This window comes from Pseudofulvibacter geojedonensis (assembly GCF_042675745.1).
Classification (GTDB): domain Bacteria; phylum Bacteroidota; class Bacteroidia; order Flavobacteriales; family Flavobacteriaceae; genus Pseudofulvibacter; species Pseudofulvibacter geojedonensis.
The window spans coordinates 288,356-346,026 of record NZ_JBHTJM010000002.1 but is presented as its reverse complement, the minus strand read 5'-3'; the positions used below and the strand labels follow the sequence as shown (position 1 = coordinate 346,026).

The window sequence follows — 57,671 nt, the reverse complement described above, 5'->3', positions numbered from 1 at the left end:
TCTCCAATAGCTGATTCTGATGGTGATGGTATTGATGATGCTTCAGATAATTGTCCTACAACTCCTAATCCTGGTCAAGAAGATACAGATGGAGATGGAGTAGGTGATGCATGTGATAACTGTGTAAATACTGCTAATGCTGGTCAAGAAGATACAGATGGAGATGGAGTTGGTGATGCATGTGATAACTGTGTAAGTACGGCAAACCCAGACCAAGCAGATTCTGATTCTAATGGTGAAGGAGATGCTTGTCAAGATACTGATGCTGATGGAGTTTTAGATATTTTTGATAATTGTGTAGATACACCTAATCCAGATCAAGCAGATGCAGATAATAACGGAGTTGGTGATGCATGTGATGGCGTTACTCCAAATGATACTATAACTCCAAACGGAGATAATATAAATGATACATGGGGTATTGTGAATATAGATCGTTATACCATAGATGGAAGAACAAATACTGTAAAAGTATTTAATAGATGGGGAGCGAAAGTTTTTGAAACTTCTAATTATCATAATGATTCTAATAACTGGAATGGAGAATCTACTGAGGGAGGTAGTGGAAAATTACCAGCAGGATCTTATTACTATATGATTGAATTAAAAGAAGGGTCTGAAGTAAGAACTTATAACGGTTGGATTTATATCAACTACTAATTATTAAAGGCGAAAAATAAAAACTTGCTGAGTTGAAAAACTCGGCAGGTAATTATATAAAAAACTTAAAATCAACAAATGAAGAAAGTAATAAAAGCATTGGGAGTAGCTGCAATACTATTTAGCTTGTCAGCATCAGCACAACAAACACCCAATTATTCGTTTTGGAGACAAAACATGAACTTATTAAACCCTGCCTATGCAGGAAGTACTGAAAAAACAGAGGTAAATTTAACGTTTAGAGATCAATGGAATGGAGTAGATGGAGGTCCTAGAACTCAGTCTATTCATGGTCAAACTAGTCTAACAGATAAAATGGGATTAGGTTTGAGTATAGAGCAAGATCGTGTGTTTATTCAAAGAGAAACTAATTTATTTGCAAACTTTTCTTATAAATTACAAATAAATGATAAGCACGATATTTATTTAGGAATTAAGGCAGGAGGAAGTTTTTTTAGTGCAGATTTAAATAATTTACAAACTGCAGATCCTATTAATGCAAAAGAACCTAATAGATTCAACCCTAATGTTGGTGTAGGAGCTTATTACAAGCAAGAGAAATTCTTTGTAAGTTTATCTGCACCAAGGTTGTTAAAAGCGAAGCGTTATGAAGAAATTTCAGGGACTAGTCAAGAAGCCGCTGATGAGATGTTAGTAATGTTAGGAGGAGGATATTTTTATAATATCAATGATAACATTCAATTAATTCCAGCAGTAATGGCTCGTTATGTAGGAGGTTCTCCTTTTGGATTAGATGCAAGTCTTTCTGCTCGTTTCTACGATAAGTTTGAATTAGGAGGTAACTATAGGTTAAATGATTCTGCATCTCTTTTAGCTACTTTTCAAGTAGCAGAGACTTTAGACTTAGGGTTTGCTTATGAATTTACCACATCTGATGTTAATGAAGTAACAACAGGAGGTCCTGAATTATTATTAAAACTAAAGTTCTAATCACAAAAAAGTTTTATAGATTATCAAAGCAGCCTAAGGGCTGCTTTTTTATTTAAAACAAAAATCTAATAATAAAAAAAAGCCATATCAATGTAATAAACTTTGATACGGCTTCCAGCAGTGATAACTGAGTTAACTTGTGCTGAGGTATGACTTCGCAAAGTAGATACCACCAACAAGCTCTAAAGCCTTTTTAACTAGCTATTCTGCTATAGTGAATTATATGTTGCCTATGGTTTATCAGTAAACATCTCTACTGTATAATGCTCAATAATTCACTTAATAAAATAAATATAAAAAATAACTTATTGATTTGCAAGAGAATAGGTTAAAAATTATTTCTTGTTTTGATGTTTTTTTTACAAAGATTTATAATTTCAGCAATTCGTTTTAAACGAGTATCCTCTTTTTTTGCAGAAAATAACCAGTATAAGTACCCTTTTTGGTAAGAAGGGCTAAAGTTTAAATAATTATTGTAAGCCTTACAGTTAATATTAAAGGCATTTTGTAAATCTTCTGGAATGATTAAATTTTCTACATCATCTAGTGCAAACCAAGATTTATCTTTTTTAGCGGCATTGATAACAGATAAACCAGCGCTATGCATTTTATTATCCTTAATTAATTTTTGTATGTAAGTTTTGTTTAATTTGCTCCATACACTTTTAGGTTTTCTAGGGCAGAAGTATTGTTTCCTTTTTTCTTCATTTATTTTTTTTACAGTAGAATCAATCCAACCAAAACATAGAGCTACCTGTACAGCTTCTTCCCAACGCATACTTGGTTGAGGGCTAGAAACTTTATATAAAACCAAATCTACTCCTTTAGAACAATTGTGGTTTTTTAAAAGCCAGTTGTACCATTCAGTATCATTTTTAAAATAAAGTAGAGGTCTTTCAGGCATTTATTTTAAATTTAATTGCCAAGAAACTCCAAATTGATCTTCAACAAAACCAAACTTTGTACTAAAGCCATAATTGTTTAACGGCATCATAACCTTTCCTTTTTCAGATAGTTTAATAAACAGTTTAGATAGTTCTTGCTCATTTTCACATTCGACATAATTAGAAACAGCAGGTGTAAAATCCCAATTATGCTTTATAGGGCTATCACTACACATAAAAAGTTTATTATTCAACTTAAAAGTAGCATGCATGATGCTTCCTTCTTTTCCAGAGGAATTCTTTCCCCACCTTTTCAAGCTGATAACTTTAGAATTATTAAATAAATTTATATAAAAATTCATGGCTTGTTCAGCATTTTCTTCTTGAAAGGTTAAAAAACTAGCTATTTTATGATGTTGAGAAGCCTTAACTTTATGGATATTTTCTTGAAGATTATCTCTTTCTTTCTTTACTAAATTTAGCTCTTGAATTGTGTCGTTTTCAACTTTAGAGTTTGTACAGTTGACTAATATAGTTGATAAGATTAAAAGAGGTATTATTTTTTTCATGAGTAAAAGTATAAATAGCCTACATATTTATTTTAAATAATCTTTTCTATTCTCAAAGAAAGAAGTTGGAAAGGATTAATAGTAACCAAAACGGATTATTTTTCTTTTCTTAAAATTTTCTCCATTTTTCGGCCTTTGGCTAATTCATCTATTAGCTTTTCCATTTGCCTACATTTTTTATAAACTTCAAATTCATCTTCAATTTCTTCAATTCTATAACCACAAACAACACCTTTAATCAGATGTGCATTGGAATGAATCTTTGCTTTTTGAAAAAATGTTTTAAAGGTTGCTTTTTCATCAATCATCTTTTGTAATTGTTCATCGTTAAAACCAGTAAACCAATGCAAAACCTGATGAAATTCTTCCTTAGTTCTACCGTTTTTTTCTAATCTATTCCAATAAAGCGGATATATAGATGCAAAAATCATATTTGCAACTTTTTCATTTTTTTCTGCGGTAACTTTCATTTTTACTTTTTATTAATTGAAGATACTACTATTGTTTTAATACTTAACTTTTGACAGAAATAATTCATTACTCTTAAAAAATGATAGTTTCTACGTCATCAAAAGCTTAGAAGTGAATTAATCCGTAATTTATAACTATGGTCTGTGTTAAAATTCAACCTTATCAATCTTATATTTGCTCAAGTTGTCTAGTTAAATATATTTTTATTTAATCTTGTAATTTAAACACCTTTTGTAAAAGCGTAGTAGTTCTTGCTCCTACTTTTGTTCTTATTTCCTTTTCTTCTAGAGCAATCATTTTATAAACTCCATTTAATGCTTGAGTAGTGGTGTAGTCTGTTAGGTCTGGATTAACATCTTTGGTAAAAGGAATGCTATTGTATTTAGTAATAATGTTAGACCAAATTTGATCTGCACCTACCTTAGCAAAAGAGTTTTTAATAACCGGATTGAATTTAGTGTATAAATCATTCTGAGTCTTACCTTCTAAATAGTTAGTAGCAGCATTGTCTTGCCCTAATAAAATATTTTTGGCATCGTTAAAAGTAATATCTTTTACTGCATTTACAAAAATAGGTGTGGCTTCGCCAACAGCATCTTCTGCTGCCCTGTTCAGTACTTTTAATCCTTCATCTGCTAAATTACTTAAACCAATATCTCGTAACCCTTTATCTACTTTTTGTAATTCTTCTGGTAATAAAATTTTAACTAATTCGTTTTTAAAGAAACCATCTTTTTGTGTTAGTTTAGAAACTTGCTTGTCTATTCCAAAATCCAAAGCTTGCCTTAATCCTGAAGCAATATCGGCATTACTCAATACACCATCTGTTTGTTGAGGTAAATTATCCACAACTTGTTGTAATTCAGCACAACTAACTCCTAAAAATAAAGCCCCAACGGCAAAAAGTTTACGTAACATACTATCTAATTATTTAATTGAGTATAAAAATACAAATTCTATACCGAAGTATACTCAATAGCTTGTCCTTATATTATTATTACTAATTATTGAAAATAACTAAGAATTCCGTAAATTGCAAGCCACAAAAGCTATAGCTTTTGGTTTATTCGCATTTTATTAATTGTGAGTAAGCGTTTTTATAACTTAATATGTATAATGATTCCTAGATTTTAGGAAATAAGATTTAATACAAATGATACAAGCAACACCCTATAAACCTAAACATAAAATACGTATTGTTACGGCAGCTGCCTTATTTGATGGGCATGATGCCGCTATTAATATTATGCGTAGAATTATTCAAACAACTGGAGTAGAAGTAATTCATTTAGGACATGATAGGAGTGTAGACGAAGTTGTAAACTGTGCTATACAAGAAGATGCAAATGCTATTGCAATAACCTCTTACCAAGGAGGACATAATGAATACTTTAAGTATATGTACGATTTGCTTAAAGAAAGAGGAGCAGGTCATATAAAAATCTTCGGTGGAGGAGGTGGTGTAATTTTACCAGAAGAAATTAAGGATTTAATGGATTATGGTATTACCCGTATTTATTCTCCAGATGACGGAAGAGAAATGGGATTACAGGGGATGATAAATGACCTAGTAGAAAAATCTGATTTTGCTATTGGAGATGTATTAAATGGAGAAATAAACCATTTAGCAGACAAAGAAATTGGAGCGATTGCTCGTGTTATTTCTTCTGCAGAAAATTTCCCAGAAGTAGCACACGATACATTATCTCAAATACAAGAAAAGAATAAAGATTGTAAAACTCCTGTTCTAGGTATTACTGGTACAGGTGGAGCAGGAAAATCATCTTTGGTTGATGAATTGGTTCGACGATTTTTAATTGATTTCCCAGAAAAAACAATTGGGTTGATCTCGGTAGATCCATCTAAACGTAAAACAGGAGGAGCGTTATTAGGAGATAGAATTCGTATGAACGCTATTAATAACAAGCGAGTATATATGCGTTCATTGGCAACTCGTCAGTCCAACCTAGCTTTATCAAAATATGTTAGTCAAGCTATTGAAGTTTTAAAAGCAGCTCAATTCGATTTAATTATTTTAGAAACTTCTGGTATTGGTCAATCTGATACAGAAATTATCGAACATTCAGATACTTCTTTATATGTAATGACACCAGAATTTGGTGCTGCTACACAGTTAGAGAAAATAGACATGCTAGACTTTGCAGACTTAGTAGCAATTAACAAGTTTGATAAACGTGGAGCACTTGATGCATTAAGAGATGTTAAAAAACAATATATGCGTAACAATAATCTTTGGGATACGCATATGGATGATATGCCAGTATTTGGTACTATTGCTTCTCAGTTTAATGATCCGGGAATGAATTCTTTGTATAAATCTATCATGGACAAATTGGTAGAAAAATCAGGAGCAGATTTAAAATCTTCGTTTGAAATTACAAAAGAAATGTCTGAAAAGATATTTGTAATTCCTCCTAGTAGAGTTCGTTATTTATCTGAAATAGCTGAGAATAATAGAAACTACGATACAAAAGCTTCAGCTCAAAAAGAAGTAGCTCAGAAGTTATATGGTATATATAAAACAATAGAAACAGTTGTAGAAGGTAAAGTTGCTTTAGATAAATCTGGAATAGCGAATGAATCAACTGAAAATGTATCTGAAGAAAATAAAGACTTTTTACGATTATTGGTTGCTCAGTTTGACAGAGTTAAAATGGATTTAGACCCTTATAACTGGGAAATTATTGTTGGTTGGGATGAAAAAGTAAATAATTATAAGCAACCAATTTATTCATTTAAGGTTCGTGATAAAGAAATAAAAATACAAACTCATAGTGAGTCTTTATCTCACACTCAAATTCCTAAAGTTGCTTTACCAAAATATACAGCTTGGGGAGACATTTTAGGATGGTGTTTACAAGAAAATGTGCCAGGAGAATTCCCATATGCATCAGGATTGTATCCTTTTAAGCGTACCGGAGAAGATCCTTCGCGTATGTTTGCCGGAGAAGGTGGGCCAGAGCGAACCAACAAGCGTTTTCATTATGTAAGTGCAGGTATGCCAGCTGCTCGTTTATCTACTGCTTTTGATTCGGTTACTCTATATGGTAACGACCCAGGGGTAAGACCAGATATTTATGGTAAAATAGGTAATGCTGGAGTTTCTATTTGCTGTTTAGATGATGCTAAAAAATTATATTCTGGATTTGATTTAGCTGCGCCAACCACTTCTGTGTCTATGACAATTAATGGACCAGCACCTATGTTGCTAGGTTTCTTTATGAATGCGGCTATAGACCAACAGTGTGAGAAGTATATTAAGGAAAATGGTTTAGAAGCAGAAGTTACAGCTAAGATTGAAAAAATATATAAGGCCAAAGGAGTAGCTAGACCTCAGTATCAAGGAGAGTTACCTGAAGGAAATAATGGTTTAGGATTATTTTTATTAGGAGTAACAGGAGATATGGTATTACCTGCAGCTATTTACCAAGAAATAAAAACAAAAACATTAAGTGCTGTTCGTGGTACTGTTCAAGCAGATATTTTAAAAGAAGATCAAGCTCAAAACACGTGTATTTTCTCTACAGAATTTGCATTGAGATTGATGGGAGATGTTCAGGAGTATTTCATCGAGAAGAATGTGCGTAACTTCTATTCGGTTTCTATATCTGGTTACCATATTGCAGAAGCAGGTGCAAACCCTGTAACACAGTTAGCATTAACGTTGGCTAACGGATTTACATATGTAGAATACTACTTAAGTAGAGGTATGGATATTAATAAGTTTGGGCCAAACTTATCATTCTTTTTCTCTAATGGTATCGATCCAGAATATGCAGTAATAGGTAGAGTTGCTCGTAAAATTTGGGCAAAAGCACTAAAATATAAATATGGTGCTAATCCTAGAGCTCAAATGTTAAAGTATCATATCCAGACTTCTGGACGATCGTTACATGCTCAAGAAATTGACTTTAATGATATACGTACAACTTTACAGGCATTATATGCTATTTACGATAATTGTAACTCATTACATACCAATGCATATGATGAAGCTATAACAACACCTACTGAAGCATCTGTACGTAGGGCAATGGCCATTCAGTTAATTATTAACAAAGAACTTGGTTTAACTAAAAATGAAAACCCTATTCAAGGTTCCTTTATTATAGAAGAGTTAACCGACTTAGTAGAAGAAGCTGTATTGGCAGAGTTTGATAGAATAACAGAAAGAGGTGGAGTTTTAGGAGCTATGGAAACTATGTATCAGCGTTCTAAAATACAAGAAGAGAGTTTGTACTATGAAACTTTAAAACACAATGGAGACTTCCCAATTATAGGAGTGAATACGTTCTTGAGTAAAGAAGGTTCTCCTACAGTTACACCAGACGAAGTAATTCGTGCAACTGAAGAAGAAAAGAAATATCAAATAGATATGTTGGCAGATTTACATAAAATGCACGACACTAAAGATATGTTGAAAGACCTACAAAGAGCTGCAATTAATAACGAAAACATTTTTGAGAAGCTGATGGATGTATGTAAAGTTGCCTCTTTAGGAGTTATTACTGAAGCTTTATTTGAAGTAGGAGGGCAATACAGAAGAAATATGTAGTCTATATTTACAAAAATATTAAAAGACCTTATGATTCATATTCATGAGGTCTTTTCTATTTATAAAATTACTGTAACTTAGTAGGCAATTAAATTCAACCAATGTCAATAACTATAGTTAATTATGTAACAGCTCTTGTTTGTATTATAACTGCTTTTGTAATACATCGTATTTATTACAAAGAGCAAAAAAGAGATGCATCATTAACTTCATTGCAGGGTATAAAATGGTTTGGTTTGGCAATTTTTTCATGGGGATTAGGAGCTTTAATCAACATAGTTTTAATTCACATAGTTGGTTTACAAACCAACGATAAAATACTGGTAAGTTGTGGAGTTTTCTTTTCGTTATTAAACTCACTATTTATTTTAATGTCATTACCTTCTATAGAGCATAGAGGTAAGCGCAATCTAGCTATTCAAATTATTCAGCGTTTTTCAGAAAAAGAAGTCTTTATCATTTTTGGAGGTATTTTAGTAATGTTAGCCTCTGTTTTTGTGTTATCATTTTCTACTAATACCAATGCATCAAGTAATAGTGTTATTTGGTTAATAGATATTCCTATTTCTTTAATAGTAGCTTTTGCATTATTAAACGAATTAAACAAGGCATTTAGAAATAGAGGAATGAGGTTTATGTATTTACCTACTATAGCTCTATTTTTATTAATTTTAATAGCCGTTATACATAGAATTGTACCAAGTCATATGGCAGAACAAATAATGAATATAGAGTCTTGGTCTTTAATTGGAGTAATTACGGCTTTATCGTTTAAATTTTTATTTGTGTTATTGTTTACGATTTTGTTGTATAGCTGGAAACTTTTAGCTGAAAAAGAAGAACAACAAACAGAATTGGCTCAGTTAAAAATTTCTTTAACCGAGTTAAAAAAAGATAAAGCTATTTTAAAAATAGCGAACGAAAGTCATTTAGACACTATTAAACATTTAAAAGTAGAAATAAGTAAACGTAAAAAGAAATACAAGCAACTAAAAAAATCAGCAAAAGTAGAACTGTCGGACAGACAGAAAGAAGTGTTGGCTAATTTAGGTGTTTGCGGATCTGTTATGTCTTACACAGAAATGGCCAATGCGATGCATATTAGTGTAGATGGGTTTCAGGCTCATATTTACCAAATAAAGAAAGTGCTCAATATATCGGGTAGTGGAGGTAAAAAACAACTTATACAGTACGCTATAAATAATGATTTATTGAAGTTTGCTACGATAGATAAAAAATAATATTATTTCAATACAATCGTTTTATATACCATTATAGAGTATAGTACAAGTTGTTTTTTTCTAGCTTTAGAATAACTCTGAATTATAAGAGTTATTTTGATATTATATTACATTGTTTTCTAATATAACTGAGTAAAAAAATATAATTAGTTGTATTTTTTCTTTAACTGTTCCATAATCTCTTTATAAACTTGTTCAAAGTCCATTTCATCATTTTTAATATACTTGTTTAAGTAATTATAAACTATTCTTGAATTTTTTGGTTGATGATTAATTTCATCTTCTCCAATTTTCTGCCCATAATTTAATTCTAATATTTTGGCAGTAATTCCGCGAACCATAATTTCATCAATATCGTGGTATTCGTTCTTAAATTTTTCTTGATTAACTAATGAATCGAATTTAGTGTCGTAATACTTTTCGAATAATGCATCTGTATAAATATGGCTATTTTCGTGAATTACGATTCTTCTGTAGTCTTCGTTCCATTTTAGCTCTAATGGCTTTGTAGAATTATTAGGCTCATCACACAAGTAAGTTATCAGAAATAACCTTTCGTTTTCAGGGTTATTTGTAAAAGTAATGGCTTTGTTCGTAATTCTATTCAAAGGGTCAAACAATATTTTTAAGTTGGTTTTTTTGTTTGTTCTGTAAAAACGATTTAGTTTTTCTGTTATTTTATTTGATTGTAGAGAATCTTTAAAGGGTTTAAAATTTACATTATAATCATTTTTAAATGCTATTGTCTTTTTAAAATCGATTAATAATTTAGATAATGAGTCGATGTTTTTTCCATACCAACCAAATTGCTCAGTAATTTCTTTGAAGTTAATATTTTCTTTTGGTTTTAAATTTTTATCAAGACAAAGAGCAACGGTAGGTAGGTCGGCATTCCATTCATCACCTGTACCAATTTTTTGAACTAATGGGTGTTTTATATATTTTTTGTAGATCTCGTAGTTTTGTTTATAAAAGTCTGTTTTACAGGGTTTTATTTTTGTGTCAATGCTGTCTTCTATAGCTAAAAAATAGGCAACCCTTAGTAGTTCAACTCTATCGTCTATAGATATCGAAATTGAGTTTTTGTTTTTTTGCATTTGAATCTTTTCTTGTTTACAACCTATTATACAAGAAATTAAGACTATTAATGTGCAAGTGATTTTTTTCATGTTAGTAGTTAATTAATTGTGCAAACCCACAACTTTTTTATTGATTAGACTTTTATTTTATACGGTTATCTGTAACACTTTTTTATTCGTCAAATTGTGAATTTTTCAAATTCCATCCCATTAAATTTATATACTCCATTTTTATGAGTGCCAAGCCAAAGAATGTTATTGTTGTCTTTGTAAATACTAAACAGAGTTATTTGTTTGGATTCATCTTTAATGGAATAATGAGTGGTTTTTTCTCCATCATATTTCCAAACACCATCTAGATAAGTTACAAACCATAAATTATTATCATGATCTCTAACTGTAGACAGATACTCGTTTAAACCACTATCTTTTATTCCATTTAACTCTCCTATACTTTTGTGTCTTGTGTAAAATTTATCATCCGTCAATGTTTTGCTATTGTAGATACTATAGCGATATTCTGTATTGAACCAAAAATCACCATTTTTGTCTTCAGTAATAGAACGCACACCATTAGCCCCTTCATTACGAAATTCTGTCACATCATCTTCCTTAATCCAGTCAAATGATTTTCCATTATATCGACAAACGCCAGAAGGGTTAGTGCCAAACCAAATGTTTTCTTGCTTATCGGAGTAAATACTATAGATTTCAAAAGAATTGTTGAGGTTTGGTGGTTTAGGGATGGTTAACTCGTGTAAAGTTGTTCCGTCAAACCGATATACTTTTTCTGTTCCGTAAGCGTTTCTAAACCATAAATCAGAGGAATTGAGTTGCCAATTATTGCTCGGAGTTGCTGATAATATTGTAAATGAATTTCCGTCGAATTTAGTTACGGAAGATTTTGGGTGACAACTCGTGAAGTATATGTGCCCTAACTTATCTTCTTTTATTTCGTCTATTCTATTGTTTGGTAATCCGTGTTTTGTAGTATAGTTAACCAAAGTTTTTCCGTCATATTTATATACACCTTCTTCCCAACTACCAAACCAATAAATATTGTTTCTATCTTGGTACACAACCATAATATTTTTTCCAAGCTTTGTTACAATATCTCCTTTTGTAATCATTTTATTGTTAACCAGCTTTTTGGAAGAATGCCCATTACAAGAGGTTAATAAAATCAATAGCTTAAATAATATTAAAAAATTCAATTTGATTGTCATTTGTTGGAAGTGTGGTTGTTAATCTATAGTTAGTTACTTTATGTATAGCTAGTTATTGTACTAAAATAGTTAAAAAGGCTTGTGTTATTCTTTAGTTTAATCAATTCCTTGAGCTTATTAATCTGGTTTTGATTTTAGTGGAAGAATACTTGTGTTTACTAGCTTGAACAGTGAGAATAACTAATTTTTAAAGAAAATAATTGTTTTAAATACTTAGTGGTTCTACACTCTTATTCCGTTAGGTTGTTCAATTCAACGTAGTTAACTTTAGAAGAACCCCTATAGAAATCTTTCAATATGGAACTATGACCAGCACCAATAATTAAAAGAATTCGGTCATTTTCCTCAATCAAATCATCAATGTTTTTTTTAATAAAAATGTTCCTTTTGTACCAATTAGATACATAATTAGAAGCAGGTGAATTTCCTTTATCAGTAACATTTAAAATACTTTCTAAATATAGGTTTCGATTAAATTTATCTGATTTCAAGCCGTTCAAATTCTCTAAAGTTTGACCCAAGGTATGTGTTTTTAAATACTCTGTTTCTTGATTTGCCCAAACTTTAGCAGCTTGTATGATTTCGGAAAAATTTTCCATGAGTTGATTTTCTTGCAAAAATGTTACTAGCTCTTGGTCGCCAAGTCCCATTTGATGGTCTACACCAAAAATTGTGTCTAAGTCAAGTTTTTTTGCCAGCCTAAAACCTAATTGGTAAAGTTCATTTTTTGGAAGTACATAATTACCATTTTTATATTCTTTCAGCCTTAGTGTTAGTGTATCTGTGAAAGAGGGTTCCCTTTCCACCAAAATTTTTGTTGGTCTAAACTTGGATAAATTATCAACTAAATTATTCAACTCAGACTGTCTTTTTTGGGTGTCTAAGTCTTCGATAACTATTGCAGAATAGTCAGATGTATTGGCAAAATGAAAAGTTCCAAGAATACTAATTTGAGGCAACTTCTCTTTTTTGACCTCGATATAATTATTTTTTTCAAGATCTATTTTAACATCTTGTTTGCAACTTACAATCAGGATAAAGAGTAAAATTAATATTTTAAGTTTAGTTGTCATGTTTATGTAGTTCTTTCTTTTTCATTATATAATTCTGTTACTTTTTTCAAGGTCTGTTTAATTGCTTATTAGATAAAATAGATTAGCTGCCATTTATGAGTTTGTTTTACTTGATTGCTCTTTGTGTTATCTTAATTCGGATAAATTTTTAATGCTTTTTTTCTTATTTTATTTTAGGTGGAACTAATTCCTTTTTATTTAGTTTAGAATTTTATCCATTTACTCAATTTTACTTAGTTCATAAGTTTGGAAACAACTTTGTATAGCTGTTAGTTTTGTACTGTTTTGGTTAAGGAGTTATATTTAGCAACTTCGAGTAGATTTTAGCCTGACCTATGCGGAGTCGAAAGGTAGTCGAATTCACAGTAATTTTTGGTTATACATAGTTGTATTTCATTTTCAAATTCAAACGGTTCAGTATTCCCTATTACAATAATAATCAGCGATAAGATTATTTAGTATAACCCAATAATTTCCTTTTTTTAAATAGTTAAAATGTATTCGTTTGATTATTATATTATTGCAACTGTTCGTGTAAGAATAGTTGCAAATAATAATAGCAATCATTTAACATTTTAATAAGGTTCGTAAACAGTTTTTGTTATATCATCTGGGTGTTCCATTACTAGATTAGCACCTTCCTTATAGATGATGTATTCAACACCATAATTATTATTTACATGTTTAATTAAGTACTTATTATTTCCAATATTTTTCCATGTCCAACCTAATTCAGCCTCTATAAAACAATCATCTGGATAGTCAACAGAATCAATATAATTACTCAATATTGATTTATCTGCCTTATACTCATCATACCAAAATAGTAGACATTCATCTGGACTTACTTGGATGTCTGATTCATATTTTTCAATTAATTTCCATTTGCCGATTATTATATCATTAGAATTATCGTTGTCAGACGAACATGATAAAAATAAAAGGAGCCCAATAAAGAATGTAAGTAATAAATTCAGTTTTTTCATTAGTAATATTTGGATTTAAATGTTGTAAAAATTGTTTATATAAGAGATTTTTGGCTTTATTCTGCTTATTTGTTAAGGGATGCCTCAGTTTAGTTCTATTTATGTTCAAAGGTAATAATTCTTACAAAACTTAAGAAAATGAAAAGCCTATTCTTTTCTGAATAGGCTTTACCAACTAAAAATAAACATGCGTATTCTAGAAGCAATACGCGTTTTCTTCATTTAATTTATTTGCTATTTGAGTACGTAAGGCTACTACATTAGGCATGTTGTAGTACTTTGTAAAACGTTTTAACCCCATAAGCATCATACGTTGCTCGTCTCCTTCTGCAAAAGAAATAATTCCTTCTTTAGCATTTTTGGTAATAATATCTACTGCATTATACAAGTATAACTGCGTCATAGCTATTTGATGTTCTTGAGATTCTTGTCCAAATCTCTTAGCATTCTTCTCAGTTCTAAGTATTGCCGATTCTGCCATGTATATCTCTATTAGAATATTAGAAGCAGCTGTTAATAACTGTTGGTGTTTTTCTATATCTGGACCAAACTTTTGTATTGCTGCTCCAGCTACCATTAAAAACACCTTTTTAAGCTTTGCTATTAATTCTTTTTCTTCTGAAAATAATTCTGAGAAATCTGGAGTTTCAAAACTTGGTATACCCGTTAACTCATCGGCTACTTTCATGGCTGGATTTAATAAATCTACGTGCCCTTTCATAGCTTTCTTAATTAACATACCTACAGAAAGCATACGGTTAATTTCGTTAGTACCTTCGTAGATTCTTGCAATTCTAGCATCACGCCAAGCAGCTTCCATTGGAGTTTCTTCAGAGAATCCCATACCTCCAAATATTTGTATACCTTCGTCTGCACAATTCTGTACATCTTCAGAAACCGCTACTTTTAAAATAGAACATTCTATAGCATATTCTTCTACTCCTTTTAGCTCAGCTTCTTGGTGTGTGTTACCTGAAGCTTCACGTATTGCAATTCTATCTTCTATATTTTTAGCAGCTCTATAACTTGCAGATTCACCAACATAAGCGTTGGTTGCCATTTCTGCTAGCTTCAATTTTATAGCTCCAAACTCTGCAATAGGAGTTTTAAACTGCTTACGTTCTGTAGCGTATTTTACTGCTTCTGTAGTAATTCTTCTTTGAGAGTCTAAACAAGCAGCAGCCAATTTAATACGTCCTACATTAAGTGCATTCATAGCTATTTTAAATCCGTTACCTCTGGTAGATAACATATTTTCTACAGGTACAACCGTATCACTAAAGAAAACCTGGCGAGTAGAAGATGCTCTAATACCTAATTTGTGTTCTTCTTCTCCTAAAGTTACTCCGTTAGGATTATTTTTATCGTACTCTACAATAAAACCTGTAATGTTTTTATCGTCTTCTATACGAGCAAAAACAATCATAATATTACAGAAACCTGCATTAGAGATCCACATTTTCTGTCCGTTAATCTTATAGCTTTTACCGTCTTCAGAAAGTGTAGCGGTAGTTTTACCAGAATTAGCATCAGACCCAGCTCCTGGTTCTGTTAAGCAGTAAGCACCAAACCACTCTCCAGTAGCTAATTTAGGCACGTATTTTTTCTTTTGCTCTTCTGTACCATATAAAGTTATTGGCATAGTACCAATACCTGTGTGGGCACCAAAAGCTGTACTAAAAGAACCAGTACCACTAGAAATATAATCGCAAGTAAGCATTGTAGAAACAAATCCCATTCCTAATCCGCCATAAGCTTCTGGTACGGCAACTCCTAAAAAGCCTAATTCTCCTGCTTTACGCATTACCTCTTCGGTTAATGCATAATCTTTATTCTCGAACCTGTTTTTATGTGGAATAATTTCACGATCGTTAAACTCCTTAACCGCTTCCTTCATCATTTGTTGTTCCTCCGAAAAATCTTCGGGAGTAAACACATCTTCACAAGGTGTTTCTTTAACTAAAAATTGTCCGCCTCTTAATATATCTTTTTCTTCCATGATTATTTCTTGATTGATTATTTTAAAAATTCAAAAATTCCAGCAGCTCCTTGTCCGGTACCAACACACATAGTAACCATACCGTATTTGTTTTGCTGATTACGCTTGCGCATCTCATCAAATAACTGAACCGATAACTTAGCTCCTGTACAACCTAATGGGTGGCCCAAAGCAATAGCTCCTCCATTTACATTAATAATATCTGAGTTTAAATTTAGCTCTCTTATTACCGCTAAAGATTGAGAAGCAAATGCTTCATTCAATTCTATTAAATCGATGTCGTTTTGTTGTAATCCTGCTTGCTTCAATGCTTTAGGAATAGCTGCAACCGGACCAATACCCATAATTCTAGGCGGCACACCTGCTGCGGCATAACTTACCATTCTAGCAATAGGCTCAATGTTTAACTCTTTAACCATATCCTCACTCATTACCATTACAAAGGCAGCACCATCACTCATTTGAGACGAATTACCAGCTGTAACACTACCACCTTGAGCGAATACCGCTCTAAGTTTTGCAAGTGCTTCTTTGTTAGTTCCCTTTCTTGGTCCTTCATCTTTATTAACGGTATAAGATTTAGATACCTTTTTACCATTTTCATCTAAAAAGTTCTGATGTACAGTAATAGGAACTATTTGATCTTGAAAACGGTCTTCGGCTTGAGCCTTTAAGGCTTTCATATGCGAGTTGTAAGCAAACTCATCTTGATCTGTTCTGGATATGTTGAATTCGTTGGCTACTGCTTCTGCAGTATTTCCCATTCCCCAATAATAATCTTCATGACCAGCATTAATGATATCGTAATTTAACTCTGGTTTAAATCCTGTCATAGGTACAGAACTCATGCTTTCTGCCCCTCCAGCAATAATACAATCGGCCATACCAGCTTGTATTTTAGCAACAGCCATACCAATAGTTTCTAATCCTGAAGAGCAGAAACGGTTTACGGTAACTCCAGGAACATCTTCTACTTTTAATCCCATAAGAGATATTAAACGTCCCATGTTTAATCCTTGAGAACCTTCTGGCATTGCATTACCTACAATAACATCGTCAATTCGTTTTTTATCGAATTCTGGTAACTGTTTCATCATATAATCGATGGTCTCTGCAGCTAACTCATCGGCTCTTTTAAATCTGAACAATCCTTTAGGTGCTTTACCTACAGCTGTTCTATATCCTTTAACTATATATGCGGTTTTCATATTTTTAGTATTGAGTATTGAGATTATAGTATTGAGTAATTAATGTTATAACTTTTGTTGAAAAGCATAATTCATTTTTTGTATTTCAATACACAGTTCAATAATTGGTTGTACTTTATTTTTATCAATTAGGTTTAATTCTATTATTAAAATTAATTGTGTCTGTAATTCATATGCAGACCCATTTGCTACGCTTAAAAAGTGTTTAAATTCTTTTTGAGAATTCCTGCCAGCTCCTTCAGCTATATTAGAAGGAATTGAAGTAACACTCCTTTTTATTTGAGATGTTAGTCCGAATTTTTCAGATGAAGGTAATTCAGAAACTAATTGATAAGTTAGTTTAGCCAATAGAATTGACTTTTTCCAAATGATTAACTCTTCAACTTTATGCATTTCTAACTACTTATTACTAATATCTCAATACTAATCGCAATTACTAATTGCGAAGTGGTTTACCTTTTTTTAACATGTGTTCTAAACGCTCTAAGGTTTTTCGTTCTGTACATAAACTCATAAAAGCTTCTCTTTCTAGATCTAATAAATATTGTTCAGAAACTTTAGTAGGCTCAGATAAATCACCTCCAGCCATTACGTAAGCTAGTTTATTAGCAATTTTCTGATCATGCTCTGAGATATAATTACTTGCTTGCATAGAGTCTGTTCCTACTAAGAACATTCCTAAAGCTTGCTTTCCTAATACTTTTACATCTTTACGTCTTACCGGTTGAGTGTAACCAGACTCAGCCATTAATTTAGCGTGCGCTTTTGCAACAGCTATTTGTCTATCTTTGTTAACTACAACTAGGTCTTTTCCTTTTTGTAACAAACCTAAATCGTAAGCTTCATATGCAGAAGTTGCTACTTTAGCCATACCAACGGTCAAGAAGTATTCCTGTAATCTATTTAACTCAACATCTCCTTTAGCAAAAGTGTCTGATGCTCTTAAAGCCATTTCTTTAGAACCACCTCCACCTGGTATAACTCCTACACCAAATTCTACTAAACCAATGTAAGTCTCTGCAGCAGCTACTACTTTATCTGCATGTAAAGCCAACTCACATCCTCCTCCTAATGTCATTCCGTGAGGGGCGACAACGGTTGGAATAGATGAATAGCGTAAACGCATTGTGGTGTCTTGGAAATACTTAATAGCCATATTCATTTCATCATACTCTTGCTCTACGGCTAACATAAAAATCATTCCAATATTGGCACCTACAGAGAAATTAGCTCCTTGGTTTCCAATAACTAAACCTTGGTAATCTTTTTCAGCTAAATCAATTGCTTTATTAATTCCTGTTAAAACATCACCACCAATAGAATTCATTTTAGATTGGAATTCACAGTTTAAAATACCGTCTCCTAAATCTTCTACAACAACTCCAGAGTTTTTGTAAACTTCATTAGTTTTTCTAATATTATCTAAAATGATAAATGAATCTTGACCAGGTTTTTTCTTTTGAGACTTCGAAGCTATATCATAGCAATATGTAGCTCCGTCTTTTACTGTGTAAAAACTAGTATTACCAGCTTCAATCATATCTGTTACCCAAGCTGCTGGTTCATAACCTTCAGCCTTCATCATTTCAATAGCTTTTTCGACACCTATTGCATCCCAAATCTGGAAAGGACCGTGTTCCCAACCAAAACCTGCTTTCATAGCATCATCTATCTGGTATAAATTATCTGCTATTTCTGGTATTCTGTTAGATACATATGCAAATAAAGCTGATAAATTTTTTCGATAAAATTCACCTGCTTTATCTTTACCAGAAACTAAAACTTTAAAACGATCTATTACATTGTCTATTGACTTTGTTAATTCTAAGGTGGCAAAACTTGCTCTTTTTTTAGAACGATACTCTAAAGTGTTTAAGTCTAATGATAAGATCTCTTTTTTTCCTTCAGGGCTAACAGTTTTTTTATAAAATCCTTGTTTTGTTTTGCTTCCTAACCATTTATTCTCAATCATAGTGTCAATGAAGTCTGGAAGCTTGAACAAGTCATGTCTTTCGTCATTCGAGCAGTTTTCATAAATTCCATTAGCAACGTGTACTAAGGTATCTAATCCTACTACATCGACTGTTCGGAAAGTAGCCGATTTAGGTCTACCAATTACTGGTCCACTTAACTTATCAACTTCTTCAATAGTTAAGTCCATTTCCTTAACCATATGAAAAAGACTCATGATACTAAATATACCTATTCTGTTACCTATAAAGGCTGGAGTATCTTTAGCTACTACAGATGTTTTTCCTAAAAACTGCTCTCCGTAGCTATTTAAAAAGTCTAATACTTCTTGTGAGGTATTAGGACCAGGAATAATCTCGAATAATTTTAAGTATCTAGCTGGGTTAAAAAAGTGAGTTCCGCAGAAATGCTTTTGGAAGTCTTCACTTCTTCCTTCATTCATAAACTGAATAGGAATACCAGATGTATTAGTTGTAATTAATGTACCTGATTTTCTGTATTTTTCAATTTTTTCAAAAACAGATTTTTTAATGTCTAAACGCTCTACTACAACTTCTATAATCCAATCTACATCTGCTATTTTATGTAAATCATCTTCAAGGTTTCCAGTAGTAATTCTACTTGCAAAATCTTTATGATAAATAGGAGAGGGCTTCGATTTTAAAGCAGCAGTTAATTGATCGTTAACTAATCTGTTTCTAACCTCTTTATCCTCTAAGCTTAAACCTTTAGCGGTTTCTTTTTTATTGAGTTCTCGTGGTAGTATATCTAGCAATAAAACTTCTGTACCTATATTGGCAAAATGACAAGCAATTCCGCTTCCCATAATACCAGAACCAATAACGGCAACTTTTTTTATACGTCTTTGCATTTTATTGTTTTTTAACTTTTAGTGAAAATTTTTCTTTGTTGAATTAAATCGACTATATGGTTACTTACCTCATAAAAGGTATTTACTTTATCTTCTCCAATGGAATCAATTATGGTAGAATTAAAATCTATTACTTTTTCTTTAGATACGTTTCTCATTTCTTTACCGTACTCTGTTAAGAATATGAGAACGCCCCTACCATCATTTGGGTTTTTCTTTCTTAGTATTAACCCTTTTTCTTCCATGTTTTTAAGTGTACGAGACAAGCTAGTTGCCTCCATACCCATTTTTGGACCTAGTGAAGTAGAAGGGGTTCCTTCTTTATCAATATTAAGAAGGGTAAAAGCTATAGCCATTGTTGCACCATATTTACTAGCTTCTTCATTATAAAGCTTTGCCACAGCTTGCCATGTTGCTCGCAACACATGATCAATTGTTTTATTGTCAGTCATTTAGTAAATTTTTGTATATTTATTTTCGACTTATGCATTCAAATATACAAAAAAATACTATGCATGCATAATATGATTGTTAAAATTTTTAATTGACTTTACTGTAAAAAAATAAGCCTCCAAATTGGAGGCTTATTTTTTAATGACCATATATTTTATTATATAAATCGATGTATTTTTCTTTAATGATCTTACGTTTCATTTTCATGGTAGGAGTAAGATGTCCCGCTTCTATACTCCATACATCAGGAGTTAATTCGAAACGTTTAACTTGTTCCCATTTACCAAATTTCACATTGTGTTCATCAATTTCTTTTTGAATTCTATCGATAAGTTGTTGGTTGCTAATCTGATCTTGAGGAGTGTTACCTAAGTCAATATTATGTATTTCAGCCCAATCTGTTATGAATTCAAAATTCGGTTGAATTAAAGCGGCAGGCATTTTTTCTCCATCACCTACAACCATTATTTGTTCTATAAAGCGTGATTGTTTGAATTGATTTTCTAAAACTTGAGGAGCTACATACTTACCACCTGAAGTTTTAAACATTTCTTTTTTACGATCGGTAATTTTTAAGAAGCCATCACTGTCTATCTCTCCAATATCTCCAGTATGGAAATACCCATCTTTTAAAACTTCTGCAGTTTTTTCAGCATCTTTATAATAACCTTGCATTACTTGAGGTCCTTTTACCAAGATTTCTCCATCTTCGGCAATTTTAACCTCTGTTTCTGGTAATAATTTACCGACTGTACCGATTTTAAAGCCTCTATTGCGTTCGTCATTTACAGATACTACTGGAGATGTTTCGGTAAGGCCGTATCCTTCCATAACAGGAATATCAGCAGCTCTAAATACTCTAGCTAAACGAGGTTGTAAAGCGGCACTACCAGAAGCAATTACTTTTAAATTTCCACCAAGTGCTTCTTGCCACTTAGAAAAGATTAATTTTCTAGCAATTTTGAGTTTGAACTCGTACCATGATCCATTAGCGCCATAAGGCTCATATTCTAACCCTAAATCTATAGCCCAGAAAAATAATTTTTTCTTGATACCAGTTAAATCTGCTCCTTTAGCATATATTTTATCATAAACCTTTTCTAAAAGTCTAGGAACAGCAGTCATTACTTCTGGACTTATTTCTTTTAAGTTATCACTTATCGTTTCTAAAGATTCGGCAAAATAAATACTTACTCCAAAGTATTGGTACATATATAATAGCATTCTTTCGTATATGTGACAGACAGGAAGAAAACTTAATGCTTTTGCATTACCTTCAGCTACTGGTACTCTTGTGGCACTGTTCATAGCATTGCTAACAATATTCTTATGGCTTAACATAACACCTTTTGGTCTACCTGTAGTTCCAGATGTATATATTAATGTAGCCAGATCGTTTTCTGTTACAGCATTCTTTCTCTCTTCTACTTCGTTTTGATTGCTATCATCTTTACCGAGATCTAGAACCTCAGTCCAGTTTTTACATCCATCAATAGTGTCAAAACAATATACTTCTTTTAGGCTAGGTACATTTTTTTTGATAGCATTTATTTTTTCTAGTACTTCTTTACAAGAAACAAAACAATAACTAGCTTCACTATGATTTAACACATACTCGTAATCTTCTTTGCTAATAGTAGGGTAAATAGGAACATCTTGTGCTCCTGTTTGTAATATACCTATATCACATATGTTCCATTCGGTTCTATTTGTCATAGATATAATAGCTACTTTGTCATTAGCTTTTACACCTAATCTTAATAAACCTCTACTAATAGCATTTGCTTTATCTATATATTCCTGTGTAGAAGTAGCAATCCATTCTCCGTTATATTTAGTTACTAAAGCATTGCTTAAGTTGTATTTTTCTAACTGATGATAAGGGAAGTCAAAAAGACGCGTAATTTTGGTCATATTGGTTTGAAGTTAGTTTGTGAACTATGCAAATTATAAAAAAGAGTATACTTTTCAAATAAATAAGTAAATAAAAACTAAGTAATGAATAGTATATATTTATAATTTATATTCAAAAATATAATCATCCATTATAAAACCATTGCCTATATCAAAGTCTTCTTCAGCTATAATTTCAAAACCAAATTTATTATATGCCCTTATGCCTTTTTCATTTCCTCTATTAACTGTTAAATAAACTGCCGAGCAATTATTGTTTTGAGCATAGTTTATTACTCGGTTTAATGAAAGTTTCCCTAAACCTAGTCCCTGGGCAGAACTTTTTAAATATATTTTACTTAAAAACACCCGATTGTCTTCTTTTATAACATAAGCTAAATATCCAATAACTTCATTGTTGTGTTTTATGAACTCCCAAACAAAACCCTCTTCTATATCTTTTTGAATACGCCCAGGGTTATACATTAAATTAAGCATATAATCTATTTGTTCTTGAGAGATCATGTCTTGATAATTATCGTTCCAGATTTGTGTAGCTAGATTGAAAACTTGCTGAAAATTATTTTCTATAGAAATGAATTGATGCATAAGAAGAAGTTTTAGAGATATTGTAAAGATAAAAAAGACCTTACAGAAAGGTAAGGTCTTTAAATTTATAAACTTTTATGATTGATAAAGTATTAATTATTTTCAATCCATTTTCTAGCATTCACGAAAGCTTCTAACCAAGGAGAAACTTCATCTTTTCTACCGTCTACATAATGAGCCCAGTTCCATTGGAAAATAGAACGTTCAATATGTGGCATAGTAACTAAATGCCTACCGTCTTTAGAACTCATCATCGCTACGTTATAATCAGATCCGTTAGGGTTAGCTGGATAACCATTGTAACCATATTTGGCAGCTATTTCATAATTAGCTTCATCTTCTGGCAAGTTAAATTTACCTTCACCGTGAGAAATCCAAACTCCTAATTTTGTTCCAGCTAAAGATTTTAACATCACCGAGTTGTTCTCTTGAATGGTTACAGAGGTAAAGTTACTCTCGTGTTTTTGTGAATCGTTATGGATTAATTTACCATGAACATCATGATCAGGGTTAATTAAATCTAACTCCATCCATAATTGTGCTCCGTTACAAATACCTACCGATAAGGTGTCTTTTCTAGCAAAGAAATTCTTTAGCGCCGTATTTGCTTTTTCGTTGTATTTAAATGCTCCAGCCCATCCTTTAGCAGAACCTAAAACATCTGAGTTAGAGAATCCTCCAACAGCACCAATAAACTGAATGTCTTCTAAAGTTTCACGACCCGATATTAAATCGGTCATATGAACATCCTTTACATCAAAACCAGCTAGATACATAGCGTTTGCCATTTCTCTTTCCGAGTTCGATCCTTTTTCACGAATAATAGCAGCCTTTGGCCTATCTCCTTTAGGAGTTCCAATAGCATCAGCTAATTTACCAGTAAAGTGAGTAGGGAAGGTGTAATCTAAAGCTTGATACTTATAGTTGATGAAACGCTCTTCTGCTTTATTATTAGCACATTGCTTAGCGTCTAATAAAGCCGATGTTCTAAACCAAGTATCACGTAATTCAGAAACATTAAAATTGAAAGCTTCTGTATGGTTGATAATATTTACTTCGTTAGTATTGGTTACCTCACCAATATTGAAGAATTCTACATTGTTATGAGTCAATACTTCTTCTATACTAGAATCAGCTTGTAAAACAATACCGTTATTTTCAGCAAATAATACTTTAATTGAATCTGCTTCATCTAGTTTAGTTAAGTCTAGGTTTGCTCCAATATTGTTTGATGCAAAACATAATTCTAACAAAGTGGTAATTAAACCACCAGAAGCAACATCATGTCCTGCAACAATTTTATTATCTTTTATTAAGTTTTGTATAGTGTTGAATGCTGTTTTGAATTTAGCAGCATCTTTAATAGTAGATGTTTCGTTTCCTATTTTATTGACTACTTGAGCAAATGAAGATCCGCCTAACTTAAAATTATCTTGAGATAAGTTAATATAATAAACGTTTCCTTTACCTGCTTTAAAAACAGGTTCAACTACTTTGTTAATATCATTACAGTTAGCAGCAGCAGAAATAACAACAGTACCAGGAGAAATTACTTCCTCGTTAGGGTATTTCTGTTTCATTGATAAAGAATCTTTACCGGTAGGAACGTTAATACCTAATTCGATAGCAAAATCTGAAATGCCTTTTACGGCTTTGTATAAACGAGCGTCTTCTCCTTCGTTTTTACAAGGCCACATCCAGTTAGCTGAAAGCGAAACCGATTGTAACCCGTCTTTTAAAGGAGCCCAAATAATATTTGATAATGATTCTGCAATGGCATTTCTACTACCTGCCAGAGGATCAATTAAAGCACTAACAGGAGCGTGACCTATAGAAGTTGCAATTCCTTCAGTAGATTTATAATCTAAAGCCATTACACCAACATTGTTTAATGGTAGTTGTAATGGTCCGGCACATTGTTGTTTAGCAACTCTACCACCAACACATCTATCTACTTTGTTAGTTAACCAATCTTTACAAGCAACTGCTTCTAATTGTAGCACTTGCTCTAAATATTCGTTAATGTTTTTTACATCGTAGTTTAGGTCGTCGTAGTTTCTAGTAACAGAAGAATCGGTCATGATGGTTTTAGGAGAACTACCAAACATATCTGATAATTCTAAATCCATAGGCTTTTCACCGTTTGTAGCCGATTCAAAAGTAAAGCGATCGTCATTAGTAACATCACCAACTTCGTACATAGGAGAACGTTCTCTTTCTGCTATACGTTGTAAGGTGTCAATATTATCTTTACTAATAACTAATCCCATACGTTCTTGAGACTCATTACCAATAATTTCTTTAGCCGACAACGTAGGGTCACCGACAGGTAATTTATCTAAGTCTATTTTACCTCCAGTTTCTTCTACTAATTCTGAAAGACAGTTTAAGTGTCCACCAGCTCCGTGATCGTGAATAGAAACAATAGTATTTATATCGCTTTCTACCATTCCTCTAACAGCGTTAGCAGCACGTTTTTGCATTTCTGGGTTAGAACGTTGTATAGCATTTAACTCGATTCCTGAGCTAAACTCTCCAGTATCTGCAGAAGATACTGCAGCACCACCCATACCAATTCGGTAGTTTTCACCACCTAATATTACTATTTTGTCTCCATTTTCTGGAGTATCTTTTAATGCTTGTTCTGCCTTACCATAACCAATACCTCCGGCTTGCATAATAACTTTGTCAAAGCCTAATTTTCTAGCATCTTCTTCATGTTCAAAAGTTAATACAGAACCAGTAATTAATGGTTGACCAAATTTATTACCAAAATCTGATGCTCCATTAGACGCTTTAATTAAGATATCCATTGGTGTTTGGTATAACCATTTACGCTCATCCATTGCTTGTTCCCAAGGTCTGTTTTCTTCTAAACGAGAGTAAGATGTCATATAAACTGCAGTTCCTGCTAAAGGTAAAGAACCTTTTCCTCCTGCTAAACGATCTCTAATTTCTCCTCCAGATCCAGTTGCTGCACCATTAAAAGGTTCTACTGTAGTAGGGAAGTTGTGTGTTTCTGCTTTTAACGAGATTACTGATTCGAATTCTTTTTCTTCGTAGTAATCTGGTTTGTCAGCACTTTTAGGAGCAAACTGAGTTGCTTTAGGCCCTTTAATAAAAGCGACATTATCTTTATACGCAGAAACAATATTGTTAGGATTTTCTGCAGATGTTTTCTTTATTAATTTGAATAAAGAAGAAGGCATTTCTTCTCCATCTATAACAAATGTACCGTTAAATATTTTGTGTCGACAGTGTTCTGAATTTACTTGAGAGAATCCAAATACTTCAGAGTCGGTTAGTTTTCTACCTATTTTAGTAGCTAAACCTTCTAAGTATTCAACTTCTTCATCACTTAAAGCTAAACCTTCCTGCTGGTTATAAGCAGCAATGTCTGTTATTTCAATGATTTCTTCTGGTTGAATATCTATGGTGTAGATATCTTGATTTAACCCATTAAATTTTTGAGAAAGCATAGGGTCGAAATCTGAAAAATCTTCAGAAACGCTTTGATATTCTTCAATTCTAATGATTTTATCGATACCCATATTTTGAGTAATCTCAGTAGCATTAGTACTCCAAGGAGATATCATAGCGGCACGAGGACCAACAAAAAAGGCGTCAAGAGACGCCGCGTTTATTTTAGGTTGGTTACCAAATAACCAAGTTAACTTTTCAATAGTTTCGTTTGAAAGTTCGCTAGTAGTCTGGACTGCGAATACTTTTGTTGAGATGTTTCCAAAGAAATGAATCATTGTAACGATTTTGTTGTGTTGTTATTTCGAAAGTGCAAAAATACATTTTTGTTTGATTATTACCCATAAAAAAAGCGACTAAAAATAGTCGCTTTTAAGAATTGTTAAAAATATAAATTAGTTTGCTGCAGCTAATTCGTTTTTTAAGATTGTGACCTTGGCATCTTTAACTTCTTGCCAATTACCACTTGTGTCTAAGTACGAAAAGCTAGCGGTTCCTTTTTGCCAGTTGTCTTCTAATACCATGCGTAATTTGGTGTTTGGCATTAGAACAGGTCCAATTCCTCCATGAGGAGGCCATTTTATAGTAGGGTAGCCTTCTGCAGTAACTAAAATATGAGAGTTATTAGGCATAACAGTCATGTAAGTATAGTCTCCAGATAAAGTAGTGTTAATTTGTAAAGGTGGGTTAATAGATCCATTTGTTATTTGACCTTGTCCATTTACTCTTTCGTTTGGAGTAGATACAGTTAAATGTACTTCGAAAGAAGGAGCCCCTAATAAATCTGTTGAAATTTCATACGATACAATAAATAATCCAGTTTTCATGTTTTTACTTTTAAGATTAGTAGTAAAACAAACTTAAATTCTTATTACATGAAAAAGAGGCGTTGATACTCGTGTTATTATAAATGGGGGTTAATACCTGGTTAGATTTTAATTGTTAGTTCTTTTACAGAGCCAGGTTGTAGTTTTTTTAATTTACCTTTTCCTAGTGTATAATTTGCAATTCCAACCCTTACTAAACGCAAAACTGGATGACCTATTGCAGCACACATTTTTCGTACTTGACGGTATTTTCCTTCGGTAAGAGTAACTTGTAGCCAACAGTATTCTTTATGACTATAGGTTATAATATTTGGGACTCGAATTGGTAATAAAGAAACTTCTTTTAGTTTTTTAACTTTAGCCCTATCTGTTTGGTGTTTTTTTCCTTTGATACTTATAGTAAGTCCGTTTCTAAACTTTTTAAGAGACTCCTCTGAAGGAATACCTTCTACGAAAACCCAATAAATTTTAGGTTTTTTGTTTTTAGGGTTGAGTAACTTTTGGTTTAAGCTTTTGTCATTTGTTAAAATTAATAAACCTTCGCTATCAGAATCTAATCTGCCCACTGGATAGACGTCTTTAGGGAAGTCAAACTCTAAATCAGCAAGTGTGTTGTGGTGCTCAGCTTCTTTTGTAAATTGACTGAGCATGTTGAAAGGTTTGTATATGATATAAGTATTACTCATTCGTTTTCAAAAGTAGTGATTTGCGGTCGCTTTACTAGAACATTTTTTATATTTTCGAAGTGTAAAATTATTAAGAGTATTAATGGTTAAATTAATTTTTATAAATAATTAAAGAAAATATTTCAGACAGGTTACAAGAAGGTAACAAGCGTTTTGTTATAGCTAGCTTAGACTCTGGAATAGTAGATTTTTTTTATAAGATTATATTTCATAAATAAGAAAGGGTTAGCAAACTGCTAACCCTTTCTTATTTATAGTTAATAAAGCTTGTTACTTCTTTATTAGTTTTTTGATAGCAGAACTGTTTTTATTTTCGATTTGAACGAAATACATCCCATTATTTAATTGAGATAAATTTAGTCTAGAAGTGTTTTCTAGAACTGTTTTTTCAAATACTTTTTTACCCAATACATCAAAAATTAACACATTTGAATTCTGAGCATTTTTAATAGTAAGAATATTGTTGTTTAATGGGTTAGGGAACATGCTAAACTCATTATTCGTATTAGAGAAATCTTCTGTAGCTAAAACGCTTCCCCATATTTGTGCAACATATAATGGGTTGTCTATAAAAGGATTTCTGTTATTCTGGTGATTGTAAATATCATTATTTCTGTCAATTTCTTTTTGACTTACGGGGTCGTTAATATGCCAGCTGTACAGCATGTCTAAAGCCCATTGTTCAAAAACTTTATTAGAACTACCATCTAACATACTATCACCATCAGAGTCATTTGTTTCCCATGTAGCAATTTCATCTTCGTAACGCACGGCTACATAAAATAAACCTCTTGCGATATCTCCTTTAAATTCATCAGCTGGTTCGAAAACTTGTCCAGTTGGTCCGGCGATACTACTTGTACCTCTTTGAGAACCATTATTAGACGTGTAATTGGCAGTAGCAACCTCACCATATGCTAAATTCCCTCTTTCTGCATTAACTTTTTTATCACTAGGTAGTACATGAAAAGCATCTGCTCTCATAGGATGTGTACTTCCATCTCCATACCAACTTCTAGGAAAGGTATGTTCTCGGTTGTATTTATCACATTCAGTACCACCACCTGTACCAGAGTCTTGATCGGTACCAAAAACAAAATTACATTGGCTATAAACTTCCCAAACATAACCATCTGTTCTATCGTCAGAAGTTTGATATAATGTCCATAATGACGAATAAGACTGTGGCATGTGTAAATACTCGTTTACTGTGATCTCAGGGTCATTAGCATCATTCACAATTCTTTTTAATTGTGTTTTTAGCGTGTAACCAGTTCCCGTTGCATGGTCGTAATAACCAGTTGGTATTTGAGCTTGAGCAACTAAGCCCACCATAAGTAATAATAGGGTAATTTTTTTCATATATAAGTAATTAAATAAAAGAGATGAAAACCACTAAATCTCTTAGTTGTTATTTTTTGCGTTCTAGTAAAGCCATATAAAAGCCATCGTATCCGCTTTGCGAAGATAGTACTTTTTTATCTGAAATAAATGTAAAATCCTCATTAGAAGCAAGAAAAGCTTTTACTTGATTCTGATTTTCTGAAGGTAAAACCGAACAGGTAGCGTATACTAACTTTCCGCCTGGCTTAACCATTCTAGAATAACTCACTAAAATTTCTTGTTGAACTTTTCTAATATTATCTAAAAATTCAGGTTGTAATTTCCATTTAGAATCTGGATTACGTCTTAAAACACCTAAACCACTACATGGAGCATCAATTAAAACCCTATCTGCTTTTCCTATTAACTTTTTTATAGGTTTAGTAGAATCAATAACTCTAGTATCTACATTGTGAACGCCACCTCTTCTGGCACGAACTTTTAACTTTTTTAATTTACTTTCGTAAATATCCATGGCAATTAGTTGGCCTTTGTTTTCCATTAAAGAGGCTAAGTGCAATGTTTTACCACCAGCTCCTGCACAAGTATCTACTACTTTCATACCAGGTTTTACATCGAGGTAAGCAGCTACTAATTGTGAAGAAGCGTCTTGTACTTCGAACCAACCATTTTTAAAAGCTTCTGTTTTAAAAACATTGGCTCTTTCTACTAATTTAATAGCGTCTGGGTGATCAGGTAAGGTAACAGTATCTATGTTTTCTTCTTTTAGCTTATTTTGTAGATCTTTTTTGTTTGTTTTTAACGTATTAACTCTTAAAATAACTTCAGCTTGCTTGTTTAGCATAGCTAATTCTTTAGTCCATTTCTCTTCTCCTAACTCTTCAACTCCTAATTCATCAATCCAATCAGGTACAGACTCTCTAAACTTTCTAATTTTTGATAATTCGTCAAAGCGTCCTTTTATTCTTCTTGAAGGAGTAGGTTCTATCTGATTCCAATCTGGTAAAGGAATACCTTTTAATACACACCATACAGAAAATAATCTCCATAGATTAGGACGAGAATATGGAGCATTCACTTCAGCTATTTCAGCATATAATCTTTGCCATCTAACGATTTCGTAAATGGTTTCTGCAACAAATTTACGGTCTCTAGAACCCCAACGTTTGTCTCTTCTTAGCGCTTTTTCAACAGCTTTATCTGCATAAACACCTTCATTAAAAATATCTCTAATGCTATCTATTACTGCAAAGGTTAAATTTCTGTGTAATCTCATATTCTGTAATTAAAAGATAGAAACACTTATTTAATGCTTCATGAATCCTGATATTATAAAAATAACAGTCTGCAAAAGTATTGTATATTTACCGAAAACCTACATAATGAAGCAAATATTATTCTTAAGTACATTATCAATTTTCTTCTTTTCTTGTAAAAAAGAAGAAAAGAAACCTTTAAAGAAGTTTATTTCAGAAGTTTCTATTTTACAGGAGGCTAAAATAGACTCTGTTAGTATTAGGGCTATTGAGGTTATAGATAATGGTGTTTATTATGCTGCGAGTAATGGTTCTTTCGGAACTTTATCTGAAGAGGGAAAAGTTGGAATTATTGGTAAATATGTTAAAGATAGTATTGTTCCTTCTTTTAGGTCTATTGCTTATTCAGGTAAAAACCTATTTATGTTAAGTGTTTCAAATCCAGCATTGTTATATAGGTTTACTAAGAATGATAAAATTAATTCTTTTTATGAATCTGATTTGGTTTATGAAGAATATGGAGAGAAAGTATTTTACGATAGCATGAAGTTCTGGAATGAAAAAGAAGGAATTGCTATAGGTGATGAAATAAACGGATGTATGTCGGTTATTATTACAAGAGATGGTGGGGCGACTTGGAAAAAATTATCTTGCGATGTTTTGCCTGCTATGAAAGAAGGAACTGGTGCTTTTGCAGCGAGTAATACCAACATTGCAATAGTAGATGATAAAACGTGGATGATTACTGGAGGTAAGGAAAGTGTTGTGCTTTACAGCCCTGATAGAGGAGAAACTTGGAGTAAAATAAATACGCCAATTATACAGGGAGGGGCTACTCAAGGAATGTACAGTGTTGATTTTTATGATGATAAGAATGGATTTGCTATAGGTGGAGCTTATGACAAGCCAAATGATAGCTTAGCGAATAAAGTTCGTACTCAGGATGGAGGTAAAACTTGGAAAGTAGTTGCTAGCGAAAAAACTCCTGGGTATAGAAGTTGTGTGCAATACATACCAAACAGTAGTGCACAAGAATTAGTAGCTGTAGGTTTTAAAGGGATAACTTATTCTAATGATGCGGGAGAAAATTGGAAACAACTATCTAATGAACCCTTTTATACAATTCGTTTTGTAAACGATTCTATTGCTTTTGCAGCTGGTAAAGGAAGGATTTCCAAATTATTGTTTAAGTAATATTATTTTTGAACAACAAATATTGCTGGGCGCTTATGAAAGTCTAGTTTTATATGTTTCCACTCTTTTGCTGTTCTAGTTAAGATTACTTCAGAAGGTAAGGTTAAATCGCAGGCTACACATATTTGAGTATTTCCTTGTAAGGTACTACATAGGTCTTCTAGCATTTTATTATTCCTGTATGGGGTTTCTATAAAAATTTGTGATTGATTATAATCGCCAGATAGTTTTTCTAACTTTTTAATAGCAGCCTTTCTTTCACTTTTATCAATAGGTAGGTACCCGTTAAAAGCAAAGCTTTGCCCGTTAAATCCTGACCCCATCATAGCTAACAAAATAGAAGAAGGGCCAACTAGAGGTCTTACTTGAATGTTTTTCTCATGAGCTATTCTAACAACATCTGCTCCTGGGTCTGCTATAGCAGGGCATCCTGCTTCAGAAAGCAAACCAACTACTTTTCCTTTTAAGCAAGAATTTAAAAAAGAAGGAATTTCGGCAGGATCAGTAAATTTATTTAATGGGTGTAAAATTAAATCTGGTTGAGATTTTTTAGGACTTACTCTTTTAATGAATCGGCGTGCCGTTTTTTCATTTTCAACAATAAACTCATTAGTCATTTCTAATACATTCTTTATAGAAATGGGTAATACTTCTAAAGGTTCGGTATCTCCTAAAGTAGTTGGTATTAAATATAATTTTCCAGTTAATTCCATCTTTATTGTTGTGTTTTATAGTTTAGTTTCAGCAATTACTTGGCAAGCTTCATCTAGCATTTGGTATACATTTTCAAATCCTTGATCACCTCCATAATAAGGGTCCGGAACTTCTAGGTTCATTCCTGGATTAGCTTCATTAAGAATTAGCTTTACTTTTTCTTTGTCTGTACTAGAATTTGCTAGTTTTAAAATATTATTCTTGTTAGAAATATCCATTGCATAGATAATGTCAAATTTTTCAAAATCAGACTTGGTAAAAGCTCTGCTTCTCTGATCTGTTAAATCTATACCATATTTTTTTGCTACCTGAATAGATCTTCTGTCAGGTAATTCTCCAGCATGATATGCAGAGGTTCCAGCAGAGTCAACAAGAATTTCTTCTGAGTTTACTTTAGATTTTAAGATACCTTCCGCTAAAGGAGAACGACAGATGTTGCCAAGACAAACCATTAATATTTTTTTCTGCATATCAAAGTGGTGTTAAGTTGTATAAAAATAACTTTATTAGGTCATAAAAAAAAACCATCAACGTTAAGATGATGATTTTTTTAAGTTAGTTAGTATTTATAAACTACAGTGTTAGTTTTTTCTGTAGATCTTCAACGTATTTTTTAAATTGCTTATCTGTATGAGCTAAGTTGTCAACAGTTTTACAAGCGTGTAATACTGTAGCGTGGTCTCTTTTTCCAATCTGGCTACCAATGCTTGCTAAAGATGCCTTAGTGAACTTTTTAGCAAAAAACATAGCCAATTGTCTAGCTTGAACAATATGACGTTTTCTAGTTTTAGATTGTAAAGTATCTACATCCATTTGGAAATAATCAGAAACTACTTTTTGTATATAGTCAATAGAAATTTCTCGTTTGGTGTTCTTAACAAATTTTTCTACAATCTGTTTGGCTAAATCTAAAGTGATTTCTTTTTTATTGAAAGAAGATTGAGCAATTAATGATACAATAGCACCTTCTAGTTCTCTAACATTAGATTTAATATTTTTAGCAACGTATTCAACTATATCATTAGGTATTTCAACACCATCTCTAAACAATTTGTTTTGCAATATAGCTACTCTTGTTTCAAAATCAGGGTGTTGCAGTTCTGCAGATAGCCCCCATTTAAAACGAGATAGTAATCGTTGTTCAATGTCCTGCATGTCAACCGGAGCTTTATCTGAAGTTAAGATAATTTGCTTTCCGTTTTGATGCAAGTGATTGAAGATGTGAAAAAATACATCTTGTGTTCCAGCTTTACCAGAAAAGAATTGAACATCATCAATAATTAAAATATCTATGATTTGATAGAAATGAATAAAATCATTTCTATTGTTCTTTCTTACAGCATCTGTGTATTGCTGAATAAATTTTTCTGCAGATATATACAGAACTGTTTTTTCAGGATACTTGTCCTTAATATCAACCCCAATCGCGTGAGCCAAGTGTGTTTTACCTAAACCTACACCACCAAATATTAAAAGAGGGTTAAAAGCGGTTCCTCCCGGTTTGTTTGCAACAGCTAAACCTGCAGATCTTGCTAAACGGTTAGAATCACCTTCTAAGAAATTTTCAAAATTGTAATTCGGATTTAATTGCGACTCAATTTTTACGTTTCTAATACCAGGAATAACAAAAGGGTTTTTTAGCTCCGGACTTTTGTTTTTTAACGGAACATCAACCTCTTGTGGTTGAACTGCTGTTCTGTTAGCACTAGGAATTTTTTCGGTGAAAGGTTGCTTATTGCCATAAGTGTTTTCCATCTTAATGATGTATAACAATTTGGCAGTATCCCCCAATTCTTTAGTAAGCGCTACTTTTAATAATTTTACGTAGTGTTCTTCTAGCCATTCATAGAAGAACTTACTAGGTACTTGAATACTCAATGCGTTGTCAGTAAGCTTAACTGGTTGAATAGGTTCAAACCAAGTTTTATAAGCTTGCGGCTGTATATTGTCCTCGATAAAAGACAAACAATTTTTCCAAACTGATAGCGCAGTTTTACTCATGTAAAATAGTCTTAATGTTTTTATTTAATTATTGGTTGTTAAACTTTATAGAGAGTGACTCTTTAAGGTTTTTGGGGACGACAAATATGTGAACAAAAAAATGAAAAAAAAAACGTGATGCCTATTGAATTTTTAATTTTTTTTTCTCATACTGATGTAACATATGTTAATAAAAATATATTTTATCGTTTCTGTAATTAGAATCCCATAATAATGTTTTTAAATTTAGTGTTTTTATAGATACATAGTATGTTAAATTTTAATAAGTAATGGAATTTAGACCGAATATAACTAAGATAAGAGTGCGTTATGGAGAAACGGACCAGATGGGAGTAGTTTATCACGGAAGCTTTGCCGAGTATTTTGAGGTAGGTAGAGTAGAGTGGTTAAGAGAATTAGGGATTTCTTACAAGAGAATGGAAGAGAAAGGAGTGATGTTGCCAGTAGTAAACCTAAATATTAATTATAAAAAGCCTGCAAAATATGATGAGTTATTAACAATAAAAACGAGGCTCAGAGAAAAACCTACAGTTAAAATTATTTTTGATTACGAAGTGTATGATGAAACGGATAGCTTAATATCTACAGCAGAAACTACTTTGGTGTTTGTAAATATGGAAACAAAAAAGCCTATAACGTGTCCAAACTTTATTTTAGAAAAGTTAGAAATTTAACTTTCTAATTCTTTTATTTCAACTCCGTAAAAATTATCAAAAATTTCGTAGATTTTATCTGCATCTTTCATTCTTACGGGTAAAGTATATTCGCATTTAAGTTCTAACTTCTGGTGACTAATAGTTAAATTTTGCTCTTTTATAATTCGCATTACTTTGTTCATATCTTTATACTCAAACGAAATATGAAAAACTCTGTCGATGGTTTTTTCTATAATATCTGCTATTTCCAATACAGATTTAGAAGCTGTTTTGTTGGCATTCATTAGTCCGCCAACTCCTAATTTAGTTCCTCCAAAATACCTAACTACAACAACTAGTACATTAGTTACATCAAAGGCTTGTATTTGTCCGTAAATAGGAGGTCCAGCAGAGTTGCTTGGTTCACCATCGTCATTAGCTCTGTATCTAATTTTTGAAGTACCCAATTGCCATGCGTAACACCAATGTCTTGCGTTATAATGCTCTTTCTTTAATTGTTCTACTAAAGGTTTTACGTCTTCTTCAGATTGAATAGGATAAGCATATCCGTAAAATTTACTTCCACGATCTTTAAAGAGTTCTCCTTTAAATGGTTTTTCAATTGTTTTGTATGTATCTTTTACTTTCAATGCGTAAATTAAAGAGAGATCAAAAGTATAGAAATTATTGCAATAAAAACTCCTAGTTTGTTTTTTGTGTTGAGTTTCTCTTTAAAAAACAAGACTCCTAATAAAGTGCTTAGCATTACTATAGCAACGTTATTAATTGAGAAAAATTCTGAACTCTGCATTCCGTCTGTTTCTAAAGCTTTCAATAAATAATAAATAGAATAGTAGTTAACAATTCCTAATACCATACCGCCTAATACATTATTAAGAGTAATAGGTTTAGGTTTAAATAAAAAGAAAACAACACCAATAAGTCCAGCAAGTCCAAATAGAATTCCAGAAAATAAAGCGGTGTCGTTAGAAGGTACATAATTGGTTTGAATGTATTTTAAGCTTGTGTCAATTATACCAGCTCCAATAAATAGTAGTACAGGAGGAATAATACTAGGTTTGGTGTTAAGCGTAGACTCGTTATTTTTTTGAGTGGTAAAGTAAACGGCAAGTAACGCTAAAACAATACCGATTATTTTTAAAGAGTTTAATTTTTCGTTATAGAGGATAACACCAGCAATAATAGGAATAACAACAGCCATTTTGCCAGCAATTGCAGCAACACTTACTCCGTTTTTTTGAGAAGTAATTCCCATAACATTAAAAACACTAATAAACATAAAAGCTAAAAATAAAGCGCCAAAAAACCAGGGTTTATCTGGTATTTCAGATAGATAAAAATGAGTGTTACTTGTTGATATGCCAATGGTAAAAGCAACAAAATAGTTAACTATAATTCCCTGCAGGATGTTAATTTTATAACGTTCAAAAAGTTTGAAAACGATATAAATCGCACTAGAAAATATAACGCAAAGAATTAAATAAATCATTTAAAACAGTTCTTTTTTAATACTGAATAAATTTACTACATCTTGTTTATAAGGATCGTTGTTCCAAATGTTAAAACCTATTTTTTTTGCAGCATCGGTATTTTCTTTTGTATCGTCTATAAACAAGGTTTCAGATGCGTTAAGTTTGTTTTCATGTAAAACGAACTCATAGATATCTTTGTTGGGTTTTCTAAATCCAATTTCATGTGATAAGTAAAATTGTTCGAAACAAGATTTAAAATCGTTGTATAATTCTATTCCCCAATCATTTTTAATCCAATCAATATGTATTTCATTAGTGTTACTCAATAAAAAGCAACGATATTTTTTAGATGCTTGTTGAATAAAAGCTAAACGATGTATAGGAAAATCTTTTAAAATATAGTTCCAAGCATTAATAATTTCTTTTCTAGAGAGTTTAGGGAATTTACTTTCATAAAACTCAAGAAATTTTTCTGAGCTAATAGCACCTATTTCGTATTGTTCGTTAATACGAATCATATCTTTAGAAAACTCTTTTATTCCAAATAATTCTAAGGCATTTTGCATAGCACCTTGTTTGTCAAGGTTGATGAATACATCGCCAAAATCAAATAGTAGGTTTTTAATCATTAGAGAATATTTTCAAGTTGTCGGTTGAATTTTTTTTAGTGCTATGTAGTGTACTTTCAGGAAGTATAGGAGCTTTAATTCCTTTTTTAAACGAATTGTTACCTTCAAAAACAAAGGCTTCATCCCAAAGGTTTTCGTCTATAAAAGTTTGTAGTGTTTTAGTGCCTCCTTCAATTATAACAGATTGTAATTGGTGTTGATATAACACGTTACATATTTGTTGAGCTATAGCCTTAGTAAAATCTATTTTTTCGTAAACAACATTGAAATTGGATTTTTTTTCTTTTTCGGTGAATACTATTGTTTTAACAGAGCCATCTAATAAACTATAAGAGTTAGTAATTTTTAAACTCTTATCAATAACAATCCTTGTAGGCGATTTACCAAACCATTCTCTAGTATTTAATTTTGGGTTGTCTGTTAAAGCAGTATTGGTGCCTACTAAAATGCCTTGTTCTTCGGAGCGTAATTTATGTACCAGTTGCTTGGAAAACGAATTAGATATCCAGGTGATTTTTGTATTGTTTTCTGGAGCAATATAACCATCATTACTTTGTGCCCACTTCAAAAATATATAAGGTCTTTTTTTGTTATGATATGTAAAGAATCGTTTGTTTAAACTTAAGCATTCAGGTTCTAATACGCCTACAATTACTTCACAGCCAGCATTTTTTAACTTTTCAATTCCTCTTCCAGCTACTTCAGAAAAACTATCTACACAGCCTATTACAATTTTCGGTATTTTGTGTTCGATAATTAAATTGGCACAAGGAGGAGTTTTTCCAAAATGGCTACAAGGTTCTAAAGAAACATATATAGTAGCTTCTTGAAGTAATTCTTTGTTTTTAACAGAATTAATAGCATTCACTTCTGCATGTGGCAATCCAGCTTGCTGGTGCCAACCTTCTCCAATAATTTTATGGTTATGAACAATAACAGAACCAACTAAAGGGTTGGGATAGGTAGACCCTATTCCGTTCTTAGCTAATTGAATACAACGCTCTATGTATACTTTATAATTTATAGCTCTAGTTTTAATTCTTCTGTATGGTCTATTTTATAAATCGATTTAAAGCCAGCTACTCGATAGTTTAAAATTCCTTTAAAGGAAACTTTATGTGTTTTAGACAGACTTCCCATTATTACCCCAAGAATTCCCCCTTTTTTATATCCAGGAATCTTGTTAAAAGGTATAGTGGCTTCTAAAGGAACCGAAAATTCTTTTACTGCAGGTACCTTAAAATCTCTAGACTTTACACTTGTAATTTCTTCTTCTCCAATAAATACTTTTAAATCTTCAGGAAAAACCTTACCTCCTAAGATGTTAGGGTTTTTAAAAATAGCATCGGCACTTAAGGTAATTTCATTACTATCTACAGAGATAATTTTAATGTTTTCAAGTTTTTGGTATTCGATGTTTCTTTTGATACATGAATTTAAACTTAAAAAAAGTATAAGGAATGCTATAGTCTGCTTCATAGATGTTAACTTTACCCAACAAAAATAAGTTTTTCTAAAGCAATGTCAGAATTTATTATTAGAGAAATACAAAAAGAAGATAACGAGCAGATAGCTAAAGTAATTAGAGCTGTTTTAATTGAGTTTGGAGTGCCTAAGGTAGGAACTGCCTATGAAGATAAGGCTCTAGATGAAATGTTTGAGACCTATGCAGATAGTACATCTGATTATTTTGTAGTAGAATTAGAAGGAGAAATTGTTGGAGGAGCTGGAATTGCTCAGTTAGCTAATTACTCTGGTAAAGTTTGCGAATTACAAAAAATGTACTTTTTGCCAATTACTAGAGGAAAGGGTATAGGAAGTAGGTTAATGAATTCATGTTTAGAAAGAGCTAAGGAATACGGATTTGAAAGTTGCTATTTAGAAACCATGCCTTATATGGATGCAGCTAGAAAACTGTATAGAAAAACAGGTTTTGTAACTTTAGAAAAACCATTAGGAAATACCGGGCATTATAGCTGTTCAAGATGGATGATAAAAGAGTTATGAAATTAGAAGAATTAAGGCAGTATATAAAGAAAGAATTAAGTTCTGTTTATGAGCCTTCTGAGGTTGAAGCATTTTTGTTTAGGTTGACAGATTTTAGATTAGGACTGAATAGAATTGACTTCGTTCTAAAGTCAGATATTATAATTAGTGAAGAAGATGTTCAATTTTTTGAAAAGGCTATAGCTGAATTAAAAACTGAAAAACCAATTCAATACATATTGGGTGAAACTAGTTTTTATGGTTTAACCTTTAAGGTAACTCCAAAGACATTAATTCCCAGACCAGAAACAGAAGAGTTGGTAGATTGGATAATAAATGATCAATTAACAATTAACAACAATCAATTAACAATTCTAGACATTGGTACTGGTACTGGTTGCATTCCAATTAGTTTAGCTAAGAATTTACCAGATACTAATGTATTTGCGGTTGATGTTTCTAAAGAAGCCTTATTAATAGCTCAGGAGAATGCAGTTAATAATGAAGTGAAAGTCGAATTTGTTGAGCAGAATATTTTAGAACATAATTTAATTGATGAGTCTCATTTGTTGAGTCAAAAATTTGATGTAATTGTATCTAATCCTCCTTATGTAAGAGAGTTAGAAAAGCACGAAATAAAAAAGAATGTATTGGCTTATGAGCCGCATTTAGCTTTGTTTGTAGAAGATACAGATGCTTTGTTGTTTTATAGAGAAATAGCTAATTATGCGCTTACTCATTTAACAAAAAATGGTAGTTTGTATTTTGAAATCAATCAATATTTAGGAAAAGAAACGGTTGAATTATTACAAGGCATAGGATTTTCTCAAGTGGAATTACGAAAAGATCTATCGGGGAATGATAGAATGATAAAAGCAATGATTTAAAATGAAAAGTATAGCAGTTTTTTGTGGCTCTGGATTGAGTAAAGATGAAACTCATAACGCAGAAGCTTATCTGTTAGGAAAAGTAATGGCTAGTCAAAATATTAGTTTAGTATATGGTGGCGCTAAAATTGGATTGATGGGAAAGGTGGCTCATGGAATTTTAGAAAATGGCGGTAAAGCTATTGGTGTTATTCCTGATTTTTTAACGACAAAGGAAGTGGTGCATACTCAATTATCGGAGTTAATTATTACTGAAACTATGCACGAACGTAAATTAAAAATGCACGATCTTTCAGAAGGGATTATAGCTTTACCAGGAGGTTTTGGAACTTTAGAAGAGCTGTTTGAAATGTTGACTTGGGCCCAGTTAGGATTACATAAAAAGCCAATAGGTTTGTTGAATACTAATGGGTTTTACAACCACTTAATGAGTTTTATAGAAACCATGATTGATTCTGGGTTGTTAAAACCAGAATACAGAAAATTGGTATTGATTTCTGATTCTATAAATGATTTATTAGAACAGATGGAAAGTTTTGAGCCAATGCCAGTGCCTAGATGGATGAATAAAAATCAAACCTGATTTTATTTAATAATAATTGAGAATATAGATTGATGTATTTTTTAGATTTATTATCATATCGAATAAAGAAGTTGATTAAAAAACACCAATTACTCTTCCCTCTCCTTGGGGAGAGGGTTAGGGAGAGGGGATTAAAACAAAGTCAAATTATTACCTCCTTTTTTTGGTTCGGGAAAATTCGGTACTAATAAATTATAACCTAATTCATTATTAAATTTTTCAATAAAGTATTTTGATAATAGAGGAGAAGCCTGCTCTATATTTTGGTGAACAAAAAAGTAAAGGTTTTCTAGTCCCTTATCCATCCAAATTTTAATACGCTCAAACCATTCATCTAATCTAGAATAATCGCTTTGGTGATTCGCTCCGTTATAACGAACAAATGCATCTTTATTGGTTAGTTTCATATGTAATAAGTCACGTCTTCCAGCGGTGTCTACTATAATATTAGAGACATTGTTTTCTTCAAAAAGTTGGTACAAGTCATTAGCTACTACTTTGTCATTATACCAATCGGTATGGCGAAGTTCTATAGCTAAAGGAAAACCTTTTGGCCACGCTTGAATAAACTGAGTTAAGACATCAAAGCTTTTAGGAGCAAAAGTTGGGTGCATTTGTAAAAAGATGGTTCCTAACTTCTCTTGCAGGTTAGAAATACTATCTAAGTAAGCGTTTACATCAGCATCACAATTTTTTAAGCGTTTAAACTGACTAATACTTTGAGGTATTTTAGGAAAGAACTTAAAGTCAGGAGTGGCTTTATGATACCAGTTTTCTACAGTTGAATTTGGAAAAATTCTATAGAAGGTTGCATTTAACTCAATGCTATTAAACTGAGTAGCATAATACGTTAATTCATCTTTAGTTCCTCTAGGATAAAACCCTTTTAAATCTTGTCTATTCCATTTAGCACAACCAATAAATACATTACATTTAGATTCATTTCCACCCAATACAGTTGTATTAGTAGGATGATCTGGAGGTAAAATAAAATCGATTAATTCTGGGTTTTCTACTTTTCCGAATTTCATATTGCTTAAGCGCTTTTAAAAAGCTAAATTTACGACATTATGAAGAGAATAGTACTTTTATTTATCATCTTGTTTTTAGTGGCTTGTAAAAAGCAAAGTAAGGTTGATGTTGATTTTATATCTGATTTTAAAAGTGAAGAATTATTATCTGATAAATATTTATTATCCAGTCAAATCGAACCAAATATTTTAACAGCAGATTTTAATGGAGATGGTAAAGATGATAAGGTTACAATTATTCAAGAAAAAGCTTCACAAAAAATAGGGTTGCTTTTTCAACATTCTGATGGAAGTCATTATATAGTAGGAGCAGGAAAGGTATTTACTGATGATGGTTGGGATGATATGAATTGGTTAGGAGTTTTTGAAATTGATAGAAATAAAAAGCAAGAAGAATTTATATATAGTGAAAGTAATGAGTCGGAAGAGTTATTTGAAATTAAAGAAATAAAGATTCCAAATATAGGAGTTGTTATTAGGGAAGAAGAGGGTAGTGGAGGACTATTATATTTTAACGGGAAAGAATACCAATATTTGCATCAAGGAGACTAAAGATGAGTATACAAGAAAAAATAAACCAACTCAGGAAAGAGTTGCGTCAGCATAACTATAACTATTACGTATTAGATACACCAACCATATCAGATTATGATTTTGATATGTTGTTGAAAGAGCTTCAAGAATTAGAAGAAAAACACCCTGAGTTCTATGATGCTAATTCACCTACTTTACGTGTAGGTGGAGAAGTAACTAAAAATTTCAATACAGTAGAACATCGTTACAGAATGTACTCGTTGGATAATTCGTATTCTAAGGAAGATTTACTTGACTGGGAAAAGCGTATCCATAAGTTGTTAGATACAGATGATGTGCAATATACTTGCGAGTTAAAATACGATGGAGCTTCTATTAATATTACATATGAAAATGGTCAGTTAGTAAGAGCGGTAACCAGAGGAGATGGTTTTCAGGGAGACGAGGTAACCACCAATATAAAAACTATTAAATCTGTTCCGTTACAATTACAAGGAAATTATCCCAAGTCTTTTGATATTAGAGGAGAGATTATGTTACCGTTAGAAGGATTTCAGAAAATGAATGAAGAGCGAGTAGCTAATGGAGAAGATCCGTATATGAACCCACGAAATACGGCATCGGGAAGTTTAAAATTACACGATAGTGCAGAGACTGCTAAGCGTCCGTTAGAATGTTATTTGTATAGTATTGTAACCAATGATTTCTCACCTATTGGGGGAGATGCCGAAGGCAGAGGGGGGATAGAAACCCAAATGCAGGTGTTAGAGAAAGCTCGTGAGTTTGGTTTTAAAGTTCCTAAGCATTCTAGACTGGTGGGTAGTATAGATGAGATTTTAGAATATGTTGCTTATTGGGATGTAGAAAGGAGTAATTTGCCGTATGAAATAGATGGTGTAGTAATTAAGGTAAATAGTTTAGCGCAGCAAGAAGAATTGGGTTATACGGCTAAAGCACCTCGTTGGGCAATGGCTTATAAATTTAAAGCAGAGAGAGTTTCTACCGTATTAGAAAGTATTTCTTATCAGGTAGGAAGAACAGGAGCTATAACGCCAGTTGCTAACCTACAGCCTGTTTTATTAGCTGGTACAACCGTAAAAAGAGCATCATTGCATAACGCAGACCAAATAGCTAAGCTAGATGTTAGAATTGGTGATACGGTTTATGTAGAAAAAGGAGGAGAGATTATTCCTAAAATTGTAGCAGTTGCTACAGAAAAAAGAGAAGAAGGTTCTCAATCTACTCAATATATTACGCATTGTCCAGAATGTAATTCAGAGTTAGTTAGAAAAGAAGGAGAAGCGCAACATTATTGTGTAAACGATTTAGAATGCCCACCTCAAATAGTGGGTAGGATTCAGCATTATATCAGTAGAAAAGCATTAGATATAGAAGGATTAGGAGGAGAAACTGTCGCTTTGCTTCATAAAGAAGGATTGATTACTACTTATGCAGATTTATATGATTTAAAGGTAGAGCAGATTGTTCCGTTAGAGCGAATGGCAGAGAAATCTGCTCAGAATTTGGTTGATGGAGTTGAAGCTTCAAAGCAGGTTCCTTTTGAAAAAGTATTATTTGGGTTGGGGATTCGTTTTGTAGGAGCTACGGTGGCTAAAAAATTAGCTAAGCATTATAAAAACATTGATACTTTAATGGTAGCAACACAGGAAGATTTAGAAAATGTAGAAGAGATAGGGGTTAAGATAGCAGAAAGTGTTCGTGCCTTTTTTGATGAGGAAAGAAATGTAGCAATTATCAATAAACTGCGCTCTGTGGGTATTCAGTTTGAAATAGAAGAGAAGGAATTGGCTAGTAATGTCTTAGAAGGTAAAACTTTTTTGTTTACAGGTAAGTTAACACAGTTTACTAGAGATGGCGCTAAACAAATGGTAGAAGATAATGGAGGGAAAACCATTAGCGGAGTAAGTAGCAAATTGAATTATTTAGTGGTAGGAGAAAAAGCAGGATCGAAACTGAAAAAAGCTGAAGCTTTAGGAACGGTTATTATTTTGTCTGAAACAGAATTTTTAAGTTTGATTAATGAGTAAAGCTTTGATAGAAAAGTATATTTCATACTTTACAGATTGTTACAAAGCAGATAATAGAGAGTTTACTATTTCTAATATATTTTCTTCAAAGTTTGAAAATCAGTATATAATTAGAGGAGAAGAAGAACTGGTAAATAATAAATATCCCATTCAGTTTTTACCAGAAAAACAAGCGGTATCTATTTTGCAAGATATAGCTATGTACAAGAACGACAAAGAACTGTTATATGGTACATTATTTTGTGTAGGGAAGCGCAAGAACTTTCAGAAAAGAACTACCAATATAATAGCTCCTTTATTTTATTACAAAGCACAAGTAGTAGAGAGAGAGGGTGATTACTTTATTGATGTTGAAAATGACTCTAGATTACCTAATATAGGTTTTCTTAAAACCTTGATTTATAAAACTTCTTTTAACGATTTTTATGTTGAACTAGAAGAGTTATTACAAAACCATTCACAAATAGATTTTGGATTTGTGAGTGTTTTTAAAAGATTAATTGATAAGCATATTCAGAATATAGAGGAAGATTTATTGTTGTTTCCAAAGCTAAAAACTCAGAGTTTTTTAAAGAAAGAAGCCACTAATAGTAATAAAGTAGAAGAATTTAAGTTGTATCCAGCTTCTGCAGTTTTTGTTTCTAGCAAATCGAATAATATTAACGGAGTTGTTAATGAGTTAGAGCTTCTTAAAAGGCCTCAGGAATATTCTTCTGCACTACAGCAATTCTTCTCAGAAGAAATAGAAGCTAAACAAAATGGAGTTGAACCTAACAAAGTACAAGTCTTATTAAATGCTTCTCAAGAAGAAGTCATAAAAAACTCATTTCAGTATAATAAATCGGTAATTATTGGTCCACCCGGAACAGGAAAGACCTATACCATTTCTGCTATAGCTCAGGAGTATGTAACACAAGGTAAAAGTGTTTTGATAGCAACAAAAACGAGTCAGGCATTAGAGGTAATAGAAGATAAGTTAAAATCAGTGCAATTAAATTCATTTGCTGTTAAAGTAGGAGGTAAGTATTATAGAAGAAGGATAGTTTCAAGATTGAATAAAATATCTTCTGGTTATTATCAAAAATATGATATAGACTCTTTAATAGACCTGAAGGAACGTAAAAAATACATGAATTATAAGTTGGTTCAGTTTGAAGATTTTTTTGATGCAAAGATTAATAAAGAAAAAGAAAGGGTAGATAGGCTTTATTCGGGAAATATAATAACTAAATTATTTAATAAGTTAGATGTAAAATGGTTCAGAGAGAAGGAAGATGAAGAATGGGTTTTAATAAAGAAGTTCTTTAAACAATTAAAAGAATTAGAAAGTATTTCAGGAGATTTAGTACATAAGTCGATTTTATATAAAATAAATAATATTGCAGAGGAAAGTAGGCTTGAGTTAATTAAATTAATAAATACTTTTATTTCATCTAATAAGGCAGAAAAACTCAAAGGGTTAAAAAAGTTAGATATTAAATGTTTAATTGAAGCCTTACCAGTTTGGTTGGTTAAAATAGATGAAGTTTCTCAGGGTTTACCTTTAGAAAAAGAGTTATTCGATATAGTAATCATAGATGAGGCAACACAGTGCGATATAGCTAGTTGTTTACCCCTTTTTCAGAGAGCTAAAAAAATAGTTGTTGCTGGAGATACCAATCAGTTAAGACATATGAGTTTCTTATCGACAGTACAAATGAGGAGTTTTCAGAATAAGTACGGATTAGAGTTAGATGAACGATTTAACTTTAGAAACAAAAGTATGCTCGATTTTAGCTTAGAATTAACACCTAGTCATGAGCAGATTATCATGTTAGATGAGCATTATCGTTCTTTACCAGATATTATTTCGTTTAGTAATAAGATGTTTTATGATGATGGTTTGCGAGTAATGACTATGACACCTAGTAATGAAGGATTGCAGTCTGTTTTTATCAACCAAGTAAATGGCGAGCATTCTTCTCAAGGAGTAAATGAAAAAGAAGCTGTAGGCATAATAAAAGAAATAAAATCAATCATTAAATCTGAAATAGATTTAACAGAGTTGCAGGCTACTAGTATAGGTGTTCTTTCTCCATTTAGAAATCAAACAGATTATTTAACTAAACAGATAAAAGCTCAAGTAGATTTAGCAGATATTAATAAACACAAAATACGTTTAGGGACTCCCTACCATTTTCAAGGAGAAGAAAGAGATGTTATGCTATTATCTATGGTGGTAGATAACAATTCACATTCTGCAAGCTTAAATCATTTAAATAAAGAAGATATATTTAATGTTGCTGTTACAAGAGCCAGACACAAACAATTGATTTTTTTATCTAAAGATCGGTTAACGTTTAATGAGGAAAGTTTATTAAGAAAGTATTTAGACAATAGTATAGAAGTAAAGAAATCCAAGAATTTAAATCATGATACTTTTAGTGAAGAAGTTTGTGAGTACCTTGCTAAAATTAAATGCACTCCACATTTAGGTTATACTATTGCAGGTTTATCAATCGATATTTTGGTAGAGTTTGAAGGCAAGTACTTAGGAATCGATTTAATTGGATATCCAGGAGATTTTCAAGAGGCTTTTTCTTTAGAACGCTATAAAATATTAAATAGGGTGGGTATTAGTGTTTTTCCGTTGTCTTACATATCTTGGAAATATTACAAACCAGAAACAATAGCAACATTAAACAAACGTATTAAAAGCAGGGGTTTTAGTTAAAAGGTAATCCCTTTTATATTGAAAGGTGCAACCTTTGTGAAGATAATTCACTCAGTGGTAGTTTTGTAAAACTTTTAATTACAATACTAATCAAAGTCAAAAAATCTATTTTTATGATGAGAAGAATTATCTATTTGTTTATAATGCTATTAATTACTTCTTTTTGGAGTGTTAATGCGCAAAGCACAATTAATATTACCACATCAGGAGGGAGTTACCATTCTGAAAAATGGGTAAATATTACAACAGCTATTAACGGAGCAGGAACTCAAGTATGGGGACAAGGAAATGGAACCATTTGTAACGGCACTGGTTTAATTAATCAAGACATTAATTTAGCCCCGGGGAATTATTATGTGAATTGTTATGATGCATATGACGATTCTTGGGACGGAACGTTAATCACTGTAACTGCCTACGGTAATGTTATTGGTAATAACGGAGGAGTTACGCCAAATGATGGCACCGATACAGATGTAAATGGAACTTGTGAGGGAACAACCGAAGAGCTGGAAGCTTCTTTTATGATAACAGTTCCTGCACCACCTTGTTTAGAACCAAATAATTTAACCGCTACTAATATTTTACCTACTTCTGCAAATTTAGCATGGAGTGCTGGAGGGGGTGAAACAGGATGGGAAATAGTTTTGCAAGCAGCAGGAGGTACAGTACCAACTGAATCTGGAGCGCCAATAAACAGTAATCCTTATAGTGCGATAGGTTTAACACCTGAGACAAATTATGAATTTTATGTAAGAGCTAATTGTGGCGCATCTGGTTATACAAACTGGGGTGGCCCACATGTTTTTAAAACACCTTGTACGGTTTTTACCCCAACTTACACACAAGATTTTGCTGCATTTCCAGTGAACTGTTGGGAAGAAGGAAATGATACAGATGTAGCAACTGGTCCAAATTATGCAGATGGAGCATGGGTTACAGATGGATTCTTAAATGTAGGTAGTTCAGGGGCTGCAAGAATAAACTTGAAAGATACTGGCGATAGTGATTGGTTGATTTCTCCAATTTTTGATTTATCTGCTGGAGGTTATGAAATAAGATTTGATATAGGAATTACAGAGTCTTTTTCTGGAGACGCATCTGGTATGGGATCAGATGATGAAGTAAGAGTATTATATTCTATTGATAACGGAGCAACATGGAATACTTTAGAATTTTTCTATTCAGGAAATACACTGTCTAATTTAGGAGTACAAAAGATATATAATTTATCTGCAATAACTTCTGCTACTACTAAGTTTGCATTTTGGGCAACAGAAGGAGCAGTAGATGATCCAGAAGATTATAATGTTTATATAGATAACTTTATAGTTCAGTCAATTCCTTGTATGAGCCCAAGTTCAGTTTCAGGATCTAATATCACTGCTACTACGGCTGATTTAAGTTGGATATCTGGAGGTAGTGGAGAATCAGAATGGGATATAATTTTGCAAGAAATAGGAGTTTCAATGGTTGCAAATGAAGTCGTAACAAGCAATTCTTATAATGCAACAGGTTTAACACCTGGTGCTAACTATGCATTTAGTGTGAGAGCAAAATGTGGTGCTAATGGAGTTAGTTATTGGCATACGTATAATTTTCAAACTCCTTGTGTTACTATTACACCAAGTTATACAAATGACTTTACTCCTTATCCAGGAAATTGTTGGCAAGAAGGAAATGATACAAGTATAGCGGCAGGTCCAAATAATGCAGATGGGGCGTGGAGATCTGCACCTTTTTTAAATACAGGAGCTGTGAATTCAGCATTGATAAACTTGTACAATGTTGGTGATAGTGATTGGTTGGTTTCTCCAACATTCGATTTGTCTGCGGGTGGTTATGAATTAAGATATAATATAGGAGTTACAGGGTCTACTGTTATGGGGTCTGATGATCAAGTACAAGTATTAATTTCTAATGATGATGGAGCTAACTGGATTAATTTAGAAACGTTTAATGCAGGTAACACACCTTCTAATACTGGAGAAGTTAAGGTGTATAATTTAGCTGCGTATACTTCTGCAACTACCAAGTTTGCATTTTGGGCAACAGAAGGAACGGTAGATGATGCGGAAGATTGTTATATATATATAAATGAATTTAAAATTAGAACAGCAACTACTTGTGGAGAGCCAGATATCTTAACAGCAACCAATATAACTGCTACTACCGCTAATTTAGGTTGGACCTCTGGAGGGAGTTCTGAGTCACAATGGGAAGTAGTAGTTCAAGCGCAAGGATCTGGAGTACCTACAGGAGCTGGAACAATAGTAACAGCTAATTCTTATAATGCTACGGGTTTAACTGATTCTACTAATTATGAATTTTATGTAAGAGCTAATTGTGGGGCTTCGGGTTATAGTTCTTGGTCTGGACCTTTTATGTTTCAAACAACTTGTACAGCTATTACACCAGCTTATACAAATAATTTTTCTGTATTTCCTGGGGCTTGTTGGGAAGAGCGTTATGGAGAGTTAGGCGGAACTACTTGGCCTTCAAACAGCAGTTGGCTTTCTTCTAATTATTTATATAATGCAGCAAATGGAAAATCAGCAAGAATCAATCTTTATTTAAACCAAGCAAGAGATTGGTTGGTGTCACCTACGTTCGATTTATCTGCAGGTAACTTAGCAATGTCTGTTAAAGTAGGAGTAACGGCTTATAATAGTACGAATCCAGGAACTATGGGGAGCGATGATGAGGTAAGAATATTAATTTCTAATGATAATGGTGCTACATGGGAAACTTTAGAAAGATTTAATAGAGCAAATACACCATCTAATACTGGAGAAGAAAAAGTGTACGACCTGTCTGCTTACACTTCAGCAACAACTAAGTTTGCATTTTGGGGAACAGAAGGAACTACAAATGATGTGGAAGATTTTGATTTTTATGTAGAAGATTTTAGAGTTGATACTTATGCAATATTAGATGTAGAAGAAGTTAGCTTAGAGAAAAACTTTACATATTTCCCTAATCCAGTAGAGAATAAACTAACTGTAAGCGCTAAAAATAATATCGAAGCATTATCTGTTATAAATATGTTGGGACAAACAGTTAGAACTGTTCAGCCAAACTTAACAGCTTATGAATTAGATTTTTCAGATTTAAATACGGGAGTTTATTTTGTGAAAGTTAGTATTAACGGAACAAAAGAAACTGTTAGGATTATAAAAAAGTAATTTCAAATTATTTATTGATATACAAGCCTGCGCTATTAGCGTAGGCTTTTGTTTTAGCGGTCATAATTGTAGAATTGGAGATTGTGTTTTAGAAATGAAACCATACATAGAATAAGCTTTATAGGTAGTGTTATAGTTGTCTGTTGATATATAACAGAAATAGTTGTAGCTTTAAAAACGTCTTAAATGTGAATATTTTAGTTAAGTATAAGTTTTTGGTCGATTAATATCTTAAAAATAGTACTGTCATCTTCTTTCATATAAACATGTCCTTTTATAAAAAGAGAATCGTTCAAGTGTTTTTTGTCTATTTCAAAAGAAAAACTTTCATTAAATGGTTGACTTTGTAAAACTTCTATTTTTTGCCCGTACTTATCAGTAATAGAATCTAATTGAAATAAATTATCATATTGAAAATGATTCCTATTGCTGTATATTTCTTTTGAGTGAATAAAGATTCTAGTAACAGAGTCATTTAATTTTTTATGAGTAAAATTAATATCATCTTTTTTTAAATCTGGAGTTGGGTTTATAATTTCTGAAGCAGATTGGTTTATGAATTTGTAAAAGTTTACGGTAACAATATCTTTCAAGTATTTGTTTTCTAAATGAAAAGAATGAAGCGAATCTAAGCTGATAGCTTGATTCTTATTGAAGTATAGATTGTTTAATTCTTGTAGCTGATTGTTTAGATTTTGGTAGCTTTTCAATGATATAACTTCTGTATGTGTACTGTCAAATTGCTTGAAAGTTTTTAAGAGTTTATTGATGTGTTTGCGACCAGAATTATATTTATTAGGTTGATCATTAGATAATCTACTTACAATATTAACAAAAGTTTCATGTTCACTGATTAAATCTTTTTTCTTTTCCCAAATATATCCTTTGAAAAGCTGTTCGATCTCATTTTCTTTTTTACAAGAAATAAAGATGAAAACCAAGCATATTATGTAAAGCCAATGTTTCATTTAAAAGAATAATTTTGTTTAATGGTTTGATGCTTCTTGAAGAAATCAATATTCCTAGTTTTTTTTGATAGAATGGTTCCGTTTATTTGAATGTTCTTATTTTGGGAATTGTTAATGTCTATGTACCATATTTTATGATCATTAAATTTTAGGTTGAAATATTTTACAGGATTATTGTTGTTATTAATATTTAATTCTATTTCTTGATTAAATAACGGAATGTTTAATTCACCTAATCTGTATTCAAAAAAACGAAAAGAGTCTTCTTGTTGGCTATATTCTAATAAAGCCTCAATTCTAGTAAATCCACAACCTCTTTTATTTGCTAAATGGGAACAATAAAGACTCATATTGTGATAGCGTAATAACTCAATATTTCTATATAAATATAGTTGATTGATAAAAGAGTCTGTTTTAGAGAATTTATTAGTTAAAAAGTTGTCTTGAACTAAGTAGTAGTTTTTGAAAAAAGTTAAGATGTATTCTTTTTGTTTAATAAAATCTTTTTTAGGAGTCTCTTTTAAAGTAGCTAAAGCACTATCAAGTTGAATTACTCTTCTAAAACTAGGCGAATTTTCATCATTATTTATATGATATAAGTTTTTTGTTATTGAATATTCTTCAATATCTTGGTTTAAACTGTAAATAAGAGATTTGCGGTAAATATCCTCTTTGCATGAAAGAATACTAAATATAATGAATATAAAAGTTAGTTTTTGCATTAATTAAAAATAGCGTTAATTATTTAATTAACGCTATTTAAGTATATTAAGTATCTGTATTAAGCAAAACACTTGCCAATAATTGGTATATCTTTTTTGTATAAAAATAAAATAATAGCACTCAGTACAAAAGTTATACAGGCTGTAGTGAATAATTGTCCGCCATCTGGCTCTCCTTTATACATTACTTCTATACCTAGCTGGGTTAAGTGCATCATGATAGCTCCACCAATTAAGCCTAATGTTAGGGTAGCTCCGGCCCAAACAGTTCTTGGGATTAATAATAAGATACCTGCAATTAGTTCTAGAATTCCAATACCAATTCTTCCAAACGGTTCTAATCCAATTTTTTCAAAAATATATACACTATCTGGATGTGCAGTAAGTTTAAAACGTAATGTCTGAATTAAAATGACAGCCACAATGAGTCTGAGAATGAATGGAGTATACCTTTTCATTATAAAATTATTTATAACTGCTAAGTCGGTAAAATAAAATTGACTTACAAAAAAAGCGTTTAAAATAATTAAACGCTTTTAAAAATTTTATATGAATAAGTTATTTAATCTCTAGATAAAAAGATTTGTATAATGTACCAGAATAATAACATTAAAGAAGCAAATAATCCTAATGCTGCAGGTATGTATTGGTCGTTAGAATAATTGTGAATTAAATTAGATGTTTGGTATAAAATAGAACCAGCAGCTAAAACACACATACCTACAGAAAACCATAAGCCTAAATCAAAACCAAATATAGCACCGGCTATAATTAAACCAATGGCTAAAAAGAAACCAATGGTTAAAATTGATTTTAAAAATGAAAAATCTTTTTTAGTAATAAAAACCACAGCAGATAAACCTGTAAATAGAGACAATGTAACTATGGCTGCTTTGGTAAGTAATGTCTCACTGTTAGGAACAAAGTCTATAATAATACCTAATAAGGGTACAAAAATTAATGCTTCTGCTAATATATATATACCATAAGCTAAATATTGTTTGTTTTTATCAGCTGTTTGTAAAGCCATTTTTTCAGCATAATTAGTCGCCAGCATAAAAGCTCCTAATAATAACAACCAAGAAAATGTATTACTCATTATTCCAATAAAAACTTTTTAACGCTGTAGATTGTAATAAAATAAATTCAGCAATGATAAAAGCTAGAACTCCACCAGCAACATGTGTATAGGTGTTTTTGTAAAAAGCCACTTTCTCTTCCTGTACTAAATGAGAGACAGGAACCATTTGTGGCTGTTGAATGTTTTCCATAATAGTAAAATAATTAGTATTGAGTTTTAAAAATAGTTATTTTTCTTACACATTATAGTTAGTTCTTCTTAAAGTTGTTAACAGTAATTATTTACCATTAATTAGGTGTCTACCGTTGTTTAAAAAAGAAACAGTTGGTAATTGTTTGTATTCATTAAAATATTGGTACCCTTTTTCAAGCTCTTTCCAAAGTTGTTTGGTTTTACTACTAGTATTGATTTCCTTCAAGAAAAGTAAATTGTCTCCTTCCATTTTTGCAGGAAAAAAAGTAACAGGTATTTTTTTCTGACCATTATTAATAGCTTCTACACAGTACACATAAAAGCTTTTTATTTCATTATTGGTTATGGGTATGCAACCAATTGTTTGGCAATCACCATGAATAAAAATATCTCCCCCAGGTTTTTGTTGATGGCTTAAAATTTTATCCGATGCATTGGGATAATTTACACCTAAAGAAAGATGAAACTTACTTTTAGGATTGAATCGATCTATATGGTAAAATCCTTCAGGCACTTGGTAGTCTCCTTGTTTTCGTTTAGGGCCTAAGTCTCCAGAAGCAGCACATATATCATATTCTCTAAATAAAGTATATTCATTTTGGTTGGGGTTTTTGCCCCAAAGCTCAACAATTCCATCGTGTTTGAATACTCGTATATATAAATGAAATTGATTTGGGTTTAAACCGTGTTTTTTGAGATTGGTTTGAGCACCTAAATGCTTTATTTGGTAGGCTTCTTTTACTCTAGGAAAATTTAATTGATTTTGTTTGAAAGAATCGTTCATAAAAAGGAAAACGAAAAGAAGTGTAATTATTCTCATAGGTTCTAGTAGGTTTAGGTAGGTGTTATTAGAACGTATTGTAACTTTGTGTTATTATGTTTTAGTTAATTAAACTAATATAGATTTCCCTTTTGCTGTTTTTTTACCATCTGCAGAAAAGGTAAAATCGACTCTTCCCATATAGACCCCACTTTTTCCACATTGGTTAACTAATACATTTTCTCCTTTTTTGTTTTTTACAACAGTTGGTTTAGGTAATAATGTGTGTGTATGACCTCCAATAATTAAATCAATATCTTGTGTTTGTTCGGCCAGTTGTAGGTCACATACTTTTTCTGGATTCTTTTTATAATGGTAGCCAATGTGCGAAAGGCAAATAACCAAGTCGCATTTATGTTTTTCTTTAAGTTCTTTACTAATATCTTGAGCTATCTCTATTGGTTGTTGCCAAGTAGTTTCTTTATAGAGGTTTTTGTTAACTAAACCATCTAGTTCTACTCCAAGACCAAATACCCCTATTTTAATACCGTCTTTCTTTATGATTTTATAGGGGTGAATTTTTCCGTCAAGTATGGTGTTTTTAAATCCGTAATTTGCCGATACAAAGTCGAATTCTGCATATGGTAACTGACTTAGTAATCCGTCTAGACCATTATCAAAATCATGATTCCCTAGAGTAGCAACATCATATTTGAGCATAGACATTAATTTGAACTCTAACTCGCCACCAAAATAATTGAAATAAGGAGTTCCTTGAAAAATGTCACCAGCATCTAATAATAAAGTATTAGGATTTTCTTTTCTAATTTGATCAATAATAGTTGCTCTCCTTGCAAAACCACCTAGGTTTGGATATTTATAATGGTTACTTGGTAAAGGCTCTATTTGGCTATGAACATCATTTGTATGAAGTATAGTAATAGTTTTCTCTTTGTTTAAGTTGCATGAACTTAATGATAATCCACCTAAACCAATAAAAGCTGTTCCGGCAAGTGTTTTTTGTATAAAAGAACGTCTATTCTGCATATTGTAATCTTTTGTTTAGGTTAGGAGAAATGTGATCACCGTTTTTAAAATAATCTATTAAAGCATTTCTTAATTTGTAATCAAGCTTGTGCAAGTTAACTGGGTTGGCAAAGAACTTCATATTGTCTCCACCTTGTTGTAAATAATCTGAAGTTAGAACATAGTAATTATGATTTTCTTTAAATGGTTGATTGTTAATCATTACTTCGCTAAATACATTTTTTTCTCTAGAAATTTTTAGACTCATATTTCCTACTGGATGAGCTTTTTTTTCTGTAGCTAGATAAGTAAGAAGTTCTTTTGTTTTTACTCCGCTTAATTCAACAACAACTAATTCGTTTTCAAAAGGCATTACTTCAAAAGCATTTCTAGCAGTAATGGGACCTTTAGGTATTGGAGCTCTAATTCCTCCGTGGTTTAATAAAACAAAATCAATAATTTTATCGGTTCTTTTCTTAAAAACGGGTTGTGCTTGTAGATAACAAATATCAGCCATTAAATTCCCTAAACTACTAACCAGTTCACCATCGGTTTTGGTTAGATCTGCTTTAGCATAAGCTAGAGGGGAATCAAGTTCATCATTAAGGCGTTTTTTAAACGGAGAAATAAAAGAATCAATTTTTACATTATCTGTTATAGTGCTATCTATAGCTTCTTGATTTGCTTTTATCTGATACAGTTTTTGTTTTCCTTCTTCTTTACAAGATATTAGAAAACAAAAAGTTGCAATTATAACAATTTGTTTTATTTTCATATAAATTAAAAACTTAACTCCATTTGTTTGATGGAGAATTGGGTTGTATTTTTGCTTCAAATATAAAATTAATGTTTTTAAAAGGTTTTAAGCAAAAATCTGCCAAAAAGATACTAGATAAACAATTAAGGATTTCGAGAGAAATTTCAAAGCAGAAGATTAAAACAATAGGTGTTTTAGTTGATGCTACAGTAATAAGTGAGTTTAGTTATTTTAAAGAATTGGCCACTTTGTTTGAAATACCAAAAGCTAATATTGAACTATTATATTATCATCCCAATAAAAAAGAAGCTTTATTAATAGGAGATAATGCAGTGCACGATGGAGTTTTAGGCTTTGGAGGAAAGTTGAATCATGAAATAGCAAATAAGTTTTTAGGTACTTCTTTTGATGCATTGTTAAATTATTATCCAGAAGATAAGTTGTTATTAAATTTGCTATCTGTTCGTTCAAAGGCTAAATTTAAAATAGGTTTTGTTGGAACAAATGAGTTAATGAATGACTTAGCTATTAAAACGTCTATTAGTAACATAGACGTGTTTACAAAGGAATTAAAAAAATATTTACCCATATTAAACCAGATATAAATGAATCAATTTCTAGGTACTGGTGTTGCTTTAGTAACGCCATTTAAGAAAGACTTGAGTATCGACTTTGATGCTTTAGAGCGTATTGTAAATTACAATATTGATGGAGGAGTAGAATATTTAGTAGTATTAGGTACTACTGGAGAAAGTGTGGTTTTAACTAAAGAGGAGAAACAACAGGTAGTAGATTGTATTACTAGGGTGAATAATAAACGTTTGCCAATGGTATTGGGTATTGGAGGTAATAATACCAAAGCAGTAGTGGAAGAAATAATAACTACAGATTTATCTGATTTTGATGCAATTTTATCAGTCTCTCCATATTATAATAAACCTAGTCAAGAAGGAATCTATCAGCATTTTAAAGCAGTTGCTGAAGCATGTTCAAAATCAGTCATTTTATATAATGTTCCAGGTAGAACGGCTTCTAATATGACTCCAGAAACAGTTACTAGATTAGCAAACGATTTTAAAAATGTAATAGCTGTAAAAGAAGCAGCTGGTGATATAGTTCAAGCAATGAAAATGATTCAGCAAACACCTGATGATTTCTTGGTGATTTCTGGTGATGATATGATTGCATTGCCAATGACCTTAGCAGGAGGTGCAGGTGTAATATCTGTTATAGGGGAAGGGCTTCCTAAAGAATTTTCAGAAATGATTCGTTTAGGTTTAGCAGGAAAAGCAAAAGAAGCTTATAAGTTACATTATAAAGTAGCAGATTCTATAGATTATATATTTGAAGAAGGAAACCCAGTAGGAATTAAAGCGTTGTTTAATAAACTAGGTTTGTGTAATCCTACGGTTCGTTTGCCTTTAATTGAAGCAAGTGGTGATTTGCAGAAAAAGATTAATGATTTTATAGAGAATTTATAAAGTTAAATAAGTATATAAAAAAGAAAGGCTGTCTGTAAAGATGGCTTTTCTTATTTTTGAGATATAAAGTTAAAGCATGGCAAAAATAAAAGATCCAGGATTTGGATATAAAACAGCAGCATCAGCTAAGCGTATGGTAAATTCTGATGGAAGTTTTAATTTAAGACATATCAATAAGAAATTCTCCGTTTCAGAAATATATTCTAGGCTTATTAATATGTCCTGGATGCGATTTATAATGCTAATTTTTATTTGGTACGGTGTTTTAAATTTACTGTTTGCAAGCATGTATTATGTTATTGGTGTAGAGCATTTAACAATAACAAAGTCAACTCCTTATCAAGATTTTTTACATGCTTACTTTTTTAGTGCACAAACCTTAACTACTTTAGGTTATGGTTTAATTTCTCCTCAAGGCAATACAACAGCATTAGTTTCTTCAATAGAGGCCTTAATAGGATTAATGGGGTTCGCTTTAATGACAGGATTATTATATGGTAGGTTTTCGAAGCCAAAAGCTGCCATTAGGTTTAGCGATGTATTAGTTTTAAGGCCATTTAAAGAAAAAAGGGCAATTATGTTTCGTTTAATGAACAAGCGAGTTAATGTAATGATAGAGCCAGAGATAACGGTAACTTTAGCCGTTAATGATATAGATGATAAAGGAAATTTAGCGAGGAAGTTTTTTAAACTTAGTTTAGAGAGAGATAAGATAATGTACTTGCCAACTACCTGGAC

General features: G+C 31.9%; 53 protein-coding genes (2 of these 53 running past the window's edge). 16 read left to right on the top strand and 37 right to left on the bottom strand.

Translation table 11 applies throughout. From position 1 onward, the window contains the following. Positions 1 to 660: the final stretch of a T9SS type B sorting domain-containing protein gene (locus ACFQ1O_RS02280; protein ID WP_377712885.1), read on the top strand. It extends 2,100 nt beyond the left edge of the window; 660 of the gene's 2,760 nt are visible here — the last part of the coding sequence; its start codon lies off the left edge, out of view; its stop codon occupies positions 658 to 660. Positions 661 to 738: 78 nt separating this feature from the next. Then, entirely contained in the window at positions 739 to 1,611 is an 873-nt protein-coding gene (locus tag ACFQ1O_RS02275) for a PorP/SprF family type IX secretion system membrane protein (protein ID WP_377712883.1), read from the top strand. A 328-nt stretch (positions 1,612 to 1,939) separates the two neighbouring features. On the opposite strand, the gene ACFQ1O_RS02270 is transcribed toward ACFQ1O_RS02275, so the two are convergent. From ACFQ1O_RS02270 to ACFQ1O_RS02255, 4 genes are all read right to left on the bottom strand, one after another. Further along, positions 1,940 to 2,515: a YdeI/OmpD-associated family protein gene (locus ACFQ1O_RS02270; RefSeq protein WP_377712881.1), complete on the bottom strand. Its 576-nt coding sequence runs from the start codon at positions 2,513 to 2,515 to the stop codon at positions 1,940 to 1,942. Then, the gene (locus ACFQ1O_RS02265; protein ID WP_377712879.1) at positions 2,516 to 3,064 is read right to left on the bottom strand and encodes a VOC family protein; all 549 of its coding nucleotides are present in this window, start codon (positions 3,062 to 3,064) and stop codon (positions 2,516 to 2,518) included. It abuts the gene before it with no gap. Positions 3,065 to 3,159: 95 nt separating this feature from the next. After that, complete coding sequence (locus tag ACFQ1O_RS02260) at positions 3,160 to 3,534, bottom strand: DUF2200 domain-containing protein (protein WP_377712877.1); 375 nt, start codon at positions 3,532 to 3,534, stop codon at positions 3,160 to 3,162. Between the two features lie 208 nt (positions 3,535 to 3,742). Next, positions 3,743 to 4,453, bottom strand: coding sequence for a DUF4197 domain-containing protein (locus ACFQ1O_RS02255; RefSeq protein WP_377712875.1), 711 nt, complete (start codon positions 4,451 to 4,453; stop codon positions 3,743 to 3,745). A 235-nt stretch (positions 4,454 to 4,688) separates the two neighbouring features. On the opposite strand from ACFQ1O_RS02255, the gene ACFQ1O_RS02250 reads away from it, so the two are divergent. Together ACFQ1O_RS02250 and ACFQ1O_RS02245 are read left to right on the top strand one after the other, a co-directional pair. Beyond that, positions 4,689 to 8,111 carry a methylmalonyl-CoA mutase family protein gene (locus ACFQ1O_RS02250; RefSeq protein WP_377712873.1) on the top strand — a complete coding sequence of 1,141 codons (3,423 nt, stop codon included), beginning with the start codon at positions 4,689 to 4,691 and terminating at the stop codon, positions 8,109 to 8,111. A gap of 101 nt (positions 8,112 to 8,212) precedes the next feature. Continuing rightward, a complete protein-coding gene (locus tag ACFQ1O_RS02245) occupies positions 8,213 to 9,352 on the top strand; it encodes a helix-turn-helix transcriptional regulator (protein WP_377712870.1) in 1,140 nt (379 codons plus the stop codon). A gap of 146 nt (positions 9,353 to 9,498) precedes the next feature. On the opposite strand, the gene ACFQ1O_RS02240 is transcribed toward ACFQ1O_RS02245, so the two are convergent. From ACFQ1O_RS02240 to ACFQ1O_RS02165, 16 genes are all read right to left on the bottom strand, one after another. Beyond that, entirely contained in the window at positions 9,499 to 10,521 is a 1,023-nt protein-coding gene (locus ACFQ1O_RS02240; RefSeq protein ID WP_377712868.1) for a hypothetical protein, read from the bottom strand. Positions 10,522 to 10,610: 89 nt separating this feature from the next. Beyond that, the gene (locus ACFQ1O_RS02235) at positions 10,611 to 11,561 is read right to left on the bottom strand and encodes a ligand-binding sensor domain-containing protein (protein WP_377712866.1); all 951 of its coding nucleotides are present in this window, start codon (positions 11,559 to 11,561) and stop codon (positions 10,611 to 10,613) included. Positions 11,562 to 11,887: 326 nt separating this feature from the next. Next, positions 11,888 to 12,730 (bottom strand): DUF5694 domain-containing protein, encoded by an 843-nt coding sequence (locus tag ACFQ1O_RS02230; protein WP_377712864.1) that lies wholly within the window; start codon positions 12,728 to 12,730, stop codon positions 11,888 to 11,890. 575 nt (positions 12,731 to 13,305) lie between these two features. Next, a complete protein-coding gene (locus ACFQ1O_RS02225; protein ID WP_377712862.1) occupies positions 13,306 to 13,716 on the bottom strand; it encodes a hypothetical protein in 411 nt (136 codons plus the stop codon). 196 nt (positions 13,717 to 13,912) lie between these two features. Beyond that, positions 13,913 to 15,715 carry an acyl-CoA dehydrogenase family protein gene (locus tag ACFQ1O_RS02220; protein ID WP_377712860.1) on the bottom strand — a complete coding sequence of 601 codons (1,803 nt, stop codon included), beginning with the start codon at positions 15,713 to 15,715 and terminating at the stop codon, positions 13,913 to 13,915. Positions 15,716 to 15,732: 17 nt separating this feature from the next. Further along, entirely contained in the window at positions 15,733 to 16,923 is a 1,191-nt protein-coding gene (locus ACFQ1O_RS02215; protein ID WP_377712858.1) for an acetyl-CoA C-acyltransferase, read from the bottom strand. Between the two features lie 45 nt (positions 16,924 to 16,968). Next, complete coding sequence (locus tag ACFQ1O_RS02210) at positions 16,969 to 17,316, bottom strand: four helix bundle protein (protein ID WP_377712855.1); 348 nt, start codon at positions 17,314 to 17,316, stop codon at positions 16,969 to 16,971. Between the two features lie 43 nt (positions 17,317 to 17,359). After that, a complete protein-coding gene (locus ACFQ1O_RS02205) occupies positions 17,360 to 19,765 on the bottom strand; it encodes a 3-hydroxyacyl-CoA dehydrogenase/enoyl-CoA hydratase family protein (protein ID WP_377712852.1) in 2,406 nt (801 codons plus the stop codon). Between the two features lie 11 nt (positions 19,766 to 19,776). Beyond that, entirely contained in the window at positions 19,777 to 20,217 is a 441-nt protein-coding gene (locus ACFQ1O_RS02200; RefSeq protein WP_377712850.1) for a MarR family winged helix-turn-helix transcriptional regulator, read from the bottom strand. Between the two features lie 139 nt (positions 20,218 to 20,356). Next, positions 20,357 to 22,132, bottom strand: coding sequence for an AMP-dependent synthetase/ligase (locus ACFQ1O_RS02195; protein ID WP_377712848.1), 1,776 nt, complete (start codon positions 22,130 to 22,132; stop codon positions 20,357 to 20,359). A 99-nt stretch (positions 22,133 to 22,231) separates the two neighbouring features. Next, entirely contained in the window at positions 22,232 to 22,720 is a 489-nt protein-coding gene (locus tag ACFQ1O_RS02190; protein WP_377712846.1) for a GNAT family N-acetyltransferase, read from the bottom strand. A 92-nt stretch (positions 22,721 to 22,812) separates the two neighbouring features. Further along, a complete protein-coding gene (purL, locus tag ACFQ1O_RS02185) occupies positions 22,813 to 26,478 on the bottom strand; it encodes a phosphoribosylformylglycinamidine synthase (RefSeq protein WP_377712844.1) in 3,666 nt (1,221 codons plus the stop codon). Positions 26,479 to 26,595: 117 nt separating this feature from the next. Continuing rightward, the gene (locus ACFQ1O_RS02180; RefSeq protein WP_377712842.1) at positions 26,596 to 27,027 is read right to left on the bottom strand and encodes a DUF1842 domain-containing protein; all 432 of its coding nucleotides are present in this window, start codon (positions 27,025 to 27,027) and stop codon (positions 26,596 to 26,598) included. Between the two features lie 101 nt (positions 27,028 to 27,128). After that, positions 27,129 to 27,713, bottom strand: a complete 585-nt coding sequence (locus ACFQ1O_RS02175; RefSeq protein ID WP_377712840.1) for a pseudouridine synthase — start codon at positions 27,711 to 27,713, stop codon at positions 27,129 to 27,131. A 270-nt stretch (positions 27,714 to 27,983) separates the two neighbouring features. Beyond that, complete coding sequence (locus ACFQ1O_RS02170; protein ID WP_377712838.1) at positions 27,984 to 29,075, bottom strand: endonuclease; 1,092 nt, start codon at positions 29,073 to 29,075, stop codon at positions 27,984 to 27,986. A 49-nt stretch (positions 29,076 to 29,124) separates the two neighbouring features. Next, on the bottom strand, positions 29,125 to 30,333 hold the full coding sequence (locus ACFQ1O_RS02165) for an RsmB/NOP family class I SAM-dependent RNA methyltransferase (RefSeq protein ID WP_377712836.1): 1,209 nt from the start codon (positions 30,331 to 30,333) through the stop codon (positions 29,125 to 29,127). A gap of 106 nt (positions 30,334 to 30,439) precedes the next feature. Between ACFQ1O_RS02165 and ACFQ1O_RS02160 the strand changes: the two genes are divergently transcribed. Further along, complete coding sequence (locus ACFQ1O_RS02160; protein WP_377712834.1) at positions 30,440 to 31,507, top strand: WD40/YVTN/BNR-like repeat-containing protein; 1,068 nt, start codon at positions 30,440 to 30,442, stop codon at positions 31,505 to 31,507. 2 nt (positions 31,508 to 31,509) lie between these two features. On the opposite strand, the gene ACFQ1O_RS02155 is transcribed toward ACFQ1O_RS02160, so the two are convergent. The 3 genes from ACFQ1O_RS02155 to dnaA form a co-directional block, all read right to left on the bottom strand. Next, on the bottom strand, positions 31,510 to 32,220 hold the full coding sequence (locus ACFQ1O_RS02155; RefSeq protein ID WP_377712832.1) for an SAM-dependent methyltransferase: 711 nt from the start codon (positions 32,218 to 32,220) through the stop codon (positions 31,510 to 31,512). A gap of 15 nt (positions 32,221 to 32,235) precedes the next feature. Continuing rightward, the gene (locus ACFQ1O_RS02150; protein ID WP_377712830.1) at positions 32,236 to 32,691 is read right to left on the bottom strand and encodes a low molecular weight protein-tyrosine-phosphatase; all 456 of its coding nucleotides are present in this window, start codon (positions 32,689 to 32,691) and stop codon (positions 32,236 to 32,238) included. 103 nt (positions 32,692 to 32,794) lie between these two features. After that, positions 32,795 to 34,222, bottom strand: a complete 1,428-nt coding sequence (gene dnaA, locus ACFQ1O_RS02145; protein WP_377712828.1) for a chromosomal replication initiator protein DnaA — start codon at positions 34,220 to 34,222, stop codon at positions 32,795 to 32,797. 269 nt (positions 34,223 to 34,491) lie between these two features. Between dnaA and ACFQ1O_RS02140 the strand changes: the two genes are divergently transcribed. Continuing rightward, complete coding sequence (locus tag ACFQ1O_RS02140; protein ID WP_377712826.1) at positions 34,492 to 34,896, top strand: acyl-CoA thioesterase; 405 nt, start codon at positions 34,492 to 34,494, stop codon at positions 34,894 to 34,896. Here ACFQ1O_RS02140 and ACFQ1O_RS02135 read toward each other — a convergent pair. Genes ACFQ1O_RS02135 through ACFQ1O_RS02115 form a run of 5 tightly spaced genes read right to left on the bottom strand, consistent with a single transcriptional unit; the run spans position 34,893 to position 38,458 of the window. Next, positions 34,893 to 35,507 (bottom strand): IMPACT family protein, encoded by a 615-nt coding sequence (locus tag ACFQ1O_RS02135; RefSeq protein WP_377712824.1) that lies wholly within the window; start codon positions 35,505 to 35,507, stop codon positions 34,893 to 34,895. The genes ACFQ1O_RS02140 and ACFQ1O_RS02135 overlap by 4 nt on opposite strands. 8 nt (positions 35,508 to 35,515) lie before the next feature. Beyond that, a complete protein-coding gene (locus tag ACFQ1O_RS02130) occupies positions 35,516 to 36,367 on the bottom strand; it encodes an EamA family transporter (protein WP_377712822.1) in 852 nt (283 codons plus the stop codon). Beyond that, positions 36,368 to 36,979, bottom strand: a complete 612-nt coding sequence (locus ACFQ1O_RS02125; RefSeq protein WP_377712820.1) for an HAD-IA family hydrolase — start codon at positions 36,977 to 36,979, stop codon at positions 36,368 to 36,370. Continuing rightward, entirely contained in the window at positions 36,972 to 37,985 is a 1,014-nt protein-coding gene (gene ribD, locus ACFQ1O_RS02120) for a bifunctional diaminohydroxyphosphoribosylaminopyrimidine deaminase/5-amino-6-(5-phosphoribosylamino)uracil reductase RibD (RefSeq protein WP_377713220.1), read from the bottom strand. The genes ACFQ1O_RS02125 and ribD overlap by 8 nt, the downstream gene beginning before the upstream one ends. Positions 37,986 to 37,999: 14 nt before the next feature. Continuing rightward, positions 38,000 to 38,458: a hypothetical protein gene (locus ACFQ1O_RS02115; protein ID WP_377712818.1), complete on the bottom strand. Its 459-nt coding sequence runs from the start codon at positions 38,456 to 38,458 to the stop codon at positions 38,000 to 38,002. A 42-nt stretch (positions 38,459 to 38,500) separates the two neighbouring features. Here ACFQ1O_RS02115 and ACFQ1O_RS02110 point away from each other — a divergent pair, with 42 nt between their 5' ends. Genes ACFQ1O_RS02110 through ACFQ1O_RS02100 form a run of 3 tightly spaced genes read left to right on the top strand, consistent with a single transcriptional unit; the run spans position 38,501 to position 40,435 of the window. Next, positions 38,501 to 38,986: a GNAT family N-acetyltransferase gene (locus ACFQ1O_RS02110; RefSeq protein ID WP_377712816.1), complete on the top strand. Its 486-nt coding sequence runs from the start codon at positions 38,501 to 38,503 to the stop codon at positions 38,984 to 38,986. After that, positions 38,983 to 39,852, top strand: a complete 870-nt coding sequence (gene prmC, locus ACFQ1O_RS02105) for a peptide chain release factor N(5)-glutamine methyltransferase (protein ID WP_377712814.1) — start codon at positions 38,983 to 38,985, stop codon at positions 39,850 to 39,852. The genes ACFQ1O_RS02110 and prmC overlap by 4 nt, the downstream gene beginning before the upstream one ends. 1 nt (position 39,853) lies before the next feature. After that, positions 39,854 to 40,435 (top strand): LOG family protein, encoded by a 582-nt coding sequence (locus tag ACFQ1O_RS02100; protein WP_377712812.1) that lies wholly within the window; start codon positions 39,854 to 39,856, stop codon positions 40,433 to 40,435. A gap of 131 nt (positions 40,436 to 40,566) precedes the next feature. Here the strand turns inward: ACFQ1O_RS02100 and ACFQ1O_RS02095 are convergent, their stop codons facing one another. Continuing rightward, the gene (locus ACFQ1O_RS02095; protein WP_377712810.1) at positions 40,567 to 41,466 is read right to left on the bottom strand and encodes a DUF72 domain-containing protein; all 900 of its coding nucleotides are present in this window, start codon (positions 41,464 to 41,466) and stop codon (positions 40,567 to 40,569) included. 39 nt (positions 41,467 to 41,505) lie between these two features. Between ACFQ1O_RS02095 and ACFQ1O_RS02090 the strand changes: the two genes are divergently transcribed. From ACFQ1O_RS02090 to ACFQ1O_RS02075, 4 genes are all read left to right on the top strand, one after another. Further along, positions 41,506 to 42,018 carry a hypothetical protein gene (locus tag ACFQ1O_RS02090; protein WP_377712808.1) on the top strand — a complete coding sequence of 171 codons (513 nt, stop codon included), beginning with the start codon at positions 41,506 to 41,508 and terminating at the stop codon, positions 42,016 to 42,018. Positions 42,019 to 42,020: 2 nt separating this feature from the next. Further along, complete coding sequence (gene ligA, locus ACFQ1O_RS02085) at positions 42,021 to 44,048, top strand: NAD-dependent DNA ligase LigA (protein WP_377712806.1); 2,028 nt, start codon at positions 42,021 to 42,023, stop codon at positions 44,046 to 44,048. After that, positions 44,041 to 46,761, top strand: a complete 2,721-nt coding sequence (locus ACFQ1O_RS02080; protein ID WP_377712804.1) for an AAA domain-containing protein — start codon at positions 44,041 to 44,043, stop codon at positions 46,759 to 46,761. The genes ligA and ACFQ1O_RS02080 overlap by 8 nt, the downstream gene beginning before the upstream one ends. Positions 46,762 to 46,874: 113 nt before the next feature. Beyond that, positions 46,875 to 49,946, top strand: a complete 3,072-nt coding sequence (locus ACFQ1O_RS02075; protein WP_377712802.1) for a fibronectin type III domain-containing protein — start codon at positions 46,875 to 46,877, stop codon at positions 49,944 to 49,946. 197 nt (positions 49,947 to 50,143) lie between these two features. Here the strand turns inward: ACFQ1O_RS02075 and ACFQ1O_RS02070 are convergent, their stop codons facing one another. The 8 genes from ACFQ1O_RS02070 to ACFQ1O_RS02035 all read right to left on the bottom strand — a co-directional run bounded on the left by ACFQ1O_RS02070 (position 50,144) and on the right by ACFQ1O_RS02035 (position 55,470). Beyond that, on the bottom strand, positions 50,144 to 50,914 hold the full coding sequence (locus ACFQ1O_RS02070) for a hypothetical protein (protein ID WP_377712800.1): 771 nt from the start codon (positions 50,912 to 50,914) through the stop codon (positions 50,144 to 50,146). Beyond that, on the bottom strand, positions 50,911 to 51,636 hold the full coding sequence (locus tag ACFQ1O_RS02065) for a hypothetical protein (protein WP_377712798.1): 726 nt from the start codon (positions 51,634 to 51,636) through the stop codon (positions 50,911 to 50,913). The genes ACFQ1O_RS02070 and ACFQ1O_RS02065 overlap by 4 nt, the downstream gene beginning before the upstream one ends. Positions 51,637 to 51,695: 59 nt before the next feature. Then, positions 51,696 to 52,094, bottom strand: coding sequence for a DoxX family membrane protein (locus tag ACFQ1O_RS02060; RefSeq protein ID WP_377712796.1), 399 nt, complete (start codon positions 52,092 to 52,094; stop codon positions 51,696 to 51,698). A gap of 104 nt (positions 52,095 to 52,198) precedes the next feature. Then, positions 52,199 to 52,735, bottom strand: a complete 537-nt coding sequence (locus ACFQ1O_RS02055; RefSeq protein ID WP_377712794.1) for a Bax inhibitor-1/YccA family protein — start codon at positions 52,733 to 52,735, stop codon at positions 52,199 to 52,201. Then, entirely contained in the window at positions 52,728 to 52,907 is a 180-nt protein-coding gene (locus tag ACFQ1O_RS02050) for a hypothetical protein (protein ID WP_377712792.1), read from the bottom strand. The genes ACFQ1O_RS02055 and ACFQ1O_RS02050 overlap by 8 nt, the downstream gene beginning before the upstream one ends. An 87-nt stretch (positions 52,908 to 52,994) precedes the next feature. Further along, a complete protein-coding gene (locus tag ACFQ1O_RS02045) occupies positions 52,995 to 53,693 on the bottom strand; it encodes a L,D-transpeptidase family protein (RefSeq protein WP_377712790.1) in 699 nt (232 codons plus the stop codon). A gap of 105 nt (positions 53,694 to 53,798) precedes the next feature. Next, positions 53,799 to 54,716 carry a bifunctional metallophosphatase/5'-nucleotidase gene (locus ACFQ1O_RS02040; RefSeq protein ID WP_377712788.1) on the bottom strand — a complete coding sequence of 306 codons (918 nt, stop codon included), beginning with the start codon at positions 54,714 to 54,716 and terminating at the stop codon, positions 53,799 to 53,801. Next, a complete protein-coding gene (locus ACFQ1O_RS02035) occupies positions 54,706 to 55,470 on the bottom strand; it encodes a 5'-nucleotidase C-terminal domain-containing protein (protein WP_377712786.1) in 765 nt (254 codons plus the stop codon). The genes ACFQ1O_RS02040 and ACFQ1O_RS02035 overlap by 11 nt, the downstream gene beginning before the upstream one ends. Before the next feature lie 71 nt (positions 55,471 to 55,541). On the opposite strand from ACFQ1O_RS02035, the gene ACFQ1O_RS02030 reads away from it, so the two are divergent. From ACFQ1O_RS02030 to ACFQ1O_RS02020, 3 genes are all read left to right on the top strand, one after another. Next, entirely contained in the window at positions 55,542 to 56,057 is a 516-nt protein-coding gene (locus ACFQ1O_RS02030; RefSeq protein WP_377712784.1) for a DUF6913 domain-containing protein, read from the top strand. Continuing rightward, positions 56,058 to 56,933, top strand: a complete 876-nt coding sequence (gene dapA / locus ACFQ1O_RS02025) for a 4-hydroxy-tetrahydrodipicolinate synthase (RefSeq protein ID WP_377712782.1) — start codon at positions 56,058 to 56,060, stop codon at positions 56,931 to 56,933. 76 nt (positions 56,934 to 57,009) lie between these two features. Continuing rightward, positions 57,010 to 57,671, top strand: partial view of an ion channel gene (locus ACFQ1O_RS02020; protein ID WP_377712780.1) — the 5' portion only. 256 nt of this gene lie beyond the right edge of the window; only the first 662 of its 918 coding nucleotides appear in the window; its start codon is at positions 57,010 to 57,012; the stop codon falls past the right edge of the window.

What these genes read in the sequence shown, in the direction of transcription:
- ACFQ1O_RS02090 (WP_377712808.1), top strand. Translation starts at nt 41,506, where the DNA reads ATGAAGAGAATAGTACTTTTATTTATCATCTTGTTTTTAGTGGCTTGT.
- ACFQ1O_RS02065 (WP_377712798.1), bottom strand. Translation starts at nt 51,636, where the DNA reads ATGCAAAAACTAACTTTTATATTCATTATATTTAGTATTCTTTCATGC.
- ACFQ1O_RS02125 (WP_377712820.1), bottom strand. Translation starts at nt 36,979, where the DNA reads ATGATTAAAAACCTACTATTTGATTTTGGCGATGTATTCATCAACCTT.
- ACFQ1O_RS02260 (WP_377712877.1), bottom strand. Translation starts at nt 3,534, where the DNA reads ATGAAAGTTACCGCAGAAAAAAATGAAAAAGTTGCAAATATGATTTTT.
- ACFQ1O_RS02255 (WP_377712875.1), bottom strand. Translation starts at nt 4,453, where the DNA reads ATGTTACGTAAACTTTTTGCCGTTGGGGCTTTATTTTTAGGAGTTAGT.
- ACFQ1O_RS02210 (WP_377712855.1), bottom strand. Translation starts at nt 17,316, where the DNA reads ATGCATAAAGTTGAAGAGTTAATCATTTGGAAAAAGTCAATTCTATTG.
- ACFQ1O_RS02200 (WP_377712850.1), bottom strand. Translation starts at nt 20,217, where the DNA reads ATGACTGACAATAAAACAATTGATCATGTGTTGCGAGCAACATGGCAA.
- ACFQ1O_RS02045 (WP_377712790.1), bottom strand. Translation starts at nt 53,693, where the DNA reads ATGAACGATTCTTTCAAACAAAATCAATTAAATTTTCCTAGAGTAAAA.
- ACFQ1O_RS02110 (WP_377712816.1), top strand. Translation starts at nt 38,501, where the DNA reads ATGTCAGAATTTATTATTAGAGAAATACAAAAAGAAGATAACGAGCAG.
- ACFQ1O_RS02230 (WP_377712864.1), bottom strand. Translation starts at nt 12,730, where the DNA reads ATGACAACTAAACTTAAAATATTAATTTTACTCTTTATCCTGATTGTA.
- ACFQ1O_RS02205 (WP_377712852.1), bottom strand. Translation starts at nt 19,765, where the DNA reads ATGCAAAGACGTATAAAAAAAGTTGCCGTTATTGGTTCTGGTATTATG.
- ACFQ1O_RS02050 (WP_377712792.1), bottom strand. Translation starts at nt 52,907, where the DNA reads ATGGAAAACATTCAACAGCCACAAATGGTTCCTGTCTCTCATTTAGTA.
- ACFQ1O_RS02140 (WP_377712826.1), top strand. Translation starts at nt 34,492, where the DNA reads ATGGAATTTAGACCGAATATAACTAAGATAAGAGTGCGTTATGGAGAA.
- ACFQ1O_RS02055 (WP_377712794.1), bottom strand. Translation starts at nt 52,735, where the DNA reads ATGAGTAATACATTTTCTTGGTTGTTATTATTAGGAGCTTTTATGCTG.
- ACFQ1O_RS02270 (WP_377712881.1), bottom strand. Translation starts at nt 2,515, where the DNA reads ATGCCTGAAAGACCTCTACTTTATTTTAAAAATGATACTGAATGGTAC.
- ACFQ1O_RS02060 (WP_377712796.1), bottom strand. Translation starts at nt 52,094, where the DNA reads ATGAAAAGGTATACTCCATTCATTCTCAGACTCATTGTGGCTGTCATT.
- ACFQ1O_RS02165 (WP_377712836.1), bottom strand. Translation starts at nt 30,333, where the DNA reads ATGAGATTACACAGAAATTTAACCTTTGCAGTAATAGATAGCATTAGA.
- ACFQ1O_RS02180 (WP_377712842.1), bottom strand. Translation starts at nt 27,027, where the DNA reads ATGAAAACTGGATTATTTATTGTATCGTATGAAATTTCAACAGATTTA.
- ACFQ1O_RS02175 (WP_377712840.1), bottom strand. Translation starts at nt 27,713, where the DNA reads ATGAGTAATACTTATATCATATACAAACCTTTCAACATGCTCAGTCAA.
- ACFQ1O_RS02150 (WP_377712830.1), bottom strand. Translation starts at nt 32,691, where the DNA reads ATGCAGAAAAAAATATTAATGGTTTGTCTTGGCAACATCTGTCGTTCT.
- ACFQ1O_RS02030 (WP_377712784.1), top strand. Translation starts at nt 55,542, where the DNA reads ATGTTTTTAAAAGGTTTTAAGCAAAAATCTGCCAAAAAGATACTAGAT.
- ACFQ1O_RS02155 (WP_377712832.1), bottom strand. Translation starts at nt 32,220, where the DNA reads ATGGAATTAACTGGAAAATTATATTTAATACCAACTACTTTAGGAGAT.
- ligA (WP_377712806.1), top strand. Translation starts at nt 42,021, where the DNA reads ATGAGTATACAAGAAAAAATAAACCAACTCAGGAAAGAGTTGCGTCAG.
- ACFQ1O_RS02190 (WP_377712846.1), bottom strand. Translation starts at nt 22,720, where the DNA reads ATGCATCAATTCATTTCTATAGAAAATAATTTTCAGCAAGTTTTCAAT.
- ACFQ1O_RS02095 (WP_377712810.1), bottom strand. Translation starts at nt 41,466, where the DNA reads ATGAAATTCGGAAAAGTAGAAAACCCAGAATTAATCGATTTTATTTTA.
- ACFQ1O_RS02265 (WP_377712879.1), bottom strand. Translation starts at nt 3,064, where the DNA reads ATGAAAAAAATAATACCTCTTTTAATCTTATCAACTATATTAGTCAAC.
- ACFQ1O_RS02100 (WP_377712812.1), top strand. Translation starts at nt 39,854, where the DNA reads ATGAAAAGTATAGCAGTTTTTTGTGGCTCTGGATTGAGTAAAGATGAA.
- ACFQ1O_RS02245 (WP_377712870.1), top strand. Translation starts at nt 8,213, where the DNA reads ATGTCAATAACTATAGTTAATTATGTAACAGCTCTTGTTTGTATTATA.
- ACFQ1O_RS02130 (WP_377712822.1), bottom strand. Translation starts at nt 36,367, where the DNA reads ATGATTTATTTAATTCTTTGCGTTATATTTTCTAGTGCGATTTATATC.
- ACFQ1O_RS02040 (WP_377712788.1), bottom strand. Translation starts at nt 54,716, where the DNA reads ATGCAGAATAGACGTTCTTTTATACAAAAAACACTTGCCGGAACAGCT.
- ACFQ1O_RS02215 (WP_377712858.1), bottom strand. Translation starts at nt 16,923, where the DNA reads ATGAAAACCGCATATATAGTTAAAGGATATAGAACAGCTGTAGGTAAA.
- ACFQ1O_RS02250 (WP_377712873.1), top strand. Translation starts at nt 4,689, where the DNA reads ATGATACAAGCAACACCCTATAAACCTAAACATAAAATACGTATTGTT.
- ACFQ1O_RS02235 (WP_377712866.1), bottom strand. Translation starts at nt 11,561, where the DNA reads ATGATTACAAAAGGAGATATTGTAACAAAGCTTGGAAAAAATATTATG.
- ACFQ1O_RS02160 (WP_377712834.1), top strand. Translation starts at nt 30,440, where the DNA reads ATGAAGCAAATATTATTCTTAAGTACATTATCAATTTTCTTCTTTTCT.
- ACFQ1O_RS02220 (WP_377712860.1), bottom strand. Translation starts at nt 15,715, where the DNA reads ATGGAAGAAAAAGATATATTAAGAGGCGGACAATTTTTAGTTAAAGAA.
- prmC (WP_377712814.1), top strand. Translation starts at nt 38,983, where the DNA reads ATGAAATTAGAAGAATTAAGGCAGTATATAAAGAAAGAATTAAGTTCT.
- ACFQ1O_RS02035 (WP_377712786.1), bottom strand. Translation starts at nt 55,470, where the DNA reads ATGAAAATAAAACAAATTGTTATAATTGCAACTTTTTGTTTTCTAATA.
- ACFQ1O_RS02240 (WP_377712868.1), bottom strand. Translation starts at nt 10,521, where the DNA reads ATGAAAAAAATCACTTGCACATTAATAGTCTTAATTTCTTGTATAATA.
- ACFQ1O_RS02115 (WP_377712818.1), bottom strand. Translation starts at nt 38,458, where the DNA reads ATGAAGCAGACTATAGCATTCCTTATACTTTTTTTAAGTTTAAATTCA.
- dnaA (WP_377712828.1), bottom strand. Translation starts at nt 34,222, where the DNA reads ATGAGTAAAACTGCGCTATCAGTTTGGAAAAATTGTTTGTCTTTTATC.
- ACFQ1O_RS02070 (WP_377712800.1), bottom strand. Translation starts at nt 50,914, where the DNA reads ATGAAACATTGGCTTTACATAATATGCTTGGTTTTCATCTTTATTTCT.
- ACFQ1O_RS02225 (WP_377712862.1), bottom strand. Translation starts at nt 13,716, where the DNA reads ATGAAAAAACTGAATTTATTACTTACATTCTTTATTGGGCTCCTTTTA.
- ACFQ1O_RS02195 (WP_377712848.1), bottom strand. Translation starts at nt 22,132, where the DNA reads ATGACCAAAATTACGCGTCTTTTTGACTTCCCTTATCATCAGTTAGAA.
- purL (WP_377712844.1), bottom strand. Translation starts at nt 26,478, where the DNA reads ATGATTCATTTCTTTGGAAACATCTCAACAAAAGTATTCGCAGTCCAG.
- ACFQ1O_RS02275 (WP_377712883.1), top strand. Translation starts at nt 739, where the DNA reads ATGAAGAAAGTAATAAAAGCATTGGGAGTAGCTGCAATACTATTTAGC.
- ACFQ1O_RS02080 (WP_377712804.1), top strand. Translation starts at nt 44,041, where the DNA reads ATGAGTAAAGCTTTGATAGAAAAGTATATTTCATACTTTACAGATTGT.
- dapA (WP_377712782.1), top strand. Translation starts at nt 56,058, where the DNA reads ATGAATCAATTTCTAGGTACTGGTGTTGCTTTAGTAACGCCATTTAAG.
- ACFQ1O_RS02170 (WP_377712838.1), bottom strand. Translation starts at nt 29,075, where the DNA reads ATGAAAAAAATTACCCTATTATTACTTATGGTGGGCTTAGTTGCTCAA.
- ACFQ1O_RS02075 (WP_377712802.1), top strand. Translation starts at nt 46,875, where the DNA reads ATGATGAGAAGAATTATCTATTTGTTTATAATGCTATTAATTACTTCT.